Source organism: Exiguobacterium sp. TDN 0502 (genome assembly GCF_050846835.1).
In the GTDB taxonomy this organism is placed as follows: domain Bacteria; phylum Bacillota; class Bacilli; order Exiguobacteriales; family Exiguobacteriaceae; genus Exiguobacterium_A.
Map to the genome: position 1 here is coordinate 343,671 of NZ_JBOZGJ010000001.1, position 57,671 is coordinate 401,341.

Below are 57,671 nucleotides of genomic sequence, written 5' to 3' on the forward strand. Positions count from 1 at the left end.
ATATATTTCGTTTCCCGATCAATGCGTCGCATTAAGTCCGATAAGGCTTTCCCGTCCATCAACGTGGCACGTCGTATCATAGGTGTCAGCTCCGTTTCTAACAAGAATATACAATAAATAATAAGTTTTCTTAGTATAATCAATTTAATACTGTATAGTTTTATTAACACTAAGATTCTTTTCAATCATTTAGCTTAAATCTATTATTAGTATGGTTAAAAGTAATTTATATATTTATTTCGCAGTTAGACAATGCATTTAAATTATCAATTGTTTAAAATTTGTAGAAATTTTTAAAGGATTTATTGTGTTAATCTATAATAAGAAGTAAAATAATTTATTTGTTGAAAATGTATTGACTAGTTATGTTTCTACATATCACGTTTCATGTTTTCGTTTTTAAAGTTTAGTATGGGGAAAGTAAAATTTAAATAGTTTTAATTATTGAATTCCCTATTTTTTTAGAAAGGGAGGATAATATGAGAAAAAAAGATGAATTTAATGTTGATTTTTTCGTTTTCGAAGAAAGTTTCATTAACACTTCTATTGTGCAAAGTACTGCTTCAACCATTGAATGGAATAAAGATGAATTTGTAAATATTAAATTAGAATTAACAAATCATAATAATATCTTGCAGGAACTAAATGAGAAAATTTTAGCATATGTCAGTACCAATCATAAAAGTTTTGATGATTATAATTTAGAATTAATATATGACAATTCAAAAATTGTCCGGAATTCCTACTTGATACTATTGAATGAGATAAGTAAAAAAAATAATATTTCGTTTGATGAGTTTGAAGAATTACAAGAATGGTTTTACTTTGAACAAGATTATCTAAATGACCTAATCACAGAAGAAATTTCAAATACATCTATTAGCATTATACAAAGTAAAAATTTAATGAGAAGCTTTTTTGATATGGTGGCTTTTGGATTAAAGTATAAAATTACTAACCTAGAGACTGAAAAAGAATTCAAAACTTTTGATAGTATCGATATTTGCAAAAATGAATACTTCACGAATGTTAACCACAATAAAAGAAATTCCAAAAATGTAACATATGAATATATATATTCTTCCCAGGATAAAAATATTAAAATCGATTAAAGTTTATACGTGATAGCCACATTATTAGAAAAATGATTGATAACAATTTAAATTTAGGAGAGTATATGATGAATTTTGAAGATAATACGATTGAATATTTAGATGCTAGTTTAACAAAATTAGATTGGCTAGATTTTACTGAAAGTTCAAATGAAATATCAGACCTTCTAGAAGAAAGATCTATCTCTGAAAGATCTTTTGTTTTAAAAGTAGACTTTGGAATGGCTACTCCTGAAATACATTCTGATAATAGTTATACCACAAAGTTGCTGTATAAATTTACTATACAAGATAGTGAAACAAGAAATATTTCGTTTGCAATCCTAAGCGCATTTTTAACTATAAATTTCAAACCAGAATATCCATATGCACAACACCCAGAAACATTTGATAGCAATACTAAAAATAGGCTAATTGATTTGATAATAAAAAATAACTGGCCAAGTCTGAAAGTAACTTTACAGGCTATTTTAGATTCAAATAAATTCGGTTCAGTTATAAAATTACCTATTTTATTTAAAGAGGCTCTTGAAAAATGAGTAAAGTCAACAATCATTTATTAGTAAGTTGTCACGAAAATGATAGTAATAGACAAAAAAAGATGAGAAAATTCGGTAAATATATTTCTGAATTAAATAGTATTTCATTTAAAGAAAAAAGATACTTTTATATTACATTATCAATTTTTAACTCTTTTATAACTCCTCCTAATAATATAAAATTTAAAACTGATTCTATTCCTAAATTAAAAGAAGACAGTATAAAAAACATTAGGAAGATTTTTAAGATCAGGACTAAAGAAGTTGAATTAATTCACAAAGAACATTCACGTTTTTTAGATATATTTGACAATCTTTATAAATTGAATTATGAAGATTTTAAACTTTTTAGAAGTATATATCTAGAAACTATTATTTATTTAATTTCAGATAAAGTAATTCTTCCTCAGTCGAATGAAGATGATACGTTTAAATACATGGAACCTGAAATAAAAATTGTTGATTCTTCTATTAGAAACAATTGGAGAAACGTGAGTTCATTAGAGAACGATATAGATGTTGGTATTTTAAATCGTTCTAAAGAAACTAATAATGTAAGCTGTTTTAAACTTATCGAATGTAAATCCTCTTTGAACGTATTTGCTAAGACTTTAGTTGGTCATATATCACAACATTTTGAACACGGAGTGGTACCGCCAATTCCTGAATTAAATAAAGTTTCTTTTATGATAGATGTAAAAAACTCACTAACTGGTATAGCACCAAATTTAAAATTTCTATTTGCCACCTACGATTTCAGAGCAAATATTAAGTATCTAGAATTCAGCAAGCAACAACCTTCTTATCACTTAGACTTTATGTTTAATGAAATAGAAATAATTGATTTTTATAGTTTAATTGATTTACTTGATGCAGCATAATTCCTTTTAAATTAAATTAAAATCTCGAAATAATATTAAACAATTCATTAAGTTAAATCCGAAAGTCTTCCTATAAACGTAAAACAGCAATCTCGAGACCTGATACTCTCAAAGGTTGCTGCTTTTTTTACGTTATATGTTTTTTACTAATCGCTGCAACTCGTTATACTCTTCCTGTGACAACGTTACACCCTTTCCCATCTTCTCACGACCTAGCGCCCATTCACGAATATCATACTTCGGTATAACACCGTTCCAGCTAATGCGGTTCAGCTCTTTCTTCCAGTCTCTAGAGGATTCGGATAAAACGCCAATATTCTCAACTACTTCATATTTAATTTCAGCTATTTCTTATACTCCTATCAATTGTTTCATTTTTATTTCTTCAACGATTTTTTGACCGTCTAACACATAAATATAAACAGAACCATTCAATTCACAATAATCTTCTAAAATTATTTGTTCATCCAATACTTTTAAAGATGTCTTTAATAAGATGAAGCGTGTATTCCCTTCTGTTTCTTCGCTCGTAAAATCAACTAATCCATATGCATTCTTTTCACGTACATTTATACGACCATTGCTATGTTCATATTCCTTGATGACTCCTACATAGTCTGTAGGAATGATTCTCGCTATTTTTGAAAGCGGTTCGACGTGTAACTGGGCTAAGGACTTAATAGATTGCAGCTGGATGCTACGCTCACGCTCAATATCTTCTAAACGTTCTTTACTACGTTCTTCTAAATCTTCAATTTGCGTGTACGTTTGGTTAATTAACGCACTGTTTTTATTATTGATATTATCATCTAAATAATTCGTCAAACGTTCTTGTAGCACGTGCATTTGCTCGTCGAATGAGCGTCGTAAGTAAGTGCCTTTACGATTTAAATAATCATCTCGCTTCATTTGAACCCCTTGTAGTAGCTTTTTCGCCTGAATAATTGATTCTCGCTTAAATAATTTATCTTCATCTTCTTTCAATCCAATGAACTCCAATGATTGCTGGAATAAGAAATACGGATCGATTTGAATAAACTGTCCAGAAGCTCGCTTTGCTAATAACATTACTGTTTGCTCTAACTCTCGGCTATTGCCATCAACGACACTTACTCGACTTAATTCAATGACAAGTGGCTCACTTACATTAGCTTTCACTGAACAAACCGGGAATGCTACTTGTTGTAATTCCTGACTAGCTAACTCCATTGCAATTTTTTGAACAGGATGATTGCTTGTAACGGCGATCAGTTCTTCTGTTTGCTTCATCGATGTTAATGTAAAACGCAGTGATTCGTCTGTTCGCAAACTATATTTTTTACGTTTAATTAGCTCGCGTATGCTTTTCGGGAATCGATCAATGCGGACTACTTGCTGGTCATTTGAAAAATTCAACTTAATGCGTGATGTTTCAAATTGTTTTATCGTAAATTCGCCATAAACGCGCGGTGGCATACTATTAATCGAAATTTCTTGATAAGCACGTCTTGCACTTGGCAAATCAAAGCTTGAATCGTCTAATCTTTCTTGCTTTGCGAGTTCTAATAAACGCTTATGTTCATCTGATAATGTCTTTTCCATTGTCGCAACAAGTTCATCTAAGTTTTCTCTTCCGCTAATAGCCGTTTCCATTAAACTTGCTAAATCGATATGATGTTTCTCTAATACTTCTCCGATAAAGTCATATACTTGCTCCTGACCTAAATCTTCACGCATTTGATCCATTTTTGTTAATAGACGAATCAGTACATCGCCTTCGCGTGTATTGCTTGCCACAAGATTGAAAATGAACACTTCATTTTTTTGCCCAATACGATGAATACGTCCCATACGCTGCTCTAAACGATTCGGATTCCACGGAATATCGTAGTTAATCATTTGATTACAGAACTGAAGGTTGATCGATTCACCACCTGCATCAGTTGCCAGCATAATTTGTACATCATTTCGAAATTTCTCAACTTGCCCATGACGATAATCCATTGAAAAATGACCAATAATTTTTGTCACTTCAGGCACATGCTCCAATAACTTTCGTTCAAGATAATGCAATGTATCCTTTGATTCGGTAAAAATTAAAATCTTTTCACCTTTCGATAGAAGTCCATCTTCACCAAATAACGTGCGCTCTAATTCTGCATATTTCACTTCGACGTCTTGCTGAACGAGTCGCTCTGCCTTTTGAACTAAGTCTGCTAACACAGCAATTTCTACTTGTAGCTCAGCAACATCAATAACGTCCGTTTCACCTTCTAGCTGTGCGTCTACTTCCTCTTGCTCATCAATTGATAGCTCATCGTAATTAAACGGCTCTATTGACTGAACAGCTGTCAGCTCAGATTCCAGTAATGCCTCTAATTTCTCTTTACGACGTTTAAGTGATAAATAAATCGCATCTACTGAAGAACTTAAACGACGTTGTAAAATCATCATCGCAAATGCAACGTTCGGCTTATTATTTTGTTTGGCTCGGTTAAAATGTTCTCTAGCATATGCGGTTACTTCTTCATATAACTGTTGTTCTTCATAGCTTAAATCGAACGCAATTGTTTTGGTCGTTCGCTTAGGGAAGATTGGTGTACCATCAAAGTTTTTCATTGTTTCTTTTAAACGACGGATGACGAATGGATTACTTTTCTCATAGATCGATTCACCAGTGTTCATTTGCGAAAAAATATCGTGATCGACTAAACTCATTAAATGACGGAAGTTTTCCTTATCCCCTTTATGTGGTGTCGCTGTTAGTAGGAGGCAATGTTCCGTGTGACGTAACAGCCCTTCTCCAAGCTGAAAAATCTTCGTACGACTAATTTTGCGTTTTTTCACACCATGCGTATAAGCAGCCATTTTATGTGCCTCATCGACAATGACTAAATCAAAGTTGGCTTTCATTATGTACGCTTTTATTTCTTCACGCGCCGCCCAATAAATGGAGACAATGACTTTATCATGTGTTTCAAACGGATTAATTTCAATTGAACTATTTAATAAGCTACGATTCACAATCGTAAAATCTTCTCCAAACTTTTCTTTTAACTCTTCTTGCCACTGTTTTAATACGAGCGGTGGGACTAAAATTAAAATACGTTCCGCAGCTTGACGTGCAAGTAGCTCTCTAATAAGCATCCCCGACATAATCGTTTTCCCTGCTCCTGGATCATCTGCAAGTAAATAGCGAACTTGCGGCGATTGCAGCATACGGCTATAAACAGCTTCAATTTGATGAGGCAAAGGCATAATTTTTTTATTGCCACGTGCGCGAGATTGTGAATACTTATCTTCCGTTTTCAGCACATAATATTGAAGGTAATGCTGTAGGCGCTCTGCATTAAACGTACTTTCCTCTTCTTGAATATTCTCTAACTGGCTTAGCTGTGCTTTATCTAAATACTGTTCGTAATATTTATTCGTTTTGCGCCCAATGGATTCGACTAAAAACAAGTCATCATCAATTTCTTCAAAATGCTTAATAACTACGATTTCTGGCCAAAATGGTCCTTTAATTATTGATCCGATTCTAAGCATACATATACCTCACAATATCTATGGTTTCTTACATAAAATTATATACTATATTTCTAATTATTGTTAATTCATTCCCGAGTAAAAAGGCACCTTTTCACGAAATGAAGAGGCGCCTTGAATGTGATTTATATTTTTATTTAATATAAAGCATTATACATATGAATCGTAAATTCTGCTTCGTTATAAGGGGTGACCTTATTTCCTTCGACACTTGCCATTTTCAGTGTACACTTTTGTCCGGCTTTATAATATTGCTCAGTTAAATCAAATACCAGTTTCGTAGTACGTTCATGATTTTTCCCTTGCATATTAAACCTATAATCAACTTCATTCGATATACGGTCCCCATCTAAATAAAATGCAAAACGAACAGTATGTGCCATGAATTCTGCTGAAATACTTTGCTCTTGATACAGTGGTACTTCAACACGGAAGTTTTTAATGATACGTGATGGCATCGCTACATTAATATCTACCGGTGTCGCTTGTGACGTACGGCGATAATCAATTAATGGTGTAATCGCTTCGTGAGGCGTTGCGCCACCATGAACGAATTGTAAGCCACCTCCGCCCACAAAACGGTTAATTCCTTTCGTAATAACTTTTTCTGCACCTTGTAATGTCGTAAATTTTTTTGGAACAGCAATTGCACCCGCGCCTATTGATAGATTTTCACCAATTATAAAACGACGATTACTATCATACTTCTCACCTTCAACACTTGCTACTTTCTCTGCATTTTCAACCTTTGAATTTTGATATAAGAAGCCATGATCCGCTGTAATGAAAATACGCTTCGCCTGCCATCTTGAAAGTGAGTCTACAAGCTTACCTAAATCATTCATCGCTCGTTCAACAGCCGCATATGTTTCACGCTCGGACTTTACAGAATCCCCTGCTGCGTCAATGACATCATGATAAACGTAGACTAAACGCTTCCCTTTTAGCTGCTCATCTGCGGTTGCACGTGACCAAGAGGCAATATCATCATATCGGAAGGCAGTTGCTTCTCGCTCGAACTTTTGCAAAATTTTTATACGCTTCGTTAAACCATTTGTCGGCTCTCCATCTGCTAGTACCGTACCATTAGATGTAATAGTTAATGTTTTATGTGGTAATAGTGAAGCCATGCCAAGCTGTGTATACGTCGGCATATTGGCAACGAGCGGACTGATTGTTGCACTACCATTGGAACGCGCATCAAGTCGTTCTCGTAACTCCGCACCCGCTTCATAACGTAATGCATCTGAAATTACGACAAATACACGTGTTGATTCCTTTTGCATAATCGGTTCAATATATTCTTTATAAAAAGCCGCTTGCTTTGGAAGTTTGCCTAATTCAGCTTGTTCCAACGTATAGTTCGTTTCTTCTGATACTTTTGACAAATACTTATTTTCATACCAATTCGTCAACTTTTCAGCTAACTCATCTAATAATTCTCGATGATCAAGTTGCATATAACCAATGATGAAACGACGATATGCTTGATCAATTACATACAGGTTACTCGCATACTGCACGTACAATGGAATACGCGTATCATATTGCTTTAATAATGTTTTATACATCGTTAAATCCAACGCATGCACTAACACTTTCAATAGTCCACGAATACGCTCATTTCGATTTGCCCAATGTATCTTTAATCGATTTTGTAAAACTTCTTTCCAGACCTCTAAATTAGAGGTTTGATGCAGTAACTCTGTAGTTAGTTTTTCAATTAATAGCACATCAATGACAGGGAACGTTGAAATATCCGCGTATTGCTCCATTGGACGATTGCTCAATAATTCAACGATTGAAAAAGTTTCTTCAATTTCTTGCATGTATTGTTCTAACACGTCACTGCCCTTTGTTTGCAGCCAATCGTCTACAAATAAGGCACTTGCATTGGCACGTGTCGTTTCATACTTCTTCTGTAATGACGCGTCCTCAAATTGTGCATAACGTTGAAAGTGTGCGTATAATATGTGTTCCATTAAATGCTGTAATGAATACGACTCAACATGTACACCGAAATATTGTCCCAATAACACATAAAGCCGTTCCTTACTATAACGCTTTGAAATTGACTTATATAACTCATTCGAATCTTCTTGTAAGCCAGCCATCAATAAGCTTTGCGCAATTTTATCCATCTCTGCAATTGGCGCACCTGTTAATACAGCCAACATCGCATATTCAAAATCATGATCATTCGCCTGTGGTTTGATGACTCGTTTCAGTTTCTCTTTACGCTCCGCACTCTTGAAAAAATCCGGGTACTTGCCAATCATTTCTCGAAGCAATGTATCACTTACTTGAAGCTGTTCAGCAAATAAAGCTGTCGTATCTGCTTTAAACTCTGTACCATATAGCTCCATATCGAGCAAATAGTTTTTTTCCTTCTCGGGCTTTGCAAAATTTGCATATAATAAGAATGAATCCTGCTTTTTCTCTATTTCAATTTCAATTTTCAACGAGAAAAAATTATTACGCGTTAAAGCACGTACTTGCATTGGTTGATCTGCTAATGTTTCTTCTAGCGACTCTAACGTATATTCACCTTGCTCGTCGTACCAAAACACAACTGTACGAGGCTTTTTATGTAATTCATCTATGATGCGTTCCTTTAATAACTGTAGGATTTCCAATTGTATTGCTCCTTTCTCAAATCAATTATCACGCGACATCTACATTTTAAAATTGTTTATTTTAATTTTGTTCGTTTAAATTTTATTAGTCATAATGATATTAACAAACAATGACTAAGCATCGTAAAAACCTGATACGTTTATTTGAACTGCGTCCAGACGTTGACAGGCAACATAAAACTTAGCGTTTTAAAAACACAGTACTTCAAAAAGTGAACTGAGCCCCGCAAAATGGACACTTTAATAAAAAGACCACGTTTTCTATGCTGCGATCAGATGGTCCCGATATTGTTTCGGGGTCATCTTTTTTAGGTTCCATTGACCGCGCTCGCAGTTGTAATAGCTGATGTAGTCCCCGACCATCTCTCGGACCTCCTCGATTGACCCGCACGAACGGTTGGTGACATAGTCCTTCAAATGACCGAAGAACGATTCGATCGGTGCGTTGTCGAGACAGTTGCCCCGACGGGACATGGACTGGACCAGTCCGAGGTCGCCAATGAGTCGCTGGTAGCCCGGATGGGTGTAGTGGAAGCCTTGGTCCGAATGAATGCCTCGGGATGTCGCTTCTCTTGGAGATGCTCTTCGAGCTTTTTCATCGTCTGAAAGACGAGGTACATGTGAAGACTCGTGGACAATTGGTGTGCCACGATTTCGCGCGTGGCGACGTCCTTCACACAAGACAGATAGATGTTCTCGCCGGAGGCGATGGGGAGGTAGGTGATATCGGTCACGAATACCTTCCCGGGCTCGCTCTGCCGGAACTCGCGGTTCAATCGGTTCGGCACGACGCGGTGCTCGTGCGTCGCCCGAGAGAGCTTGCGATAAGGGTTCATCCTCCGGATTTTGGTCACGATGTTATATTTGCGCATCAGTCGGAGAATCCGTTTATGGTTGATCGGGAAACCGAGGGTGGCGCACACCTCCATGTACAGCCCCCGATAGCCGACTCTGCCTTTGTGGCTATCATGGATTTTCTTGAGGAGTGTCGCATCTAGGTGATCACGCTCTTCCCGGAGGGAATCCGCCTCGGCACGGTTCAACCAGGCGTAATAGCCACTGCGGCTCACTCTGGCAATCTCACATAGTGGGCGGACGAGATTTTTAATCTGTGCGATGCGGATGACAGTGTTGATGGTCTGATATTTCTCTGCTGGTGTTAGTTCATACGTTTCGCCTGCCCTTCTAACTGCTCTAACTTTTTTAAGAGCTCGTTCTCTGCCGTCAGGTATTTGATCCGTGCCTCTGCCTTCGCCAACCGTCTCTCCATCGACTCGTCTGTCTTCGGGCGTCCGCCTCCCAGAGCCTTTCCACGTTTGTCGTTCCGGAGACCCTCCTCTCCGTCTTTTCGGAACGTTTGGCGCCAGCGAATCAACGCGGAATGCGCTTTTCTTTTCCCGATCACTGTCAGGTCGAATCCAGCCTCCGTGAAGATTTGTTGAGGTCCTTTTCCTTCCATATTCTCACGTACAGCCTTGACCTTGAACTCGGCCGTGTACTGGATTGAACGTTCTGATACGGAAGCGACGTTCGGATTTTCTTCGAGCTGGTTGATTTGGGTCATGGTGAAGATGATTTTACTCATGATTGTTTCTCCTGTCTGATTGAATAGGTTCATTATAGCGATTCGTATCCACACGAAAAACCCCGAATGATGCACTTTTTTTCAAGTGTCTATCATTCGGGGTTCAGTTCAAAGAGTACTGTGTTTTATTTTTTAATAAATATTACTTAATCTTCGCCAGTACACCTTTACCGCCACGATAAAATTTCTCGTAATTCACCTTCACACCATCCTCTAAATCAATTTCAATTTCTTCTGCTGCAATGGCTGCTAAACGCTTATCAAACTCACGAAGCTCGTCAATTTTCTTCTCAAATAATACCTTTTCAGCATTCAATTTATTTTTATCTGTTGTATTTAGATTAGGATTCACCAAACGATTTTCAATATCTGCAATTTCCTGGCTATACTTTGATTGTATTTCTTGTAAATGTTCAAAACGAATTGTTGCCATTGTAGAAGAGTGATATCGATGCATGTAGATTAATGTTCGCAATCCTTTATGTTTACCAGAGTCTAATAGCCAGTAAATCGGATGATTTTGATACATTTTACAATGATCTGAATAAAATTCATCCGAAAAATATCTACGCAAACGCTTTTCAGAGTCTTCATTTTCTTTTATTTCTAAAGTACTAGCTAGCCACCATATATTTTTTTCAATAGTTTCTGGCGAGAAAACCTCACCTAAAAACTCCTTTAATTTAGAAATAATATCTTCTGTAAAGTATTGATTTTCAGTAAATATAACATATCCATCTTTTTGAGGGGGAAACGTTTTGTAAATTTCTGGTTCAAAAGTTCCTCCCGAATATATAACACCAGCTTTATCCAAAGAAAATCGCCCCATTAAACATCCTATAAAATATGATAACAACTCTTTTGCAATTTCCTTTTTATCAGCAATTCTTAAAGTAATCTCAGAATCTAGAACTTTTTCATTATAAATATTTGATAAATCATATTCATTTATAAATTTAGAGTTAAGCAATTCTTCATTACGTTTTAACATTTCTCTTCGATTATTAAGTAGACGAGATGTAGCCTCGTAAGCTTCTTTTAATTCTAATAAACTTTTACTCTTCAATATTTCTGGTTCACTAAAATCCCAAGAAACTTCTGAACTGTCCCAATCTATTTTTGATATTTCAATATTTTCTTCAACTATGTCACTAACATCTTCATTTAAAAATGCTGCGGGCAATTTATTAAAATAGCCTGTATTAAAATGAATTGTTGGGTTAATCATTTTTGTTAAATCATTGAAAACTTTATTATTTAAAACAGCTAACATCTTTAAAGCTGTAACTTTTTCATTTGGAAATGCAGAATGACCCGTAGTATCAAAGATAAAACCTTTTTCATAATATCTAAATGAGCTGTTAGTAGTAGAAATATCTGACCAAGAAATACTTTCTTTAAAGTAATAACTCGTATTCTGTGGTCTAGATTTAAGCTTACCTTTATCGTTTTTAAAATTCCTTAATTCGATACCATTATCTTCCCAGTTAACTACATATTCTCTATTACCATACCATTTTCGATATGAACCGCCTTTATTATACGGATACCACTTAAAATTGAATGTATCATCAACTGTTTCACAATCAAATCTTATTTCATTTCTATCTACTTCGAACCAGTATCGTAGAAACTTTTTATTATCACCTGTTTGAAGACCTACTTTCGCATCAACACAGTTTTCGAATACAACATTGCTTTTAAAGATGCTTAAAACTTTTTCATTTATCCAATAAGTTAATGGCATACCTGCAATAAACGTTAATTCTTTAACGTTTACTTTAAATATTATAGGAGAATCTGTAGTATTTAATGCACTCTTAAGCGCCTGTTCTTTTAAAAAACTCGAATTAAAATCTGTAAGTCTAAAAAAAGTAGTATTTAAATTTTCTAACTTATAGTTCCGATATATAAAAGATGTAGATTGAACTACTTCACCATTAATTTCTTCAAAAGCCCTCGAACCTAAATGAATCATATTATCAATGAAATAACTATTCATTATCTTTATTCTTAAATCATCAAAATTAGATAAAAACATCCATGAATGTTGATTAATTGTTGCATAAAGCCCCTTTGATTTAAGAAAATGATTAATTTCCATAAATGCTGCGAATAAATCAGATTTAGAATCAGGGTAATTCTTTTTAATAAAATCTCCTAATTCTTTATTCATTCCGCTCGCCCCCATATATGGAGGATTCATCACCACAACATCATACTCATTTCGCATAATCTTCGTCTGACGAATCAATGCTGGCAATACTTGTTTTGCTATCTCATGCTGCTCACCGTAGAATAAATCCTCTACTGGATTGTTCACAATTTTCTCAAGTCGCTCTTCAATAAATGTAATATCACGTTCTGAAATATTAATTAATGATCCATATGTTTTTGCATTATGGTGTTGATCAAAGAAGGCTTTTACTTGCTTATATCGCTCACCAACTTCTTGCTGTGCAATATAGGAGATAACCTCACCTGAAACATGATTCGTTTCTTGAATCGATGCTAAATTTAATTGAATGCCCTCGCGTTCTACACTGCGAAAGAAGCGTTTTGAATAAGAAGCGGCTTTCATCACGACCGCAAATGACGCTAATTGATACGCGCGGTCATCGATATCTAGACCATATAAGTTATTTTCTAAAATCAATCGCGGAATTTCACGTTCTGGATAACCACATTTTTCGTAAATTTCGTGGAACACTTCAAATGCGTACACTAAAATATGTCCACTCCCCATTGCTGGATCGAGTAGTTTAATATCTTCTACCTTTAACTCTTTATTTACATACGACGCAATCTTTTCATGGAAATCTTCTTCCTCATGTTTAATGAAATATTCCCATTTATCGATTAAGTCTTCATCTTCTTGGTGCGCCTCTGTCCAGTAACGACCAAGCGAGTTTTGTACCATGTATTGAACAATCCATTTTGGCGTAAATAACTGTGTAGCAAATGGAATTTCTTCTTTTTTATACTTTGATTTTTGTGAAAATACGCGATGTTTTTCTTCGGCGATATAATATTGATACAGCCACCCGATTACTTCGATTTCCGCAAAGCTCTCCGTTAATTCTTTACTTTGAACAAGTGTTTTAATAACAGATTCTGCATCTAATAAGAAATCTGGTAACAATAGCTCTGTATAATCCTGAATTTCTTCAAACATAAATGGTAAAATACGATTTAATGAGTTACATTGCGCAACAAATAAAAGTCGGAATGCTGCTTCTGTATTACCTGCGTTTATTAACTCACGTACCTCCTCATGTTTAATCGCTAAATCCATCGTATCGTAATCAAATAAAATATCAGGATCTACTCGGCCGACACTGCTTGATAAGACATTCACTTTTTCAGGTAAGTATTCATGCACTTCCATGTAGCGAATCGCAATAATTCGGTTAAACCATGTGTAAGATACTTCTTCAAGTAGTTGTTTATAACCTTTTTGCTCTAGTTGTTTTTGCAACGCTGTAAATGATGATTTCATTGATAACGGATATGTTTGTCCATTAATGACCAATTGTCCGAACTGCTCTTCCATTTGTAAGCCGTTATTTTCATCGATACCATATAAAAATGCTGTCGTTTTGACTTGCTCAATTAATTTACGACGTGACCAAGTTGCAAAGTTTTTCAATACTGTTTTATTCATAAATCCGCTCGCCCCTTATAAGTAAAGGAAGGGGAACTCCCCTCCCTTTTATAGTTCAAATTTTAACGTATTATCTTTTAATTCTTTTAGTAGTTGCTGTTTTAATTCTGCTAATAAATCATCTAATTCTGACTGTGTTTGAATTTCTGTTTTCACTAACATACTACGCAGTGTTTGAGATGAAATAACCTTCGTACCTTTTTCTCTTACAACTGGCGACAGTGTAACACCTGGTTTCAGCGGTGTATTATCAACAGATTTCTGCACTATGCGAAGTAATTCATCCTCTTTTTCTTTTGCTGCTTGCTGAATTTGAGCAGTTACATCGCGAAGCTCATTTAATTTGATTTTAATCATCATGAGGCTTTCTGCTGCTATAAGTTGCTGCTGAACTTGCGTGAATTGAGACATTCTTTCAGATAGTACACTGTGTACAGATTTGTTATTCGAATAGTACTCTTGGAGATCCTGTAATTTTTGCTTTAACTGGCTAATCTGTGTACTAATCGCTTTTTTATATTCGGTAACCTCATTATTTATAGCTTGTTGCAGTTTTTCAATCAATGACGGAATTAATGGAATATCACTATATGGCTGTGCCTTTACTAAAATATCAGTTAACTGTTTCTTTAATAATTTCACTTCATCGGATTCTGTATGTGTTAAGTCACTTTGAATCGAACTTAAATAGTGTACAGCTTCATCGAATCGCTTAATTGGTGCAGCTAAGTAAAAACCTGTTAAATCTTCTAGTTGCTCTTGTGTATCTATTAATTCCTCTTCAGCATCAATGAATGCTTTCACAAGTTGCTCTGGATCACGAATTTGCATTAAGCGCTTTATATCATTTGAAATGGCGATTACTTTTGCATATTCCGGATATGGATAGTGCATCGAGTTTTTTTGCTGATAATAATCTGTAATTTTTTGAAGTGACTCAAGAAAATCTTTTTCTATCGCACCCTTTAAAGCATCCGCAAATTCTTGATAAGATTCTCCACCGTCTAAACGACCAAATAACTCTTTATAAAGCGACATAAATTCTCTTCGTACTTTCGGATCCACTTCAACTTCAGGTACGACACGAATTTTATCACGGTCTGTCGCACGATTTAATTTTGCATAGAAATCTGTTGCATTTAAAGGGCTAAATAACTCATCTGTAATCGTGAACTTCAATTTATTGGCTTGCATTAAGGCTAATAAAATACCGATTGTATCAATTTCTGTCCAACCATATGGTACTAAACTATATTTATCTAACACGTCTTTTAAGGACGGCTTCTGATGTAATCGAATGAGCTCTTCTAAATAACGAAGTAATTCATTGTAGGCACGAATATTACCAGTCGTATTTAATAAATCTTGTTTAATCCCTTGTTTGTATATACGTTTCCATTCCGATGTTACATTCTTCATCGGAATTGGTTCATCGACATATTCTAAATACTTATACGTATTTTGAACGAGCATTTCAAAGGCATCATTAACTTGTTTTTCAAAGTTCCCACGGAAAGTACGTTCTTGCATTTGGATATAGAAAACAGCTGATTCGCATGCTTTTTCTAATAACTCTTTTGCTTTTATATCATAATCATCAATACCTGCTAATTTCGCCTCATAAATTCGGTACTGTGCCTGTGTTGTACTCGCATTACGTTTTACTGATACGTAGCGACGAATTTGTTCTGATAATCGGATTGCCTCTTCCGCTTCTGCAATTATCTCTTCGTTTAAATAAACAACCATTTGCCCTTCAACTGACTGTAGTGCTGCTTCTACTGGTGAGACAGAGCCTGTAATAACTTGCAATGTTAAAGGGTGTTTCATATTCGATTTTGAATAGTTATCAAATCGCTTATTATAGTCAAAAATAAAGCCTTTATTATTTATAAACTTTGCTTTATTGTACATTTTTGTAAAGAACGTATCAGCTAAGTTTTCCTTAATAGCTGTCATATTCACTTCAACGTTTCGAATTTCACTATTAATTTCTTGTTCTTCATCTGATAAAAAGGAATATGTTCCGTCCGCATGCTTTTCAATAAACATCGTCTGCTCTAAGCGATTTAAAGACTCTTTAATGGCCGTTTCATTTTGCTCGGCATTAATACGTGTTAACAATAGTGCAGCGATATTACTTGGTGTTGCTTGAATATGATCAATACCTTTAATTAAGTAAAGTACCTTTAAAATATCAACATCCGATTCAAACAATCCTTCATTATTGGAAGCACGACTTTCAGCTTTCGAAATTGTTTGTACAATCGTTGACTCTAAGTGTTGGCGAATTGTTGGATAAAACTCCGCCATCGTTACTAAACTACCTAACTCATCTTCATTATGCTTAATTGCTGCTTCTTGGAAAGATTTTAGCAATGATCGCTCCCCACGCGATGCATAAGAGCTACCCTCACCGTGAACGCCAATTTTCTCAAGTACAGCTTGTAGTAATTCTACTTGATATGGTACGAACGGATAAATCGCTACAAACTCTTCTGTTGAACGATAAGATGAACGATATTGTGTTTTTTCTTTATCAAACGATAAACGGTTGCGAATTAACTGTTCATTTGGCTCATAAATGACTTCTAATGTTTTGACAGCTGTCTCATTCTTTTTTAGTAAGCGACGCTTCAATACTTCATCTGTATTTGAGCTTGATAAATTAATACGTGTTTTAAATCGCCCTTGAATTTTTGAGAAGCTTGTTGTATCCACAACGTTAGCGACAGATTTAATGCTTTCTTGGGACGTAATGGCAATCCAAGCTTGCCCATTTGTTGCTGCCCCGATTTCTTCTACCGCATTTTGTAAATCAAGCATTAGGTTATTGTCCATACCGATATATTGTCCTACTTCATCAATTAGGAATATTAAACGGTAATTTGAACCTTTTGACTCACAGTATTCAGCGATTAATTTTCCAAGCTCTTTTGCTGAAATACTAAATTCCTTTTGCGCATTACGTACCATAAAGTCAGCAGATGCTTCGTCATAGCCAATCTCGGTTAATGCTATAATCATTTTCCCGAAACGCATACGGAATTTTAAACGATATTCTTTCCACGTTTCACCGTATAATTCTTCAATTTTATTCTTAAAAGCAACATACTTGCCTTCGCGCTGTAATTGACGTTCAAAATCCGCCACCCAAAGTGTTGTTGAATAGCCTACATGCTCATTGAAAATGCGTAAAATAATTTCAATGATACTTTCTTTGCTACCACGTGTCGCATTTGTACTCGCTTCAGACCCAACATTGAATAATAGTGCATCTGATTCCTTTGCTCCGATTCGACGCATTGCAGCTATTAGTGCTTCATCTTTAGTTTTGTCTTCGAAATATTCAAATGGCGCACGATTTTTAATTTCTTTGTTATCTAGTAAATAAGACAGGATTTTTAAAAAATGTGATTTACCGGATCCAAAGAATCCTGAAATCCATACACCTATGTCTTTTGTAGGCACTCTATAAACAGCTTCATAGTTTTTGTAGAACTCCTTTAAACTAGCTAAAATCTCATCCGTCACAACATATTCCTTTAACTCCGTATGTATTGTTTCTTCATCAATTTGTCCGGCTTGTACGACTCCGTTAATGGGACGATTAATGTCTTCTTTAAAAATATCTTGAATAATCATTTAGAGTACCTCCTAGGAAATTCGTGTAATTTGATATTCGTCCTCATGACGAAAGTGGTTATATAACCGTAAATCAAGCCCTGTAAAATGCCCCGGATAGAAAAGTACTAATGGGGTTCTAAATGCATGGTTTGATAACTTCTTGAGTAAATGGCTTGATCGGATAAATGGATGAACCGTGCCAACACCAGTAACGAAAATTAATTCGGCATTTTTTGATTGTTCAATAAAGCTACTTATTAATAAAGTACGATCCTCAAGTACAGTTTGAATTGCTTGCGATAATTCTTCGTATCCCTCTTCTTCGGCCAATTCGATAAGTTCCTCTAGGTCATCTTCAAATAACGTAAGTAGAAACTGAAACAGGTTTACTTCTTTTATATTTAACGGTGATCTTTTTAATAATCCTTCTATATATGTACGGACAATTAATTCATCCTCTGCTGAATAATCTATTACAAAATGTGGAATTTCACTCCCGATTCCTATTGGATTTGTGAATCCCTCTTGATGAATACGTGTTTCTAACTGTTCAAGTCTTTTATAAATCGTCATTATAAACACCTACCTGCAACGTTATAATTGTATGTAATAAACTATCATGTTCAATCGCATAATCTTTCAATTGTGAACTTACATGTAATGGTGTAATTAAATAAACACCCTCATTTAGCTCCATTAGATTACTTAAATTGTAAAATAATAGAAGTGTGTTATTCACTCTATTCTTTGACATTTGGCTCCATTTCGAAACGATTTCGGACTGTTGCTCTTTTTCCTCCATAAATGCTTGAAGATGCCCTGTACCTAATTGCTTATTATTTTGCTGATATCGATATACTAATAATTCATAAAAATTCTCATACGCATATCGATATGTCTTTAAAAATGTATATAAAATCAATGCATTTTGATCATATTTTGTACCATTTAAATATAGAGTTCTTAAAGTTGTTGATAGGCTATTTGCTCGCCTGTAAACTAATTGAAATCGTTTCTGTAAAGCTGACTCCGTTTTCACTAAAAATGGATTTTCGTTTAATACAATTTCCCTAATTTCATTTCGTGTTAATCCTTTTTCTAAAAGATTTAAAACGAATTCGATATCTTGTTGATACCAACGTTCACTTCCTAATCCTGAAGAATATTGCATCCTATGACGACCTCCAGTGTTATTCTTTCTATTATTATAACGATTTAAAAGTTAATGAGGAATTAATAGTAAAATTAAATTATTAATAGTCTAATTGCCGTTAACTTTTTGACTGTATGTAAATTTCACCTCTAGTCCCCTAGTTCATTATATAGCTAATTTGAACCAGAATTTAATCAAGGTCCACTTTACTCTAACCTTCCTAATTCATTTTCTAGGCCCATTAGGGTATTAATGTCATCTTCTAAAAATATTGGTTTCTCAATGACAAATGTAGTTTTAGGGTAATAGGTATAAATTTCCTCTTCAAGCATTGTAGAAATAATGTATAACGTAATTTATACTTTCTAAAATTTTTTTACTAACTTTTTTCTGATGAGGGTTAAAACATAAAATTTCTTACTATAATGCTTTACAAGATATTAGTATCCTTATAATATTTAAGCTTTGAATTTATTTTTCAATAAATTTCATTTTTTATTCAAAAGGGTTCGAATATCATTTTCAAAAATCATATTCCACCTGTTCTCGTTGATTAACGTATCACTAATATCGATACAACTATTTTCCAAAAATACTTGAATAAGTTGTCAAAAAAACTTACACACTTTCGAATGGTAAAAATAAGCTTCGTTCGTAATGAAATGCGCTATGAAATATAAAATAGTTTATGAAAACCCTTTTGAAATTGTTGAAATGACTGTCATTAAGAAAAAAAATAATTTATACGATGACGACACGTTGAATTAAAAACCTTTTATACGCGCGAGCAGCTTATCGATTTTTTGGATTTTTTAGAACGAGATGGAGATTTAAAACGAATTACTCCATTCTATTTATTGTTATTTTTAGGAATGCGAAAAGTAGAAGTATTTGCTCTTCAATGGACAGATATTATTTTTAAAGATAGCGAAATTCGTATTAATAAAAGTGATTAAGCGAGGCAATGATAGTTTTTATTTAGGAACTACTAAAAACGGAGATCATTGTAAAATTACAATTATGAAAAAACACTTCATTTTCTAGAAACATAGAAAGAAAAACAAGCAAAATTTTTCCTGAATATGAAAACATGATTTGAATTCCTTGTAAAACTGTATAATAAATAGCTAATTTTCTAAAAAATTAAAATATTTTGTATATTACATCACATGGATTATGTCATACTCATTGTTCGCTTTTATTTGAGGGTGCTGCATCGATTAAAGAAGTTCGATTTCGACTAGATCACCGTGATGTGAAAACAACACTAGGTGTTTATGCACATGTTACAAAAAAGCGAAGTCTGAAGCAATCAATAAGTTTACGAACTTCATGAGCAAATCCCCAAATGATTAACAAAGGTTAATAAGATTTCAGTCCAATTCAGGAAAATTCAAAGACATAAAAAAAGTGCCACAACTGTTGATAAATCAACGTTTATGACACTTTTGAAATCCTTACGATTTCAGGGTATGGAGACGGTGGGAGTCGAACCCACGTCCGAAGGCATCGTATACTTAAGCTTCTACGTGTGTAGTCAATTTATTGAGATCTCGTCGTCAGGCTGCCAATTGACAGGCGTCCGTCCGACCAGTCTGATTCCATCTCTTCTCTTTCCCTCCAGACGGAAGGGTCCAAGCGTAGCCTGTTTAAAGTGAGACCCTAGAAATCAGCCGACCAGGCGACAGCTGCTAGGATCCGTAGCGGCAATTAAGCTGCTGCGAGTTGTGTGTTAGTTTTGCCAGTTATGGCTGGTGCGTTTTAACGAGGCCGACCCCTCGACACGCCACAGAAGACCGAACTACCCCCGTCGAATCCGTAACGTCCCCAAGATATAAAATTGGGGCTTTCCGAATACTAATATTCTAGCAGAAAAGTGTTACGGGTTCAATACTTTTGCTTATCGCGTAGTGCTCGCTCGATATCACGCTTCGCATCCTTCTTCTTCAGGTCGTCGCGTTTATCAAATTTCTTCTTCCCGCGTCCGAGTCCAATCAAGCATTTCGCGTATCCGTTCTTGATGTAGACCTTCAGTGGTACGATCGTATAGCCGTCGCGTGAGACCGCTCCGATCAAGTTCGCAATCTGTTTCTTGTGCAGCAACAGTTTCCGCGGGCGGAGCTGTTCATGGTTGTACCGGTTCCCCTGTTCGAAGTGAGCGATGTTCGAGTTCCAGAGAATCGCTTCTCCCCCGTCGAACCGGACGAACGCGTCCCCGATGCTGATTTTTCCTTTACGAACCGATTTGATTTCCGTTCCCGTCAAGACGAGACCGGCTTCAATCGTATCCTCGATCGCATAATCGAACGAGGCCCGTTTGTTGTTCGCTAAGACTTTCGAATCTGTTCCCTTTGGCATGTTCGTTCACCACATTTCTGATGCGGAAGCGCTTATTTGCGCTTCCGTTTCTTATTCGAGACCGCCTTATGGAATGGCGGTTTATCTTTCTTATTCTTTAACGAGAATCCTTTTCCCTTGCTTTGGTCGCTCTTACCCGACCGTTTCTTGCCGCGACGATCGTCTTTCTTCTTGTCGTCACGTTTTTGTCCCGGACGTCCACCGCTTGAGCGAATCGTTTTCGACTCGAACCGTTTCTTCGGCTGCCGTTCTGGCATCCCGACGACGCTGAAGTCGATCGTCCGTTCATCGATGTTGACGTTCGTGACCTTGATCTCGACGACATCGCCAATCCGGAACTGTTGCTTCGTTCGCTCGCCGATCAGCTGATAGTTCGCTTCATCGTAACGGTAGAAGTCATCCGTCATCGCTTGAATGTGGACGAGTCCTTCGATCGTGTTCGGCAATTCGACGAACATTCCGAAGTTCGTGACACCACTGACGACGCCTTCAAACGTCTCGCCGATGTGTTGCTCCATATACTCGGCTTTCTTCAACGCGTTCGTTTCCCGCTCCGCATCAACGGCGCGACGCTCGCGTTTCGACGAGTGATCGGCGATCTCAGGTAAGATTTCTGAGTAACGGTCTTGCGTCTTTTGTGATTTGTCGTTGTAGATGACATATTCACGCAACAGACGGTGAACCATTAAATCCGGGTAACGACGAATCGGTGACGTGAAGTGCGTGTAGTAGTCCGTCGACAGACCGAAGTGACCGATCGGTTCGATGTCGTATTTCGCTTGTTGGAGCGAACGGAGCATGACCGTACTGACGACGGCTTCTTCCGGCTCGCCTTCGACGGCGTTGAGGATCGATTGCAACGTCTTCGGTGCGACTGACTCACCTTTGCGTTCGACGTTGATCCCGAAGTTACCGATGAACTTGAAGAACGTATCGAGACGTTCAGCTTTTGGCTCATCGTGGATCCGGTACATGAACGGCAGTTTTTGACGCTGGATGTGCTCGGCGACTGTTTCGTTCGCTGCGAGCATGAACTCTTCGATCAGCTTCTCAGCAACCGATCGTTCGCGGAGGATGATCTCGCTCGTCTTGCCTTCTTCGTTGACAAGGACCTTCGCTTCAGGGAAGTCGAAGTTGATCGCCCCACGACGTGAGCGGCGTTCGCGGAGGATTGCTGCGAGTTCCGCCATTTTGTCGAAGTACTCGACGAGATCTTGATACTTTGCGATCACTTCTTCATCTTCACGTTCAATGATTTTCCGGACGTCCGTGTACGTCATCCGTTCTGTCGTCTTGATGACACTCTGGAAGATCTCGTGGTTGACGACAGCACCGTTCGCATCGATTTCCATGATACAGCTGAGCGTCAAACGATCAACGTGCGGATTGAGCGAGCAGATTCCGTTCGATAGACGGTGCGGAATCATCGGAATGACGCGGTCGACGAGATAAACACTCGTTCCGCGCTCACGCGCTTCTTCGTCGAGTGCTGAATCTTCTTTGACGTAATGCGAGACGTCGGCGATGTGGACACCAAGCTCGAAGTTACCGTTCGCTAGCTTTTTGACGTGAACCGCATCATCGAGGTCTTTTGCGTCTGCCCCGTCAATCGTCACCGTCAATTCGTTTCGTAGATCGACGCGTCCGATTAAGTCTTTCTCATCGATTTGATCCGGTACAGCATTAGCCTCAGCAATCGCTTCCGGTGAGAAGTCGACGTTGATCCCGTGTTTATGGACGATCGACAAGATGTCGACGCCTGGATCATTTTTGTGACCGATGATTTTTAAGACTTTCGCCGTTCCAGCGTAGCGACCATCGGGATACTTCGTGATCCGGGCGAGGACTTTATGGCCATCGACGGCACCAAGTGTATCATCGTTTGCGACGACCGGTAAGAACGTCAGCTTCGTATCATCCGGTTCGATATAGGCGATCGATTCGATCCGCCCTTTTGGACTGACGAACGTTCCGACGAAATCGGCTGGTCCGCGTGAGAGAATCTTGAGCAGTTTCCCTTCACGACGGTCGCCGCCGTTTGACTCGGCAAACACTTTGACGAGGACACGGTCGCCGTTATAGACGTTCTTCAGTTCCGGTGCCGGTAAGAAGATATCACCTTCTGAGCCGTCTTCCGGTGAGACGAAACCGAACCCGCGTTGGTGGACGGAAATCTTCCCTGCGACTTGACCGATTTGCGCGAGCGTTCCGTACTTGTTCGAGCGTGTCCGGGCGATCAACGCTTCGTCTTCCATCGCGTTCAGCGACCGGATCAATTCCTTGAATGCTTCCGTATCCGCTAGTTCTAGTTTTTTCGTTAATTGATCAATCGACAACGGACGTTCTTCCGTCGTGATGACCGTTAGTATTCGTTCACGTAATTCCAACGTGACACCTCCAGTTACTTGCTCCAGTTCAATGACTCCAGGAAGTCCAAGATGTCAGAGTGGAGCTGGTCTTTTTCTTTGTCGAGCGTAATGACGTGACCTGAGTTCTCATACCAGATCAGCTCTTTTTGGAAGGCACTGACTCCATCATGGATGATGTTCGCGGAGTCGGTGTTGATCATGTGATCATTGCGCGCTTGGACGACGAGCGTCGGTGCGTAGACGTCCTCAAGCGAATCGCGTGTCTCGCGCAGCAGTTCTTGTAAGTCCTTCAAGGTCGGCATCGGTTCGAAGGACGCCATCTCGTGGTCGATCTCTTCTTGCGATTTGCCTTCTCGCTTCTTGAATTCTCGTGCGTACTCGGTGACTCCTGCATACATGACTTCTTCACTTTTGATGTAGGCGGGTGCACACATCGGGATGACCGCTTTTACCGGACGGTTCATCGATAACTTCAGTGACATGACGCCACCGAGCGACAATCCGCAAACGGCGATTTCGTCATAACCTTTGTCGACGAGTTCCTGATATCCGGCAAGGACATCCTGCCACCAGTCGGCTGGCCCGGTCTTCGTCAGCTCTTCGGGTGGGGCAGCGTGCCCTTTATATTGTGGTGCGAGGGACGTATAGCCCTGCTTCTGTAAATAGCGACCGAGGATGCGGACATCCGCGCTCGATCCCGTGAATCCGTGTAATAGTAAAACGGCACGTGGGCCGGCTTCGAAAAAGAATGGTTTCGGTAAAGTGATTTTCATAAAATGATTCCCCCTCTAACTCTATACCCCATATCCGGAAAAAATGAATATCGAGAAATACAAAAAACGACAGCGCGATCATACGGCTGTCGTTTCAATGCTCACTTATAAAAAGCGACGAGTAACGCCAAAATGAAGAATAATGCTCCTAAGATAGACGCCACACGATTTAGGACCGCATCCAAGCCACGAGCTTTTTGGCGACCAAATAATTGTTCTGCTCCACCCGTCAATGCTCCGAGACCGGCCGTACGACCCGACATCAACAGAACGACGATGATGAGAAGAACGGAAACGACGATGAGGCCGACAAGAGCCACGTTATGAATGATCATCGATGATCCTCCTTCAGTAATATACGCTTCTTTCATTATAGAGAAAAACAAGTACGGGAACAAGGAATAGATTTAGGAACTTTTTCCTGCCTGACGAAAAGAGACACCTGAATCAATGACTCAGGTGTCCTGTCTCCTTATTGTTTGATCAATTCGAGATCGACTGGGATGTTCTTCTCGACTTTTTCACCTTTTAAGTGCTTGATGGCTGTCTCGACACCCATCTTGCCGATCTCAGTCGGTTTTTGAGCGATCGTTCCTGCCATTTTTCCGTCTTTGACGGCTTTGACGGCATCATCCGTCGCATCGAAGCCGATGACTTTCACATCATTCAGACCCGCTGCTTTTAATGCTTCGACCGCACCGAGTGCCATCTCATCATTGTGTGCGAAGACGGCTTTGATGTCTTTGTTGTTTTGGAGGATGTTCTCCATGACCGACAACCCTTTTGCCCGGTCGAAGTTTGCTGCTTGTTTGGCGACGACGTCGAGTTTCCCGTCGACTGCTTCATGGAACCCTTTTCCACGGTCGCGTGTTGCGGATGCTCCTGGAATCCCTTCGAGCTCCACGACTTTTGCTTTATCGCCGACGAGTTCGATCATGAACTCACCTGCTTGTTTCCCACCCGCGACGTTATCTGACGCGATGTGTGCGACGACATCGCCTGCTTCTGCGTTCCGGTCAACCGTGATGACGGGGATGTTCGCATCGTTTGCTGTTTGGACGGCTGCGCCAACTGCTGCTGAATCCGTTGGGTTGATCAAGATGAGATCGACTTTCTTTTGGACCATGTCTTCGATATCGCTTGCTTGTTTTGCCGCGTCATCTTGTGCATCCGCGACTTGAAGTGTTGCGCCTTGTGCTTTTGCTTCTTGTTCTGCCCCTTCTTTTAACGAGACGAAGAATGGGTTGTTGAGGGTTGAAATCGAAAGACCAATCTTAAAGTCCTTCGTCTTTTTCTTTGTTTCCTCGTTGCTGCTGCCCGGCTGTTCCGTCGAACAGGCGGCTGCGAAGACCATTAATGCCATCATGACGACTGCAAGTAGTTTTTTCATCTGTAGATCCTCCTTTTGGAATGTGGGTTATGCTGCTTGTTTCCGGTCCGCGAGTACCGCGAACAAAATGACTAAACCTTTGACGACGAGTTGGAAGAACGAGGAGACACCAAGCAAGTTGAGTCCATTATTCAGTGTTCCGATGATCAAGGCACCAATCAAGGTACCGACAATCCAGCCACGACCACCTGACAAGCTCGTCCCACCGAGGACGACCGCTGCGATGGCATCGAGTTCGTACGATGTCCCCGCCGTCGGCTGTGCCGAGTTCAGGCGGGACGTCAGGATGATACCGGCAAGTGCTGCCATCAAGCCTGAGAGTGAGTAGATCATGATTTTGACTTTATTGACTTGAATCCCCATCAACTTCGCTGCTTCTTCGTTGCCACCGATCGCATACGTATAGCGACCGAACGTCGTCTTCTTCAAGATGAAGTAGAGAACCGCGAAGGCGATCAACATCGTTAGAACCGGTACCGGGAAAATCCAGAAGTAACCGCGTCCGAACAATTCGAACCAGCCACCTTGACTCAGACCAGTGATCGGTTTACCGTCCGTATAGACGAGCGTCAAGCCGCGGAAGATTGTCATCGTCGCAAGTGTCGCGATGAACGGTGCGACTTTCCCGAGCGAGATGACCATCCCGTTTAAGGCACCCATGACAGCGCCGACGATCATTCCGGCGAGAACAGCGATCAACGCTGACGTTCCATCCGTCATCAGACCGGCGACGAAGGCGGACGAGAGGGCGAGAATCGAGCCGACCGATAGATCAATCCCACCCGTCAGAATGACGAACGTCATTCCGAAGGCAATCAAGGCATTGATCGAGACTTGCCGTAAGATGTTAAATAGATTATTCAATGTTAAAAAGTCCGGTTCCATGATCGAGACGACGAGGACGATCGCGAACAATCCTGCGAGTGGTCCAAGCTTTTGTCCGATCCCAAGACGTCTCGGTTTTGCTTCCGTTACCTTGCCTTGCATCAATTCCATATCATTGTCCTCCTGTCGCAAGTGTCATGATGCTTTCTTGCGTCGCTTCCTGTCGTGTCAACATGCCGCTCATCTTGCCTTCGCGCATGACGTAGACCCGGTCGCTCATCCCGAGAATCTCCGGGAGGTCCGAGCTGACCATGATGATCGCGACACCCGCCGCAGCGAGTTCGTTCATGATGAGGTAAATCTCTTTTTTCGCCCCGACGTCGACACCACGTGTCGGTTCGTCGAGGATCAAGACTTTCGGTTGTGTCCCGAGCCATTTCGCGAGGACGACCTTCTGTTGGTTCCCACCGGACAGTGACTTCGCCGGCTGGTCCATCGAGCTGTGCCGGACCGAGAGTGACTTCAAGTATCCTTCTGCGAAATCGCGTTCTGCCTGATCCTTGATGACACCGGACCTTGATAACGAACGAATCGTCGGCAGTGAGATGTTCTCGCGCAGTGAAAAGTCGAGGAACAAGCCTTCGCCTTTACGATCTTCGGTCAAAAAGCCGATGCCTTGGCGGATCGCGTCGTACGGTGTCTTGATTTTCAGCGACTGTCCGTTCAGTTCGATCGTCCCGTCTTTCAGGCGATCGACACCGAACAATCCGCGCATGACTTCTGTCCGCCCGGCACCCATCAAACCAGAGAAGCCGATGATTTCGCCTGCTTTGACGGAGAACGAAACATCGTCGAACCGTTTCCCGCTCGCCTGTTTGACCTCAAGGACGGTCGCACCGATCGACACATCACGATCCGGATACCGTTCACCCATCTCACGACCAACCATCTCTCGGACGATCTGTTCGAACGAGGTTTCAGGAATCGCGTGCGTCGAGACAGAGATCCCGTCCCGTAAGACCGTGATTCGGTCACAAAGCTCGAAGATTTCCTCCATCCGGTGTGAGATATAGACGATCGAGACACCTTGGTTGCGCAGTGCCGTCGCGACGCTGAACAAGGCACGAATTTCCCGCTCCGTCAGTGCGGCTGTCGGTTCATCCATGATGATGACCTTCGCGTCCGTCATCAAGGCTTTTGCGATCTCGATCATCTGTTGTTGACCGACTGATAACGTCCGAGCAAGTTGATCGACGTCCATGAAGACGTTCAATTCGGCGAGTTCGCGTTCTGCCTGGCGCTTCATCTCCCCTTGCTTGAGAATCCCGAAGCGTGACTTTAACTCCCGTCCGAGGAACAAGTTCTCCGTCACCGTTAAATCCGGGAGGATGTTCAGTTCCTGATGGATGAAGGCGATTCCCGCTTCTTCGGCAAGCTTCGGATTCTTATACTCGACGTCCTGTCCATCGACGCGGATCGTACCTGCGTCCGCCTTATGAACACCGGTCAAAATCTTCATCAGCGTCGATTTTCCGGCACCGTTCTCTCCCATCAAGGCATGGATCTCACCCGCAGCGAGTTCGAAGTCGACCCCTTTCAGGACAGGGACGGGACCGAATGCTTTTTTGATACCTGTCATCTCGATACGCATCGCATGACCCCCTTAAAAGATTACGCCGGAATGGAAGATGACATTTGCGTACGGTGTCGCTTCCCCGGTCCGGATGATGACCTTCGCCTGCTGTGTCTGTTTTTTGAACTCTTCATGCGTGACGAACGTCGTTTCAATCTGCATAGCTTCGAGTTGCTCGAGGACATTCGGATTCGCTTCCTTGATCTCTGTTGCCAGTGTCAGCTGTTCAATTGCCATGTCACCGGCGACGACACGGACGACGTCGAGAAATGACGGTGTGCCAAGTTCCAGTGCTAAATCGATTCGGGCGACCCCGTCTGGAATCGGTAAGCCGCAATCGGCGATGACGATCGTATCGGTATGACCGAGATCGGTCAGGACCTTGCTGATATGACTGTTTAAGATACCGTGTTTCTTCATGCGTCTCCCTCCATCTGTTCCCGTGTCGGCATGCCGCCTTGAGCGCCAAGCGCGCGGATCGATAAGCCGGCTGCCCGGTTCGCGAAACGAATGGCCTCGACGAGCGGTTGTCCTTCCGTTAACGCGACGGCTAAGGCACCGTTGAACGTATCCCCTGCTCCTGTCGTATCAACGACCGTCGTCTCGAGCGCTGGAATCGTCACGATCGACTCACCGTCATAGAAGCGTGCCCCGCGACTGCCTTCGGTCACGATCAATTTATTCGGGTATTCCATCAACCAATGTTCGATTGGTTGGTCTTGTCCGAAGATCAAACCACATTCATGTTCGTTTGGTGTTAAGTACATCACGTGTTCAATCAACTCAGCAGAGAGTGACATTGCGGGTGCCGGATTTAAGACGACCGGAATGCCGGCTGCGTGCGCTTCCTGAGCAACGGTCTCGACCGTTTCGATTGGAATCTCAAGCTGGAGTAAGATGATTTCACTGTCTGCGAGAATCGGTGCGAGTGCATCATCCGCAAATTGGACATGTTGATTGGCAGACTGGACGACGACGATCGAGTTATCGCCTTCAGCGAGCGTGATATGTGCCGTACCCGTCCGTTCGCCTTCAATCGTTTGCAAGTGTGTCGTCTGCACTCCTTGCATTTTAAAGTTTTCGCGGATTGCTTCACCGTTCGCGTCACTGCCGACGCAACCGATCATTTCAACAGTACTGCCGAGACGCGCGACCGCTACCGCTTGGTTCGCACCCTTTCCGCCCGGTACGGTATGAAAGGCATCCCCGATGACCGTTTCACCTGCGCCTGGACGGCGTTTACTTTCGACGACGAGATCCATCGAGATACTGCCGATGACACTGATTTGTTTCATGCTTCCTCATCCTTCCGTTTCGTCGTTTCCCGTTCGATGATCTCAACCGTCAACTCATGATGAACGGCGGCAATCGGTGTGCCTTCAATCCGTTGAATCAGGAGTTTCGCGGCCAGTTCTCCCATTTGATAGATGGGCTGCGCAATCGTCGTCAACGGTGGTGAAATCATTTGACCGAGTTCGATCCCGTCATAGCCGATCACTTGTAGCTCGTCCGGAATCGTGATCCCGCGTTCCGCAGCGACCTGCACCGTTGCTGCGGCAATGACATCACTCGCGGCAAAAATGCCGTTGCAATGATAGTGATCAAAGAGATAGTTCGCCGCGTCGAGCGCTCCTTGAAAATGGAACGGTGACTCGATACTTGCAACGAGATGGGTTCCGGCGATTTCCTCGAAACCGTCCCGTCGTTTCTTAATTGTCGGGAGCTTCGATGGACCGCTGATGACAGCAAGTTCCGTCGCACCAGAAGCAAGTAAGAACGAGGCCGCCTTCTTCCCGCCTTCGTATCCGTTTGAGGTCACTGTCGGAATCGCACCTTGTAACACGCGGTCTAACGCAACGACCGGCACTTCGAGTTCTTCATAGTTCGGATTGTTCGAGTAGTTCGTCGTGATGATCAATCCGTCGACATGCATCGCCTCGAGTGACTTGATATATTCGCGTTCTTTCTGAAACTGTTCGTCTGTGTTACACAAAATGACCTGAAAACCATGTTGATGTGCCATATCTTCCACAGCCCGTGCGAGTTGTGGGAAGAACGGGTTCGTGATGTCTGGAACGATCAAACCGATCAGTCCGGACCGTTTTTGGAACAACGATCGCGCGACTCGGTTCGGTCGATAATCCAATTGTTTGATTGCCTGAAGCACCGCCTTACGCGATTTCTCACTGACATAACCCTTTTCGTTCATGACGCGTGAGACCGTCGCGACGGAGACATGTGCTACTTTCGCTACTTCCCGGATGGTCGACATGTTTCGCCACCTCTTTCTTTTGATAACGCTTACAAGAATCATCATATTGTGTAACCGGTTACACATCAATCTTTTTTCTTTAAAATATATTTTATTTTTTTCGAGTTCTTGGATTGAACCATAAAAAAGAAGCCTGATACGGCGTCAGACTTAAGATCATACCGTATGAACGTCCACTTAAAAACTCTGGATCATGCCTTAAATAAAGACGATCAGTGAGAGCCCCATTAAAATATTAATGAATCCCAACCAGTCCGTCGCTTTCGTATATAACGATGGCTTATCTTTTTTGACGCTATCGTTAAGGAACATCAGTGTCACGGCAATAATAGTTGTTACGCCGAGAGGAGCGTTTAGAAAACTATCGGAATTCGTAAATAAATTATTCGTAATGTAGGTACTGTTTAAGACGGACAAACCAAACAAGATTTTCTGCACATAAGCCACTCCTATAATTATTAAGATCATATGAAATCAATGAAGATCTAATTTTGTTCGTTCTCCATTATAGAATATTCTTCCAGAAATCCTTCCTTACATTATCGAAAGAAAGCATTTGGATGTATACGCCAAAAAACCGCAAGACAGCGTTACGCCATCTTACGGTCCGCTCAGTAGTACGTCAGATTGTTGTTTTCCGGAAAAGACGGAGACTCCTGCGGAAATAGCGGAATAGGTAAGACCCCGCAGGAGCACACGCGACGAGGAGGCTTGCCTTCCGCCCGCGGAAAGCGACGTCTTGGACGGAAATCAATGAACAATCGGAGTCTAGCTGACAAGTCTTTCATCTTTTCGCTTTCTCGCCTCTTTTTCGCTCCACGAACAAGCGTCGAATCAAAGCAACAACGAACGCAACGATTGCCAGCGGCTCAAACAAATAAATCAATAGGAACGTGACATCAATGACGGCATCCTCCGGATTATAACGGATGATATAGAGCGCACCGGGTAAGATGGCAATCAGTCCGCCAATTCCGAGTGCCGTTCCAAAAATCAGACTCTGACGCGAAAACCGGCTCGTGATTTGATACAAACCGATGAATAGTATGAGTTCCGTAAAATAGATGAGGCGCAACGGGATGTCACCAATCGACGTATCAAGCCCTAAAAACAAAAACCGAAATAGCATGTCGATTCCCCCTTCCCTCTAGTTCTACCCCGAACAGCGTCCTCGTAATGCTTCATTTCCAGTTTCCCTGCATATCCTCGCTTCAATTAGGGAATAGCTAGAGAGTGACAGTCACATACAGAGAGTTGGGATGGTATGAAGGAAGAACACTCGATGAAGGTCGTCAGTTGTCTGAATGATTATTTCGAACGTCATCAGCAGCCCCTTCAGGTCGATCTCTTACGAGGTCTGCCACCGATCGTGCTATTGTTGCGCGATGACGCGAAACGTGCCTTTCCGAAGGAAGCGAACTTGCACGATGAACTGTTACAAGACATCAAACGTTTGATTCAGGAATGTTTGGATCCCGATACACTACGCGAATTGGGAATCGATGTCGATCTCCCGGACTTTTTCGTGACCCGTGCACCGCTTCATTCTGCCCATCATTATCTCGTTACGTTCATCGAAGACTGACTTCATGTTAAAAGCAGCTATTTCTTCTTTCACAAAACATGTGAAGCAAGAGATAACTGCTTTTTTTAGGGATAATAAAAAACCGATAGCGCCAAAGCACTACCGGTTTTACTTCTCTTCACGTATGGTAAAGTCGACTTAATTCTCAACCTCAAGAATCGCTTCGATTTCAGCTTCTACTTCTTTGTTGACCATTTGCGAACGTTTTTTACGTAATTCGAGATCCATTTCCTGATCGATGAACTGGTTCGTATGCTTGTCGAAGCAATCAAAACAGATCGGATAGAAGTCTTTTACTTCTTTATTCAGAGAATTGAATTCCCACGTATCGAGTTCCAAGTAACTGACTTGGTTATTCGTTTCAGTTCCACAGATTTCACACTTCATCTTCATTCCCCCTTACGCGTCAATCTTCGCTTTTTCGAGTTGGCGCTCTTGACGTTCCTTGATACGCTTCAAACGTCCATGATACTTCATGATGTTCGCTTGAGATTGTTTCGCTTCTTCGCTTGTCGGTTCCAAATCAGCGATGCCCCAATATTTGACGACGACGTCTAATACTTGGTCGAAGTATTGGAGTGGTCCATAGTTCGTATCAACAGCAATCGTCTTCATCCGTTCCGTGAAGTCAGGCATGACAGCACCTGGCATCGAGAAGTTGATGATGACGTCTTCGAAGAAGACGATGAAGTTCGGGTCAAGCTCTAGGTGTGCTTTGACCGTGTCACGGTAGAACGCATAATGGAGTGCTTCGTCCTTCGCTAGACGACGGAGTAACGTGGCCAAGTCCTTGTCATGCGCGCCAGCGATTTTCGCAACGTTGTTATAGAAGACGAGTGTCGCTAACTCTTGCAGTGACGTGTATGCCATCGTCGCTAACGGGTTCGTGAAGTCCGGGAACCAGCCGTTTTCAACGACGCGTTTTCTTAATTGATGAAGTCGCGTTGGATTAACGTTTCGCGTGACGAGTAAATACGTCTCGAGTAAGTTCGAGTGCTGATCTTCTTCTGCTGTCCATGTCCGGACGAAGTCATTGATGACTTCCATCGAGTTCTTGAACGTATAGTCTAAGTGCGACGTATACCACGGTAAGTTGACCTCTGTCAGTAATGCCGTCTCGATTGCGACGATGACGCCTTCTGGAAGCGTGACTTGGCTTTCATCCCAAGGAACACGTTTAAACGACATCGCCTTATCCCACGGAATGAATTCGTGGTAGCTCCAGTCGATGTTGGCTGAACGCTCCTTGTGTAGTCGATATAACTCTTGAATGCGTGGTTCTAAACGGATATCTAAATCTGAATTTAGCATGATCGTATCTCCTTTAGACGTATTATTCACCTTCAGCGTTTAAGGTGTAATTAATCCCTATAACTATTTGATTTGCACTTATTTATGAGTATAACATTTTAGTCATCTACTAGGATGAATCAATTTTTTGACAGTTCAGTATAGTTTTAATGACAAAAGTGCTTTTCATGTTTGACATCGCTTGATATACCAAAAAACCTCCTATCCGCGTGTACGTATCACACGAATAGGAGGTTTTCCTGATAGCTTGTTCAAACGATCAACCTGAAATTACTTCTTGAGGTTGTAGAATGATTTGATTCCGTCGTAAACAGCAACGTCTGAAAGCATGTCTTCGATGCGGAGAAGTTGGTTGTATTTCGCGATACGGTCTGTACGTGAAAGTGAACCCGTTTTGATTTGACCAGCGTTTGTCGCAACAGCGATGTCAGCGATCGTTGAATCTTCAGTTTCACCAGAACGGTGAGAAACGACAGCTGTGTAACCAGCTTTTTTCGCCATTTCGATTGCGTCGAATGTTTCAGTCAACGTACCGATTTGGTTAACTTTAATGAGGATCGAGTTCGCGATGCCTTTTTCGATACCTTCAGCAAGTTTCTCAGTGTTCGTTACGAACAAGTCATCCCCAACGAGTTGGACTTTGTGTCCGATACGATCTGTAAGAAGTTTGTGACCATCCCAGTCGTTTTCGTCACAGCCATCTTCGATTGAGATGATTGGGTATTTGTCAACGAGTTGTGCGTAGAATTCAACAAGCTCTTCTGTTGAAAGGACTTTGCCTTCGCCAGCGAGGTTGTATTTACCAGCTGCTTTATCGTAGAACTCAGAAGAAGCGACGTCCATTGCAAGGTAGACATCTTCGCCTGCTTTGTAGCCAGCTTTTTCGATTGCTTCAAGGATAACTGTGATTGCTTCTTCGTTTGATTTCAAGTTTGGAGCGAATCCACCCTCGTCACCAACTGCTGTGTTAAGACCCATTCCGCTAAGAACTGATTTCAACGCGTGGAAGATTTCAGCACCCATACGAAGTGCTTCTTTGAATGTTGGAGCACCGACAGGCATGATCATGAACTCTTGGAAGTCCACGTTGTTGTCTGCGTGTGATCCACCGTTGATGATGTTCATCATTGGTGTTGGTAATGTTTTCGCGTTGAATCCACCGAGGTATGTGTAAAGTGGAAGACCAAGCTCATCAGCAGCAGCACGTGCAGCAGCCATAGAAACACCAAGGATTGCGTTAGCGCCGAAGTTACCTTTGTTTTTCGTACCGTCGAGATCGATCATCTTTTTGTCGATTCCAGCTTGGTCGAAGACATCGTAACCGATGATTTCTGGTGCGATTTTTTCGTTGACGTTGTCAACAGCTTTCAAAACACCTTTTCCGAGGTAACGTGCTTTGTCGCCATCACGGAGTTCGACTGCTTCGTGCTCACCAGTTGATGCACCTGATGGTACGAGTGCGCGACCGAAACCGCCATCTTCTGTATAAACTTCTACTTCTACTGTTGGGTTACCGCGTGAATCAAGAATCTCGCGTGCATAAATCTCTGTAATCATTGACATTTAAATTCGCTCCTTTTGTGTGTAAGAAATATGTGGTGTAGCTTCTTCGATCGACGGGATTATTTCTTCAATACGATCGATTTACCAGTCATCTCTGCTGGTTGGTCCGCTCCGAGGAGATCAAGGACCGTTGGTGCGAGGTCAGCGAGTGCACCTGTGAGTGGTTCAAGGAGTTCAACGTCCTCGACCGTCACGATACATGGAACGGGTTCTGTCGTATGCGCCGTCATCTTACTGCCGTCCGCATTGAGGACTTTATCCGCGTTCCCGTGGTCAGCCGTGATGACTGCCGCGCCGCCTTTGCTGAGAATCAAGTCAACGACTTTCCCAAGACACTCATCGACAGCTTCGATCGCCTTTTTCGTCGGCTCGAGCATACCCGAGTGACCGACCATATCCGGGTTTGCGAAGTTGAGGATGATGGCGTCGTGTTTGTCCGAGTTGATCGCATCGACGAGGGCATCCGTGACTTCATAGATACTCATCTCCGGTTTCAAGTCGTATGTCGCGACTTTTGGTGAAGGGATCAAGATCCGATCTTCCCCTTCGTATGGTTCTTCACGTTGTCCGTTGAAGAAGAACGTGACGTGCGGATACTTTTCCGTTTCCGCGATGCGTAGCTGTTTGAGACCTTGTTTTGACAATGTCTCACCAAGCGTGTTCTTGATGTCTTCAGGCGGGAAGACGATGTCCGTATCAAGCGCATCCGAGTACTTCGTCATCGAGACGAGCAGCAGGTTCTTCGGTGCGTTGTCCGGAAGTTCGAATCCGTCGAAGCCTTTTTTCTCTTTGTAGACTTTTGAAAGCTGAATCGCACGGTCAGGACGATAGTTGAAGAACACGATCGCATCATTATCGTGGATCGGTGCGACTGGCGTACCGTCTTCCTGCACGACAACAGTTGGTTCGATGAACTCATCCGTTACGTCTTGTTTGTACGAATCTTCAACCATGCCGATTGGATCCTTCGTCGTTGGGCCTTCACCGAACGTGATGACGTCATAGACTTTCTTGACGCGTTCCCAACGGTTATCGCGGTCCATCGCATAGTAGCGACCAGAGATACTCGCGAATTGTCCAACATTCAATTCATCCATCTTCGCTTGCGCGTCACGAAGGAAACCAGCGCCCGATTGTGGGTCGCAGTCACGACCGTCCGTGAAAGCATGGAGGTAGACTTTTTCGATTTCGTGAAGTTTCGCGAATTCGAGCACCGCATATAAGTGGTTGATGTGACTGTGGATTCCACCGTCAGAGACCAAACCGAAGATATGAAGCGCTGAACCGTATTTCTTCACGTGACCTGCCGCATCGTTCATCGCTTGACGCGAGAAGAACGAGCGATCCTTGATCGCGTTGTTGATTCGGGATAGCGATTGATAGACGACGCGACCTGCACCGATGTTGAGGTGACCCACTTCTGAGTTCCCCATTTGACCTTCAGGCAAACCGACGTATTCGCCTTTCGCATTCAACAACGTATGCGGGTATTGACCCCAGTAACGGTCGAAGTTCGGTTTGTTTGCCGCCGTAACGGCATTTCCGAACTCCTCGTCACGCATACCAAAACCATCAAGGATGATCAGTGCGACTGGACGTTTTTTCATTTAAATCGCCTCCAACAGTTTGAGGAACGATCCTGTCTCAAGACTTGCACCGCCGACGAGCGCGCCGTCGATGTCTGGTTGAGCCATATATTCTTTGATGTTTTCCGGTTTGACGCTACCACCGTATTGGATGCGGACAGCTTCTGCTGCTTCAGCACCAAATTCAGCTGCAACGACGTCACGGACGAATTTACAAGAATCTTGTGCATCTTGTTCTGTCGCTGATTTACCTGTTCCGATTGCCCAGACAGGCTCGTATGCGACGACGAGATGTTTCACTTGGTCGACAGTAAGACCTTTGAGGCTGTTTGCTGTCTGTTCGCGGATGACGTCTTCGAACTTGCCGCCTTCACGCTCTTCCAGTGTTTCACCTACACAAACGATTGGAACGAGACCGTGCTCGAACGCTTTTTTCGCTTTGCTGTTGATGAACGCATCTGTTTCGCCGAAGTACTCACGACGCTCAGAGTGACCGAGGATGACGTACGTCACGTCGAGTTCTTTGAGCATGAGCGGGCTGATTTCACCAGTGAACGCACCGCTCTCTTTGTCGTACATGTTTTGAGCACCGATCTTAAGATCCGTACCAGCTGCTGCTTCTGTCAAGTGTGCCAAGAATACGGCTGGCGCACACACAGCTGCGTCGACTGTCGTCGAAGCAGGTACAGCTCCTTTGACTTCCTCAACGAATGCGACTGCATCCTTGAGCGTCAGATTCATCTTCCAGTTACCTGCGATAATTGGTTTACGCATTGAGAAACACTCCCTTGTGAACTTAGATTACTTGTCGTTTAGCGCTTCGACACCAGGAAGAGCTTTCCCTTCCATGAATTCGAGACTTGCTCCACCACCTGTAGAGATGTGGCTCATTTTGTCAGCAAGACCGAATTTCTCTGCCGCAGCAGCTGAGTCGCCACCACCGATGATTGAGTACGCATCGCTGTCCGCAAGAGCTTGCGCGACACCTTTTGTACCGTTTGCGTATTTATCGAGTTCGAATACGCCCATCGGTCCGTTCCAGACGACGAGTTTCGAGTTCTTGATTGCCTCTGAGTAGAGTTCAACCGTTTTTGGACCGATATCAAGTGACATGTGATCGGCTGGGATCTCTGTGATGTCACGTGGTCCGACATATGTTTCTTCTCCGAATTCCTTCGTGATGACACAGTCGATTGGCATGAGGAACTTAACGCCTTTTTCTTCTGCTTTCTTCATGAATTCCTTCGCTTGGTCGATTTTGTCGACCTCAAGAAGTGAAGTACCGACTTCGATACCACGAGCCGTGAGGAACGTGTACGATAAGCCGCCACCGATGATCAACGTATCGACGATGTCGAGTAAGTGATCGATGACACCGATTTTATCCGCTACTTTCGAACCACCGATGATTGCCGTGAACGGGCGATCCGGGTTAGAAAGAGCTTTACCGAGAACTTGAAGTTCTTTTTCGATGAGAAGACCGGCAACTGCTGTGTCGACATGGTGTGCGATACCTTCTGTCGATGCGTGTGCACGGTGTGCTGCGCCGAACGCGTCGTTGACGAAGACGTCAGCGAGTTTCGCGAATCCTTTAGCGAGCTCTTCGTCGTTTTTCGTTTCACCAGGGTAGAAGCGGACGTTCTCTAAGACGACGACATCGCCGTTTTCGAGTTTGCTGACTGCTTCTTCTGCAACTGGACCGTATGCTTCTTCAACGAGCTTGATGTCTTTACCAAGCAATTCGCTGAGGCGTGCTACGACTGGTGCAAGTGAGAACTCAGGGTTCTTTTCGCCTTTTGGACGACCCATGTGGCTAGCGAGAATGACTTTTGCTCCGCCGTCGATCAAGTGTTTGATCGTTGGGAGTGCAGCACGGATCCGTGTGTCATCCGTGATTTTACCGTCTTCCAACGGTACGTTGAAATCCACGCGTGTAAATACGCGTTTTCCTTGTACATCGATGTCGCGAATCGATTTCTTATTCATACATTCGTCCTCCGTCTCTTACGTATAGTGAGGGGCGAATGCCCCTCCCGCTTTTTTCCGCAATAAGAGCGGAGACTGATATCGTTTCCGCTCTTATTCAATTGCTATTTAATTGCTCGAATTACTTAGCGATTTCTGCGAAGTGTTTGAGTGTACGAACGAGTTGGCTAGTGTAAGACATTTCGTTGTCATACCAAGCAACTGTTTTAACGAGTTGTTTGTCGCCGACTGTCATGACTTTCGTTTGTGTTGCATCGAAGAGTGATCCGTAAGAGATACCAACGATGTCAGAAGAAACGATTTCGTCTTCAGTGTAACCGTAAGACTCGTTAGCAGCTGCTTTCATTGCTGCGTTGATTTCTTCTACAGAAACTTTTTTGTCGAGTACAGTTACGAGCTCAGTGAGTGAACCTGTAGCGACTGGTACACGTTGTGCAGATCCGTCAAGTTTACCTTGAAGTTCTGGAAGAACGAGACCGATTGCTTTTGCAGCACCAGTTGAGTTTGGAACGATGTTAGCTGCTGCCGCACGTGCACGACGGAAGTCACCTTTAGGGTGTGGAGCGTCGAGTGTGTTTTGGTCACCAGTGTAAGCGTGGATCGTAGTCATGAGACCTTCAACGATTCCGAACTGATCTTGGAGAACTTTAGCCATTGGCGCGAGACAGTTAGTAGTACATGAAGCACCAGAGATAACTGTTTCAGTTCCGTCAAGGATTTCGTGGTTCGTGTTGAAGACGACTGTTTTCATGTCGCCAGTTGCAGGTGCAGAGATAACGACTTTTTTAGCGCCAGCTTTCAAGTGAAGCTCAGCTTTTTCTTTGTCTGTGAAGAAACCAGTACATTCGAGAACGATGTCAACACCGAGCTCGCCCCATGGGAGTTCTTCTGGGTTGCGGTTAGCAAGTGTTTTGATTTCTTTACCGTTGACGAGGAAGTAACCGTCGTGTACTTCAACTTCGCCGTCGAAACGACCTTGAGTCGTATCATATTTGAGAAGGTGTGCAAGCATTTTAGTGTCTGTAAGGTCGTTGATCGCGACTACTTCGATTCCATCGAATTGAAGAATTTGACGAAGTGCCAAACGTCCGATACGTCCAAATCCGTTAATACCAACTTTTACTGCCATGATAATTTTCCTCCTTTTAATGTAAAGCGAGTTATCTATTATTCAAAAGGGGGTTACCCTTTCAAAATCGAAGCTGCTGCGCCTTCATCCGTAATCAGGATGATGTCAGGCGACTGTTTGACATAGGCGTTAATCGCTTCCGCCTTCGAATGACCACCTGCGACGACGATGACGTGTTCGACTTGCTTCAAGTCATCCAGTTGGAGACCAACCGTCTTGACCCGGTGCACGATGTTCCCGTCTCGGTCGAAGTAATATCCGAATGCTTCCGCTACTGCCTGTTCATGTTCCAGTCGGGTCAGGAGATTCTCAGACGCGCGACGACGTTTTGCCATCGTTTTCGCCTCACCAATTCCATGTACCACGATTGAAGCACCTTTAATCATTTGAAGCACATTTTTTATGCTCGGCTCTTCGATCATCTTGACGAACGTCTCTGTACTGACCATGTCCGGGATGTGAAGCAGATGATAATCACTTTGAGCGCGTGATGCCATCCGTGAGCATACTGTGTTCGCTTGTAGTTCGAGCGTTTCTCCCAGTCCTCCGCGTGCCGGAACGAACGTCATTGGACGGTGTTCCTTGTCTGGCGACATCATCGCCGCGACGGAAGCCATCGTCGTACCGCCTGTGACAGCGATCGTATTGTGATGGTCTGAAGAAAGCTCTCGTTTGAGCCGTGCGACGGTCGCCCGTCCCATGTCTCGTTGTACCCAGAAGGTCTCATCGGAATCACCCGGTACGATGACGACGTCCCGTACTCCGAGTCTCTCTTTCAAGGCTTTCGCCATGTCTGAGATCCCTGCGAGTTCTCCCATGATGCTGTGCATGCTGCGAAGAACGTTTCGTCCTTCATCCGTCAAGGACATCCCTTGCGTCGCGACCTCTAGGAGGTCTTGTTGCTTCAAGAAGTCGACTTCCCGCCGTAAGACGCGTTCCGTCAAGCCAAGGCTTGTCGCAAGCGTACGTCGTCCGATCGGTTGCATCAGTCGTACGTAATGAAGGATGTCGTAGCGTGTCTGCATTTCTTCGATCAGATCAGGCACGATTCGTTTTTGGATCTGGACTAACTGCCGAATCATGTATTTCCCTCTCCTCTCAAGTAGCTGGACGCTTTTCGTCCCGCATGTCATAACGTGTCCCACTTGGTACACCGTTATCATAACAGTCCGTTTCTCGCCTTGCAAGTCTGGTTTCTCAAGTTTTTTGAAGTAAGCGTTTTCTTACTATTTCCGTCTCGAATTTGCCATAACTCCAGATTTCCTCGTCATGCATGACGACCGGAATCTCATATAAGAACCGTAGACTGAGCGCTTCATCCTGATCGATGTTGACTTCCTCGAACGTCCATTCTGGAAACTCATCGAGTACGAAGTCGAGTAAGATGGCGGCCTCTTCACATAGCGTACATCCCGGACGTGAATAGAGTGTTAAGTGTCTGTGTCGTTTTAATCCCATTCTGATTGTGCCTTCCTTTGCTGCATCGATTTTTTCGTCAAACCAAGCGTTGCCCGGTATTTCGCGACCGTCCGTCGTGCGACTGTCAGACCGTCCGCCTGCAGACGATCCGTCAATTGCTGATCACTCAGCGGTCGATCGCTGTGCTGAATGTATTCGGCGATCCGCCGTTTGATTAAAAAACTCGAATCCCCGGTCTTCGTCCGTGAGACGAACAAATCTTCTAAGGCAACCAGACCATGGACCGTCTCGACGTACTTCGAGGCAATCGCCCGTCCGATCGTAGACGGATGATGCCCCGTCGCCTCAGCGACTTGTTTTTTCGTCAATGGCTCGAGGTGCAGTTCGCCCTTAAACCAGCGTTCTTGTCGCTCAAGCAAGACTTCAAGGATCGTCTGCATCGTGACACGCCGTCGTTCGTACGCGCGTAAAAAAGGCGTTGCCTCTTTTAATTCGAGCCACGTCTGATCCGTATCGAGTGTCATCCAGTCGATCTGAAGTTTTCCATCTAACAGGTGAATCCGTGCTTCTGCTGTAACTGATCGTTCTTCTTTAGGAAGATCCGGTGTCCGGCTCAGCCGTGTCAGACGTTTTCGCAACCGCGCTCGATCCTGTTCACTGTACTGAGCGAATACCTGACTCGCCGGTTCATGTCGCAACCGATTCGTCAGTCCGACCAATTCCGCGTCGTTTAGCTCGATCGCCTGTAACCACTGGCACTCGCGCTCCGAGCGGGCAGCGATGCCGACTGGTTCACATTGTTGCAAGAGTATCCGTGCTTCTGTAATCGTTGCAGCGTCGGTCGAGAAGGATGCAGCGAGCTGCTCGTCCGATGTCCGCAATAAACCGTCCGCTTCTAAATACACGATGAGTTGTTCCGCCATATATCCTATTTCCTGTCTGACTGATTCTAAACGTATTTGTGCAAGAAGCTCGTCTTCATAGGATGCCAAATGTCCTGCCATCTGCTCGACCTCTAGCGAAACCTGATTCGGGTAATGACGATGCAACCGTCGTTTCAACCGTCGCCATTCCTCCTCGAGCTCTGCTGCCGGTTGCTCAAGTACATGTAACTGATACTGTTGTGACGCCGATAACGTCATCTGCTGCGTCTGTTCCTGGCGTTGATCCATCGATTCCCCTCCCTGCTTCTTCTATTATAGAAGAAACGTTTTGAAAAACGTGCTCTGAACCTTTCTCGTAACGTTAAGGAAAAGAAAAGTCATGCTTACCTATTGCTTTTCTGAAAAAATGTCGTTATACTATTAATTGTTCAGTACATCAGATGCACCCGTAGCTCAGGGGATAGAGCACTGGTTTCCGGTACCAGGTGTCGGGAGTTCGAATCTCTCCGGGTGTACCATTTATTCAACTACAAGGCAATGCCAGAAATGGTATTGCCTTTTTTCTATATTGATATGTTTCATTTGCCCTTGTAATGGAAAAATACCTAAAAGTCGCATCGTATCTTTTGACCAATATTGACCAAAGGATTATGATAAGGATAAGTCGAATAGGAAGCTACATACCAACTATAAGGAGGCAAAGACTATGTTAATTCCAACAGTCATCGAACAAACAAACCGCGGGGAACGTGCCTACGATATCTACTCACGTTTGCTAAAAGACCGCATCATTCTTCTCGGGAGCGCGATTGACGACAACGTCGCCAACTCAGTCGTTGCCCAGCTTCTGTTCTTAGCAGCAGAAGATCCAGATAAGGAAATCTCGCTTTACATCAACAGCCCAGGTGGTTCGATCACTGCCGGTATGGCGATTTACGATACAATGAACTTCATCAAACCGCAAGTCTCAACGATTTGTATCGGTATGGCAGCATCAATGGGTGCATTCTTACTCCAAGCGGGCGCAAAAGGAAAACGTTTCGCGTTACCAAACGCTGAAATCATGATCCACCAACCACTCGGTGGTACTCAAGGTCAAGCATCGGATATCAAAATCCATGCGGAGCGTATCATCAAAATGCGTGAGCACCTCAACAAAATCATGGCTGAAAACACAGGACAACCACTTGAAGTCATCGAACGCGATACAGAGCGTGACAACTTCATGTCAGCACAAGCGGCTGCTGATTACGGTCTCATCGACCGCGTCATGGAACGTGCATAAGTCATCTAGAGTGTCTCCTTCGGGAGGCACTTTTTTTATATCCATAGGAAACCGAAGTCTTGTTGGTTATCGTTGCATACAAAAAACCTCCCGTTCCTTGTAGAACGAGAGGTCACTGATCAGTCGATCAAGTCTGTGATGTCTGAAACGATATCGTGGTTTTCACGAATCAGCGAGTAGATCGCGTTCGCATGTGGCGAAAGCTCTTCTTCTGCTTGCAGTTGTTTCAGGAATAAGGATGTTGCGAACGCAACGAGCGTACTTTTCGGTACACCGATTGATTTTGCTTTTTTCGTTAATACTTCATCAAACTTCGCATCGACTGTCAGCGAAATACGTTTCTTTTCGTTAGCCATTTCAAAAACTCCTTAATTCGAACATTTAGTTGCATCGACTATATATTATAGTAGACTATGGTTCATCCCGCAAGCGACCCTCTTATAAGGCCCCTGTCATCGACTCTCCATTCCGGACTTTTTCAGCGATTTGATCAATCTTCCGCAACCGGTGATTGATCCCTGATTTTGAGATGGAGCCGTTTTCGACCATCTCGCCGAGCTCTTGTAACGTCACGTCTTGATGCGTCACACGCAAAATCGCAATCTCCTTCAGCTTATCCGGTAAGACGTCAAGACCGACCGTCCGCTCAAGGAACTTGATGTTCTCGACTTGGCGTAATGCCGCACCGACCGTCTTGTTGAGGTTTGCTGTCTCACAGTTAACAAGACGGTTGACCGAGTTGCGCATGTCTTTTAGGATGCGGACGTCCTCGAACCGGAGCATCGATTGTGTCGCATCAACGAGCTTGAGGAAATCGGAAATCTTCTCGCTCTCCTTGATGTAGAGGATGTGTCCCTTTTTCCGTTCAATCGCTTTCGCGTTCAAATCAAAGACGTTCGATAGACCACGGAGCGCTGCATTATGTTCTTCGTATAAGCTGAAGATCTCTAGGTGATACGATGACGTCGCCGGATTGTTAAGTGAACCGCCCGCGAGGAACGCACCTCGTAGATAAGCACGTGCTTTTCGTTCATCGTTTAGGATCGTGTCACTGATTGAACGAATCATCGTAAATCCTTCTCCAAGAATCCCAAGGTCCTGCAAAATCTTATCCGCTTGTTGTTTGACACGAACGATATAGACATTATTTTTTTTCAGACGCATTTTCTTCCGGACGAGTAGATCAAGATGGACGCCGTATGCTTTTTTCAAAAGCGAATAAATCCGGCGCGCAATCGAAGCGTTCTCAGTCGAGATATCGAGTGTCAGACCACGTCCGAGACCGAACGAGATCGCACCGTTCATCCGGGCAAGTGCCGCGAGTTCCGCTTTCATCTCGTGATCGGTGATCGGAATCTGTGTTAATTCTTTTTTGACTTCTGAGGCAAAGCTCATGTCAGCTCCTCCTTCCCTTCGAGTTGACGCATCCGTCGAATCGACAATACCTTTCGCATGACAAGGCTTGCGACGGCATCGGAATCATGACGGATGAAGTGATGGTTGTAATCGACGATATCGTCTGCCAGCACTTCGACGCCTGCGAGCTCGAATTGTTTTTCATTATAGGTGACGATGTCGGCGTGATCCTTCTGGTATTTCTTCAGGTAGCTCGCATCGATCGATTCATTATTGACGATGATCGTATCGACAACACCTTGCCCGAGGAATCGTTCAAGCGTCGACAGATGTTCGTTGGCAGTGAACGCCGTCGTCTCACCCGGTTGCGTCATGACGTTACAGATGTAGACGACTGGTGCAAGCGATTGCTGAATCGCTTCGCGGATTTCTTCAATCAGGACGTTCGGGATGATACTCGTATAGAGACTACCCGGACCGAGCACGATGACATCGGCATCGAGAATCGCCTGAATCGCTTCCGGTACCGGACGGACGTCCTGTTCCTCAAGGAAGATTCGTTCAATCTTCTTGCCGACCTTCGGAATCAGTGATTCGCCTTTGACGACTGTTCCGTCCTCAAACTCGGCACACAACGTAATCGTCCGCTCCGTTGCCGGATAGACCTTCCCTTCCGCATTCAACAATTGCCCCATGACCCCGATTGCTTCGACGAATGAACCGTTACAGAGCTGCGTCGCTGCCGTCAGCATCAGGTTTCCGAGCGAATGCCCGTGTAGTCCTTCTCCCGTCTCAAAGCGATACTGCATGATCCGGTCCATCAGCGTTTCCGATTTTGATAAGGAGACGATGACGTTGCGAATATCACCGGGCGGCAACATGTTGAATTCCGTCCGCAGACGACCTGAACTGCCGCCGTCATCGGCGACCGTGACGATGGCGGTGATATCAAGCGGGTAATGTTTCAGTCCACGAAGAAGCGTCGAGAGTCCTGTTCCGCCGCCGATGGCGACGACCTTGCGTTCCCATTTCATCACTTCTCCTCCTTCGCGTGGACGTAATCCCGGTGATTCGTCTCGATATGATAGTGGGTCGCGAATTCTTTGCTGATTGCTTCTGCGAACGTGATCGAGCGGTGTTTTCCGCCGGTACAGCCAAGCGCGATGACGAGTTGCGACTTCCCTTCCCGCTCGTATTGCGGAATCAGGAACTCGAGTAAATCAACGAGTTTTTTATAGAACAGCTTCGCTTCCGGCCATTGCATGACGTACGACGCCACTTCCTCGTCGAGTCCCGTTTTGGGGCGCAGTTCCGGAATGTAGAACGGATTCGGCAAGAAGCGTAGATCAAACACGAGATCGGCGTCGAGCGGCAAGCCGTGTTTGAAACCGAACGACATGACGTTGACTGTGAACGGAATCCGCGTTCCTTCCGTGAATTCCTTCAAGAGACGTTCTTTTAAGGCGAGCGGCTTGATGTCACTCGTATCGATCAGCATCTGCGCCTTATCGCGGAATCCTTCAAGCAGCGTCCGCTCCCGTTCGATTCCGATCAATGGTGAATCCGTCGGTGCGAGCGGATGCGAACGACGTGATTCCTTATAACGGCGTACGAGGACGTCATTGCGGGCATCCAGATAAAGCATCCGGATTTGCAATTTCGTCTTTTTTAAATCCTCATAGACGACAAAGAAACTGTCGATGAAATCACGCGCGCGGGTATCGATGGCAACGGCGATTTTAGGACGCACTTGTCCGATGACTTCGATGAGGTGTGGCAGTAACGTCGGTGGCAGATTATCGACACAAAAATAACCTAAATCTTCAAAGCTATTCATTGCGACAGTCTTTCCAGCCCCACTCATTCCCGTGATGATGACAAGTTGCGGTTGATTCTGTTCCATCTTTTCGCCCTCCAGACAACAGTTCCGTGTGTATTTTTCACTTCGTTCTCAGTATATCATAAAAAAAGAGCCAGCTTCACTGAAGTCTCCTTCAATGAAGCTGGTTCGCGATTACGCGTGTGAGGATTCTTGTAACTCTTCAATCAACGCCTCGATATAATGCTGTGCGTTTTGTGCGGCAATCGAACCATCATTCGTTGCTGTAACGACTTGACGTAACGTTTTTTCACGAACGTCACCAGCAGCAAAGATTCCTTTGATGTTCGTTTCCATGCCTTCGTTCGTCACGACGTAACCTTGATCGTTCAAGATGCCGAGATCCTGGACGTAGCCCGTGATTGGGTTCATCCCGATATAGATGAAGACACCATCGATCGGATGCGTCGTCACATCAGCTGTTTTGGTGTTGATCAGCTCGATCGCGCCGACCTTCCCGTCCTGTTCATTGATCTGTTTGACCGTATGGTTCCAGATGAAGTCGATTTTCGGGTTATCGAACGCACGTTTTTGAAGGATTTTTTGAGCGCGGAGCTCATCACGACGGTGTACGATCGTGACTTTTTTCGCGAAGCGCGTCAAGTAGACACCTTCTTCAACGGCTGAGTCGCCACCGCCGATGACGAACAGTTCTTTTTCTTTAAAGAACGCGCCATCACAAACGGCACAGTACGAGACACCGCGACCGCCGAGCTCTTCTTCACCCGGTACGCCGATTTTTTTATATTGTGCACCCGATGCGATGATGATTGCACGTGCGTAGTAATCTTTGTTGTGCGCATGAATCGTTTTGTACGCTTTTCCGTCTTCGATGCTGCGGACGTCACCGTACGCATATTCCGCACCGAATGCTTTCGAGTGGTCGAACATCTTTTGTGAGAGATCCGGTCCGAGGATGCTGTCGTATCCTGGATAGTTCTCGATATCTTCCGTGTTCGCCATCTGACCGCCCGGAATCCCGCGTTCGATCATCAATGTCGACAGGTTCGCACGTGATGCGTAAAGTGCGGCTGTCATCCCAGCAGGACCTGCCCCGATGATGATGACGTCATAAATTTTTTGTTCTGTTTCCGCCATGATTCCACCTCATTTGTAGTAGTCATTGTAGTTTGAGTATAGGTGAGAATCCCCTAAACGTCTAACACTTTGCTTGCAGCGGTGCGAGCATCCGTTCATGCGACCGGATCATCGACGCGACGTGATCGAACGAACAATCAACGAGCGACGCACATTCTTCGATCAACATGCCGTCCCGTAAATCATGGAACAGATAAAGCAGTGATGCCGCCGATGCTTCGATTGAATCAAATGATTCGCCACTTAAGACGAGCTGGGCGAAGCGTTCATAAAAATCCCCTTCGAGACTCATCCGCTCTTCATCGGATACGAAGCGTTCCGCGAGACGAATCGTCTGCAATGCCCGGTGAATGCGTTCATCCACGACATCGGTTTTTCCTTCCATCTCGAGGACAATCTGTTCTGTCAATAAAAGAACGTCTTCCCGGTCCGTCACTTCCGGCATCATTGATAAAGCGAGGCGGGCTTCCGCATCGTTCAACTTACCAAGCAGGAGTGCCGTGAAGATCCGTGAGACATCATCTTCCGTCTTCAACGCTTGAATGAGTGCCGAGCGAAACTGGAGGTTGTGGCGGATATCGTACGTATCCGTCTCTTCCTTTAATGCTTGCGCTTCGTCTGACTTCAAGAAAGCTGCCGCTTCTTCGACGTGTCCCGTCTTATAGGCAGAGATCGACAACCAGTGTCCGAAAAGCGGATCGCCCCGGTAACCGCGGCGCTCGAGTAATTTGAGCTCTTCGTAAGCAATATCGTACCGTCCGATGATCGCGAGCGTTGAGGCGACCTTGTACCGTGTCTCCAGATGCACGGAACGCACGTGTTCGAGCTGACGCGAGAGACGGTGTGCCTCTTCGTCCTGTCCCATCTCGTGCAGCAGGACGAGCGTGTTACAAAGGGCATGCAAATTCCCCGGGTTTCCTTCAAGGACCCGTTCGAGGGAGGCGAATGCCTGATCGTTCTCTCCTAGATAGAACTCGACGATCGCGAGGTTGTTGTAGGCGGGCCAGAACGTCGGATACTGAGTAATCAGTCCTGTCAACGTCTCCTGTGCCGCGAACAGCATTCCTTTGTCGATCTGGCGTTGTGCCTGACCATGCAGACGAATCAGTTCATCTTCTTCGTCATCTTCCATCTCTTGTTCGAGATCGATCAGTTCCACGAGTGCGGCCGATGCCTCCGCGTGTTTGCCGTTTGGTGCCAACTCTAAATATTCCATCGCATGTTGTCTTGCTTCTTCATAAAGCGAGACGTGTGCGTAGTTGTTCGCTAAATAAAAGAGTGCGTCCGTATTTGATGCGTCGAGTGTACGAATCTGTTTCAAGACATCATTGGCATGATTGATTTCGCCAGTCTCGAATAAGACACGGGCATAACGGAGCAAATAGCGGATATCCGCCGGCTGAAGTGTCGTCGCCTCATCTAAATGATAAACGGCTTCATCCAGTCGCCCTTCCCGGTGCGCCTTCCGTCCACGGAAATAAAAAAGTTCCGCTTGGCGCGCTGTTATCGCAAAGGGGTCTGCTTTATATTTGGTTAATTCCATCATGATTCAAGCCCCCATAAATAATAAACTGGTTTCGTAGTTGCAGACACAAGAATACCCTATCTCCAGGAGGCATGCAACAGAAAAAAACGCCGGAGTTCATCCCCAGCGTTTTGCATAAATCGATTCCAGTTCTTTGTAATTCTCTAAGCATTTTCGTACAAAAGCATCGGTCTCTGGATTTAGTCCTTCAAGACGCGCCACGTCCTTATCATACGCTTGCCGTAAGCTCGTCGCATAATCCGGAATCTCTCCATCATAGGCATACACGACCGCAGGCGAAACCGTGATCTTTTCGTGCTGATGCAAGGCGGTCCGGATATGAAAGAGTGGAACATCGACTTGGTTCGGTTGATGCAGATCCCCTTGGACGGGATGCTTCTCGACCGCTAGTACCTCAACGACGAGACCTTGCGGACGTTCGGCGAATAATCTTCCGAAATACTTTCCTGTCTTATACGTAAAGCGGATGTGCGTCATCTTTTTTCCTTCTTCCTTCTCACAGTTTTGTCACATTTCGTGCCGGCGAAGCGGCTGACTCGAGACCCGTTCGTTCGGTGCGATATCCCGGTGAACGACGGATCCGGCACCGACGACGGCACCATCCCCGATTGTCACACCCGGCAGGATCGTCACATTCGCACCGATCAAGACATTGCTTCCGATGACGACGTCGCCTAGGCGATACTCCGTCGTCAAATATTCATGACAGAGAATCGTCGTATTGAAGCCGATGATCGTATTATCCCCGATCGTGATCCGTTCCGGAAACATCGTATCCGGCATCACCATCAAGGCGAGTGCCGTCTTTTCCCCGATTTTCATCCGGAGACAGGTCCGGTAGAGGGCGTTCTTGAAACGAAGCGACGGCGTAAACCGTCCGATCGTGATGATCGTAAAGCACCACATCACTTTAAGGAACGACACCGTCCGGTACATATGCCAAAGCGGATTCGTCGTTCCGACCTGAAAGCGATCAGTCCGCCGTGCCATTTTGTGCCTCCAGCCAGGCAGCAAGATGATCCATCGAGTCGATGATGACGTCCGGTTCGAGTGCTTCTAAATAAGCGCGTCCTTTGATCGCCCAGCCGACGGCAACCGTCTTCAGTCCCGCATTCTTACCACCGAGAATGTCCGTATCGTTGTCACCGACCATGATCGTTTCGTCTGGTGTTGATCCAAGCAACTGCATCGCTTTTTCGAACGGCTCGACGGCTGGTTTTTCTTCCGTTACGTCGTCGGCTGCGATGACCGCGTCAAAGAGTGACGTCAATCCGAATAACTCGATACCGCGAAGAGCGACACGACGACTTTTCGATGTGACGACCGCCATCTTGTATCCTGCTTCATGCAGACGGCGTAACCCGTCAAGCACACCCGGATACTCGAGCACGAGTGCGTCATGCATCGCGATATTATAGCTCCGGTAAAAAGCGACCATCTCTTTCCACTCTTCCGCGTTTAGTGCTGAGAATGATTTTTCAAGCGTTGGACCGATGAACGGAAGCAATTCCGCTTCCGTGAACGTCCGGTCCGGATAATAGTAATTGAGCGTATGCTCAAAGCTTTTTAAGATCAATGGATTCGTATCGATTAACGTACCATCTAAATCAAACAAAAGTGTGCGAATCATCGCTTACTTCGCCTCCTTTTTCGAACCATCCAGGTAACGAACGGCGTTACGACGGACGATCATCATGATTACACCGAAGATGATCAGACAGATCGAGACGATTTGTGCCGTCCGGAGTCCATCCGCCATCATCAGACTGTCCGTCCGGAGTCCTTCGATATAGTAGCGTCCAATCGAATACCAGATCAGGTAACCGAGGAAGATGTATCCGCGACGCGGATTGAACTTCATCCGCCAAACGATCAGGAGAATGACACCGATGATGTTCCAGATGCTTTCATACAGGAACGTCGGTATATAGTATGTTCCATCAATGTACATCTGATTGACGATCCAGTTCGGCAGGTGCAGCGTATCCTGCAAGTATGACCATGTCGTCTCGCCGCCGTGCGCTTCCTGGTTGAAGAAGTTGCCCCAGCGTCCGACTGCCTGACCGAACAGCAGAGAAGGTGCGAGCACATCAACGATTTGCCAGAACGAGATTTTTTTCTTCCGTGTATAGATGATGACCGTCAGGATCGCACCGATGATTGCTCCGTGAATCGCAATCCCGCCTTGACGGATGTTGATGATTTGATCGAGATGCTGACTGTAATAGTTCCACTCGAACGCAACATAGTAGATCCGGGCACAGATGATACTGATCGGAATCGACCAGATGACGACATCGACCGCATACTCTTCATTGAAGCCGATTCGCTTCGACTCGAAGATGGCGATCAGGAGTCCGACGACCGCACCGAGGGCGATGACGATGCCGTACCAGTAAATCGGTACCGGACCGAGATTGATTGCGACGCGATCAAACGTCGGTTGTACAGAGGCTAAAGTTCCCATCAAAGACCACCATTCCCATCTTCAATTGCTTGCGCGAGACGTCCCGCGAATTCTTCTGCTGTATTGATACCCATGTTCTTCAGGCGATAGTTCATCGCCGCCACCTCGATGATGACAGCAAGGTTACGTCCGGGACGGACCGGAATCGTCAGGAACGGGATTTCCGTATCGATGATTTGGAGCGTCTCTTGATCCAGACCAACCCGGTCATAGACTTTCGATTGATCCCAAATTTCGAGGTTACAGACGAGGCTGATCTTCTTGTGCGAGCGAACAGCACCTGCACCGAACAACGTCATCACATCAATGATCCCGATTCCGCGAATCTCAAGCAGGTGTTGAATCAACTTCGGTGCCGTCCCGACGAGAATCCCGTCTCCGGTTTGACGGATCTCGACCGAGTCATCCGCGACAAGACGGTGACCGCGCTTGACGAGTTCGAGTGCCGTTTCCGATTTACCGACACCACTCGCTCCTTTGATGAAGACGCCGACACCATAGATATCGACGAGGACACCGTGCATGGCTGTCGTCGGTGCCAGTTCCGCTTCGAGGAAGTTCGTGATCTGTGACTCGACCGATGTCGTATGCCCTTTTGTCGTCAACAGTGGCACGTTCGTCTCATCAGCGGCTTGAATGATCGCTTCCGGCACTTCGAATCCACGTGTGATCAAAATACCAGGTGTTTCATCCGTACAGAGAACGTTCGCTCGTTCGCGTTGTTCCTCGTACGTTAAATTATTGAAGAACGTCAATTCCGTTTTACCGAGAATCTGGAGACGTTCCGCCGGGTAATAGGCATAATAACCGGCAAGCACAAGGCCAGGTCGGCACAAATCAGCCGTCAGAATCGGGCGATGTAAGCCCTCTTCTCCCGTGACGATGTGGAGATTGAATTGTTTTACGATTTCAGCTGTTCGCACTTTTGGTTGCACGCTTCGTCAGCCCCTTTCACTTGAAGTATTGTACCATATTTTTATTCGAATCATGGAATCGGATTAGAAGCATGATTTCTTGGGAATGGAATAAAGAGTTAATATTTTGAAGGAGGTTTTTGCCTTGATGTCAGGCGGCGGTATTTGGTTTGTTTTAGTACTTATCTTATTTGGGATCCTTGCGATTGCCGGTTTCGTCTATCTCGTGATTTCGCTGATCGATATGTGGAAAGCCTACTCCCGGAATCAAGATCAAACAGCCCTCTTATTCTTCATCATTTCGATTATCGGGGTCTTCATCAGTGGTTCATTCATTTCCTACGTCCTCGCGATCATCTTCTATTGGAATCGCGCACGCGGAAAGAGTTGGCTCGGAATCGGTCTGATTCTCGTTTCGATCGTTCTTGCAATCATTGGTGTCATTGCCTTACTCTCGTTCGGTTACGATATGAATAATATCGAGAACATGAACTTCGACGAGCCGATGATGGATCAGGACTACAATTATTGATTCATGCTACACCCATCCTTTTCAGTAAGGATGGGTGGTTTTTTTATGTAGCTGACAAAGCCCCGCTTGCGTGACTCCTCCAGGAAAAAACGCGGATACCCGCGCTGTCAGAGACAAACGAGACCCGGCTACTCATTCCTAGAACGACGTAGCCGCGGCTTCTGTCTCGCCTGAGGAAAGCACGCAAAGCGGATGCGACGTCATAAGAAAAGCGCAACCTCTTTTTCAAGAAGTTGCGCCGAGTATGCTTATAACGCTTGCGGACTGAGGTGAACACCGTGCGTGACCGAAATCGTACCTGTCTTCGTATCCGCTTCGACCTCGATTTTTGGTGAACGACCGCGACCTGAAACGAAATGGAGTTTCCGGTTGACGATCTCTTTTTGATCCCGAATCAATTCCATGTCGTCCAAGTTGCAGTTGAGACCACCAAAGTTCGTCTCGAGTTCCCCGTAGACTTCAGCGCCATGCGGCAACATCAAGGCGATGCTTCCAGCAAGTGACGAGGCTTTGACTTTCGCATTTTGCGCTGTCTTCAACTCGCAACGGACGTTTCCGTTCGCTGTTTTCAGTTCTGAACGTTCGAAGACACCAGTCGTGATGATTTGACCGTTGGCGGTTTTTGCTTTCAAGACCTTCAACTCCGACTCTTCGATTTCAATCGAACCGTTCGCTGTCGATACTTTGACATCTTCACTGAACAAATCGCGGACGTTGACTCGACCGTTTGCTGTCATCAGTTGAGCGGATGTCGTATCAAGTGACGTCAACGAAATTTCCCCATTCAGCGTCTGTAAGACGAAAGATTCGTAATGACGGCGCGGAACTTTCAGATGGACCGTCGCTCGAACACTCTTATCCTTCAGGCGGATCGAGAGTGTATTCGCCGACACCGCGTGTTGCACAGCGGCCTGCAGTTGCTCCAGCGCCTGTTCTTCCGTTACCTGTTGGCGGCGGAGCGGACGTCCGGTCACCGTCAATTCGCATTCTTCGAGATCACTTGGTTCAACGACCAGGTTCGCATTGAACAGATCGACATGGACTGTCTCCCCGCTGAACGGGAATTGTTTGACGTAGGTGACATTCGGACCGGATGCCTGATTGAGCGAAAGATCACTGTCTTTGATCCGGGTGACGAGATTATCGAACGCTGACATGACTTTCGTCGTCAGCGAATCGACGGAATACTGGTCGACCCGATCATACTGTTCTGGTTCATCGACGTACTTATGTTCATTGGCAGAAGTTGCACGTTCGTCGATCGCTTCGAGCCGCTCGAGTTTATCGAGTGCCTCATCAATCGTTAACTTTCCTTCTTTGACTTGCTCCAAAATCAATTGACGCATATCTTGCTTCATGAACCGTTCCCTCCTATTCTTGAACCTCAAACGTGTGTTACATGATACTTTCGTTTAAGTTCCCTTAGTTCCTTCCTACGAATCCTCATCCACAAAAGTTTCACGATTCAATTCGTGCCGCATCCCGTTCGAGAACCGGTGCGAGGTATCGTCCCGTATAGGACGCTTCGACTTCAGCAATCTGTTCCGGTGTACCGGCAGCAACAATCGTTCCGCCACCGTCGCCTCCTTCTGGACCAAGATCAATCAAGTAGTCCGCTGTCTTGATGACGTCTAGATTGTGTTCGATGACGAGTACTGTATCACCATTGTCGACGAGGCGCTGCAAGACTTTCAGGAGACGCGCGATATCGTGAACATGGAGTCCTGTCGTCGGTTCATCGAGGATATAGATTGTTTTCCCGGTCGAACGCTTATGCAGCTCGGACGCGAGTTTGACGCGCTGGGCTTCCCCACCGGACAGTTCCGTCGCCGGCTGACCGAGACGCATGTACGTCAATCCGACGTCAGCAATCGTCTGCAGTTTCCGCGTGATTTTCGGAATGTTCTCGAAGAAGGCGAGGGCATCTTCAACCGTCATCTCAAGCACGTCGGCAATCGTCTTGCCTTTATATTTCACTTCAAGTGTTTCCCGGTTGTAACGTTTCCCGTGACAGACTTCACACGGAACGTAGACGTCCGGTAAGAAGTGCATCTCAATCTTGATGATCCCATCGCCACGACACGCTTCACAACGTCCACCCTTGATGTTGAAACTAAACCGTCCTTTTTTGTAACCACGCAGTTTCGCTTCATTCGTTGAAGCGAAGACGTCCCGAATATCATCAAAGACACCGGTATACGTCGCCGGGTTCGAACGTGGTGTCCGACCGATTGGCGATTGGTCGATATCGATGACCTTGTCGATTTGATCAAGACCTGTGATCCCTTTATGGGCACCCGGTTTTTCCTTCGCCCGGTTCATCTCGTGCGCAATCGTCTTGTAGAGAATCTCATTGATCAACGTCGATTTCCCGGAACCGGATACTCCGGTGACGGCAACGAACAGACCAAGCGGAATGTCGACATCGACGTTCTTCAGGTTGTTTTCCGACGCTTTATGGATATGCAGCATCCGACCGTCCGGCTCTTTGCGTGTCGACGGAACAGGGATGAACTTCTTCCCGGACAAGTATTGACCGGTCAGCGAGTTCGCATCCTGCATCAGCTCTTCCGGTTTTCCGGCTGCCGTAACGAATCCGCCATGATCGCCGGCACCTGGTCCGATATCGATCAGATAGTCGGCTGCCATCATCGTATCTTCATCGTGTTCGACGACGATCAATGTGTTCCCGAGATCACGCATCGCCTTCAGCGTATTGATCAGACGATCATTATCGCGTTGGTGTAAGCCAATTGATGGTTCATCGAGAACGTAGAGGACGCCCGTCAGACGCGAACCAATTTGGGTCGCGAGACGAATCCGTTGCGCTTCCCCACCGGACAACGTACCGGCTGCGCGTGAGATCGTCAGGTAATCGAGACCGACGTTCTCAAGGAACGACGCCCGTTCATGAATCTCACGAACGATCATCCGCGAAATCGTCTGATCCTTCTCACTTAATTTCTCAGGCAGTTCGTCGAAGAACATGACTGCTTGTTTGACCGACATCTTCGTTACTTCACCAATATGGTGATCGGATACTTTGACGGCGAGTGATTCCCGTTTCAAGCGATGTCCTTTACACGTCGGACATGCCTTCTTCGCCATGTAGCCTTCCATCTGTTCCCGGATATAATCAGACGACGTCTCCTTGAAGCGACGTTGCAAGTTATTGAGGACCCCTTCGAAGTAAAGGTTCGTGTTGCGGACCATCCCGAAGTCATTCTCATAACGGAAGTGGATCTCTTCCTTTGTGTTTCCGGTCAAGATCGTTTCGCGATGTTCTTCTGACAACTGTTCGAACGGTGTATCCATATCGATCTTGAAGTGGTCACAGACCGCTTTGAGTAATTGTGGATAATACTGCGAACTTGTCGGTTCCCACGCCACGATCGCTCCTTCGTTCAGCGATTTATCGGGATGCGGTACGACAAGATCAACATCGACTTCAAGCTTCGTTCCGAGTCCGTCACATGACGTACAAGCACCAAACGGAGAGTTGAATGAGAACATGCGTGGTTCGAGTTCGCCGATCGAGAAACCACAAATTGGACAAGCGTGATGCTCGCTGAACAAGAGTTCGTTACCGTCCATCGTATCGACGATAACGCGACCGTCCGCAAGACGAAGTGCGGTTTCGAGTGAGTCCGCGAGACGTGCTTCGACGTCTGGTCGCACGACGACACGGTCGACGACGACTTCAATCGAGTGTTTTTTATTTTTCTCAAGCGTGATCTCCTCTGCAAGATCGAGTGTCTCTCCGTTGACACGCACACGGACGAAACCTTCCTTCTTCAAATCGTCGAGCACTTTGACGTGCGTTCCTTTTCGTCCCGAGACGATCGGGGCAAGGATTTGCAGACGCGTCCGTTCTGGTTGTTCCATCACCTGGTCAACCATCTGACTGATCGTCTGACTTGAAATCTCGATTCCATGATTCGGACAGATTGGTTTCCCGATTCGTGCGTATAATAGACGCAAGTAGTCATAAATCTCTGTGACCGTTCCGACCGTCGAACGTGGGTTTTTACTCGTCGTCTTTTGATCGATCGAAATTGCCGGACTCAGTCCTTCAATCGTATCGACATCTGGTTTATCCATTTGTCCAAGGAACTGACGGGCATAGGCAGATAAACTTTCGACATAACGCCGCTGCCCTTCCGCGTAAATCGTGTCGAAGGCAAGCGACGATTTCCCTGACCCGGACAAGCCCGTCAAGACGACGAGCTGATCGCGAGGGATTTCGACATCGATGTTTTGTAGATTATTGACGCGAGCGCCTTTGATGATAATCTGATTCTTCTTTTCTCCCAACTTAGGCACCTGCTTTCAATTCTAATATGAGGTCGCGGAGCTCGGCAGCCCGTTCGAACTGCATGTCCTTCGCTGCTTGACGCATCTCCTGGTCGAGCTGTTCGAGTAACGTTTCGCGCTCCGGTTTTTTGAGTTTGTTGAACTTCTCGAGTTTTTCGACGGTATCATCGCTCTCGATTGTTGTACTGATGACACCACGGACATCTTTTTTGATCGTCTGCGGCGTAATGCCATGTTCTTCGTTGAATGCCATCTGGATCGCCCGGCGGCGTTCCGTCTCATCGATCGCCCGTTGCATCGAATCGGTGATTTTATCGGCAAACAAGATGACGTGTCCTTCTGCGTTCCGGGCTGCCCGGCCGATCGTCTGGATGAGCGAACGGTCCGACCGGAGGAACCCTTCCTTATCGGCATCAAGAATCGTCACGAGTGAGACTTCCGGAATATCGAGTCCTTCTCGTAACAAGTTAATTCC

The 57,671-nt window shown here is 44.5% G+C and carries 49 protein-coding genes, 1 tRNA gene, 1 other RNA gene and 2 pseudogenes (2 of these 53 cut by a window edge); 8 read left to right on the forward strand and 45 right to left on the reverse strand.

The annotated features are described in order from the left end of the window. Positions 1 to 80: the start of an N-acetyltransferase family protein gene (locus ACRPK8_RS01695; RefSeq protein ID WP_432236629.1), read on the reverse strand. It extends 430 nt beyond the left edge of the window; only the first 80 of its 510 coding nucleotides appear in the window; it begins with the start codon at positions 78 to 80; the stop codon falls past the left edge of the window. Between the two features lie 399 nt (positions 81 to 479). On the opposite strand from ACRPK8_RS01695, the gene ACRPK8_RS01700 reads away from it, so the two are divergent. The 3 genes from ACRPK8_RS01700 (at position 480) to ACRPK8_RS01710 (ending at position 2,532) form a co-directional block, all read left to right on the forward strand. Then, the gene (locus ACRPK8_RS01700; RefSeq protein WP_432236630.1) at positions 480 to 1,112 is read left to right on the forward strand and encodes a hypothetical protein; all 633 of its coding nucleotides are present in this window, start codon (positions 480 to 482) and stop codon (positions 1,110 to 1,112) included. 68 nt (positions 1,113 to 1,180) lie between these two features. Then, positions 1,181 to 1,651, forward strand: coding sequence for a hypothetical protein (locus ACRPK8_RS01705; RefSeq protein WP_432236631.1), 471 nt, complete (start codon positions 1,181 to 1,183; stop codon positions 1,649 to 1,651). After that, entirely contained in the window at positions 1,648 to 2,532 is an 885-nt protein-coding gene (locus ACRPK8_RS01710) for a hypothetical protein (RefSeq protein WP_432236632.1), read from the forward strand. Before ACRPK8_RS01705 ends, ACRPK8_RS01710 begins: the two co-directional genes overlap by 4 nt. 132 nt (positions 2,533 to 2,664) lie before the next feature. On the opposite strand, the gene ACRPK8_RS01715 is transcribed toward ACRPK8_RS01710, so the two are convergent. The 8 genes and pseudogenes from ACRPK8_RS01715 to ACRPK8_RS01750 all read right to left on the reverse strand — a co-directional run bounded on the left by ACRPK8_RS01715 (position 2,665) and on the right by ACRPK8_RS01750 (position 18,740). After that, entirely contained in the window at positions 2,665 to 2,880 is a 216-nt protein-coding gene (locus ACRPK8_RS01715) for a YdbC family protein (RefSeq protein ID WP_432236894.1), read from the reverse strand. Between the two features lie 3 nt (positions 2,881 to 2,883). Continuing rightward, entirely contained in the window at positions 2,884 to 6,057 is a 3,174-nt protein-coding gene (locus tag ACRPK8_RS01720) for a helicase-related protein (protein ID WP_432236633.1), read from the reverse strand. 137 nt (positions 6,058 to 6,194) lie between these two features. Next, positions 6,195 to 8,693: a BREX-1 system phosphatase PglZ type A gene (pglZ, locus tag ACRPK8_RS01725; protein WP_432236634.1), complete on the reverse strand. Its 2,499-nt coding sequence runs from the start codon at positions 8,691 to 8,693 to the stop codon at positions 6,195 to 6,197. Positions 8,694 to 8,954: 261 nt separating this feature from the next. Beyond that, a pseudogene (locus tag ACRPK8_RS01730) lies at positions 8,955 to 10,278 on the reverse strand (IS3 family transposase). A gap of 142 nt (positions 10,279 to 10,420) precedes the next feature. Continuing rightward, positions 10,421 to 13,942, reverse strand: coding sequence for a BREX-1 system adenine-specific DNA-methyltransferase PglX (gene pglX, locus ACRPK8_RS01735; protein WP_432236635.1), 3,522 nt, complete (start codon positions 13,940 to 13,942; stop codon positions 10,421 to 10,423). A 48-nt stretch (positions 13,943 to 13,990) separates the two neighbouring features. Next, the gene (brxC, locus tag ACRPK8_RS01740; protein ID WP_432236636.1) at positions 13,991 to 17,587 is read right to left on the reverse strand and encodes a BREX system P-loop protein BrxC; all 3,597 of its coding nucleotides are present in this window, start codon (positions 17,585 to 17,587) and stop codon (positions 13,991 to 13,993) included. 12 nt (positions 17,588 to 17,599) lie between these two features. Continuing rightward, the gene (locus ACRPK8_RS01745) at positions 17,600 to 18,142 is read right to left on the reverse strand and encodes a BREX protein BrxB domain-containing protein (RefSeq protein ID WP_432236637.1); all 543 of its coding nucleotides are present in this window, start codon (positions 18,140 to 18,142) and stop codon (positions 17,600 to 17,602) included. Next, positions 18,129 to 18,740 carry a BrxA family protein gene (locus ACRPK8_RS01750; protein ID WP_432236638.1) on the reverse strand — a complete coding sequence of 204 codons (612 nt, stop codon included), beginning with the start codon at positions 18,738 to 18,740 and terminating at the stop codon, positions 18,129 to 18,131. The genes ACRPK8_RS01745 and ACRPK8_RS01750 overlap by 14 nt, the downstream gene beginning before the upstream one ends. A 1,135-nt stretch (positions 18,741 to 19,875) precedes the next feature. On the opposite strand from ACRPK8_RS01750, the gene ACRPK8_RS01755 reads away from it, so the two are divergent. Continuing rightward, complete coding sequence (locus ACRPK8_RS01755) at positions 19,876 to 20,058, forward strand: tyrosine-type recombinase/integrase (protein WP_432236639.1); 183 nt, start codon at positions 19,876 to 19,878, stop codon at positions 20,056 to 20,058. A 134-nt stretch (positions 20,059 to 20,192) separates the two neighbouring features. Here the strand turns inward: ACRPK8_RS01755 and ssrA are convergent. The 12 genes from ssrA to ACRPK8_RS01815 all read right to left on the reverse strand — a co-directional run bounded on the left by ssrA (position 20,193) and on the right by ACRPK8_RS01815 (position 31,471). Continuing rightward, positions 20,193 to 20,551, reverse strand: a transfer-messenger RNA (tmRNA) gene (gene ssrA / locus ACRPK8_RS01760). 58 nt (positions 20,552 to 20,609) lie between these two features. Then, positions 20,610 to 21,080: an SsrA-binding protein SmpB gene (gene smpB / locus ACRPK8_RS01765; RefSeq protein ID WP_023469198.1), complete on the reverse strand. Its 471-nt coding sequence runs from the start codon at positions 21,078 to 21,080 to the stop codon at positions 20,610 to 20,612. Between the two features lie 32 nt (positions 21,081 to 21,112). After that, positions 21,113 to 23,467, reverse strand: coding sequence for a ribonuclease R (gene rnr / locus ACRPK8_RS01770; RefSeq protein ID WP_432236640.1), 2,355 nt, complete (start codon positions 23,465 to 23,467; stop codon positions 21,113 to 21,115). A 14-nt stretch (positions 23,468 to 23,481) separates the two neighbouring features. Further along, positions 23,482 to 24,222 carry an alpha/beta hydrolase gene (locus ACRPK8_RS01775; RefSeq protein ID WP_023469200.1) on the reverse strand — a complete coding sequence of 247 codons (741 nt, stop codon included), beginning with the start codon at positions 24,220 to 24,222 and terminating at the stop codon, positions 23,482 to 23,484. Positions 24,223 to 24,323: 101 nt separating this feature from the next. Beyond that, positions 24,324 to 24,557 (reverse strand): preprotein translocase subunit SecG, encoded by a 234-nt coding sequence (secG, locus tag ACRPK8_RS01780; protein ID WP_012371248.1) that lies wholly within the window; start codon positions 24,555 to 24,557, stop codon positions 24,324 to 24,326. A 137-nt stretch (positions 24,558 to 24,694) separates the two neighbouring features. Then, complete coding sequence (gene rbsB / locus ACRPK8_RS01785) at positions 24,695 to 25,612, reverse strand: ribose ABC transporter substrate-binding protein RbsB (protein ID WP_432236641.1); 918 nt, start codon at positions 25,610 to 25,612, stop codon at positions 24,695 to 24,697. Between the two features lie 27 nt (positions 25,613 to 25,639). Beyond that, on the reverse strand, positions 25,640 to 26,608 hold the full coding sequence (gene rbsC, locus ACRPK8_RS01790) for a ribose ABC transporter permease (protein WP_432236642.1): 969 nt from the start codon (positions 26,606 to 26,608) through the stop codon (positions 25,640 to 25,642). A 1-nt stretch (position 26,609) separates the two neighbouring features. Then, positions 26,610 to 28,088 (reverse strand): sugar ABC transporter ATP-binding protein, encoded by a 1,479-nt coding sequence (locus tag ACRPK8_RS01795; protein ID WP_029342468.1) that lies wholly within the window; start codon positions 28,086 to 28,088, stop codon positions 26,610 to 26,612. Positions 28,089 to 28,100: 12 nt separating this feature from the next. Then, on the reverse strand, positions 28,101 to 28,490 hold the full coding sequence (gene rbsD, locus ACRPK8_RS01800; protein WP_432236643.1) for a D-ribose pyranase: 390 nt from the start codon (positions 28,488 to 28,490) through the stop codon (positions 28,101 to 28,103). After that, positions 28,487 to 29,365 carry a ribokinase gene (gene rbsK, locus ACRPK8_RS01805; RefSeq protein WP_432236644.1) on the reverse strand — a complete coding sequence of 293 codons (879 nt, stop codon included), beginning with the start codon at positions 29,363 to 29,365 and terminating at the stop codon, positions 28,487 to 28,489. Before rbsK ends, rbsD begins: the two co-directional genes overlap by 4 nt. After that, entirely contained in the window at positions 29,362 to 30,342 is a 981-nt protein-coding gene (locus tag ACRPK8_RS01810) for a LacI family DNA-binding transcriptional regulator (RefSeq protein ID WP_432236645.1), read from the reverse strand. Before ACRPK8_RS01810 ends, rbsK begins: the two co-directional genes overlap by 4 nt. Before the next feature lie 784 nt (positions 30,343 to 31,126). Next, positions 31,127 to 31,471, reverse strand: a complete 345-nt coding sequence (locus ACRPK8_RS01815) for a hypothetical protein (RefSeq protein ID WP_432236646.1) — start codon at positions 31,469 to 31,471, stop codon at positions 31,127 to 31,129. A 135-nt stretch (positions 31,472 to 31,606) separates the two neighbouring features. Between ACRPK8_RS01815 and ACRPK8_RS01820 the strand changes: the two genes are divergently transcribed. Next, a complete protein-coding gene (locus tag ACRPK8_RS01820) occupies positions 31,607 to 31,927 on the forward strand; it encodes a hypothetical protein (protein ID WP_035409954.1) in 321 nt (106 codons plus the stop codon). Positions 31,928 to 32,065: 138 nt separating this feature from the next. Here the strand turns inward: ACRPK8_RS01820 and ACRPK8_RS01825 are convergent, their stop codons facing one another. From ACRPK8_RS01825 to ACRPK8_RS01870, 10 genes are all read right to left on the reverse strand, one after another. Beyond that, positions 32,066 to 32,314 carry a hypothetical protein gene (locus ACRPK8_RS01825; protein WP_294743788.1) on the reverse strand — a complete coding sequence of 83 codons (249 nt, stop codon included), beginning with the start codon at positions 32,312 to 32,314 and terminating at the stop codon, positions 32,066 to 32,068. 12 nt (positions 32,315 to 32,326) lie between these two features. Then, positions 32,327 to 33,238 (reverse strand): acyl-ACP desaturase, encoded by a 912-nt coding sequence (locus ACRPK8_RS01830; RefSeq protein WP_432236647.1) that lies wholly within the window; start codon positions 33,236 to 33,238, stop codon positions 32,327 to 32,329. Positions 33,239 to 33,508: 270 nt separating this feature from the next. Then, positions 33,509 to 34,801, reverse strand: a complete 1,293-nt coding sequence (gene eno, locus ACRPK8_RS01835) for a phosphopyruvate hydratase (protein WP_087681330.1) — start codon at positions 34,799 to 34,801, stop codon at positions 33,509 to 33,511. Positions 34,802 to 34,860: 59 nt separating this feature from the next. Then, positions 34,861 to 36,408: a 2,3-bisphosphoglycerate-independent phosphoglycerate mutase gene (gene gpmI / locus ACRPK8_RS01840; RefSeq protein ID WP_432236648.1), complete on the reverse strand. Its 1,548-nt coding sequence runs from the start codon at positions 36,406 to 36,408 to the stop codon at positions 34,861 to 34,863. After that, entirely contained in the window at positions 36,409 to 37,161 is a 753-nt protein-coding gene (gene tpiA / locus ACRPK8_RS01845) for a triose-phosphate isomerase (protein WP_432236649.1), read from the reverse strand. 27 nt (positions 37,162 to 37,188) lie between these two features. Then, positions 37,189 to 38,373, reverse strand: coding sequence for a phosphoglycerate kinase (locus ACRPK8_RS01850; RefSeq protein ID WP_223040747.1), 1,185 nt, complete (start codon positions 38,371 to 38,373; stop codon positions 37,189 to 37,191). A gap of 121 nt (positions 38,374 to 38,494) precedes the next feature. Then, positions 38,495 to 39,502 carry a type I glyceraldehyde-3-phosphate dehydrogenase gene (gap, locus tag ACRPK8_RS01855; RefSeq protein ID WP_035409970.1) on the reverse strand — a complete coding sequence of 336 codons (1,008 nt, stop codon included), beginning with the start codon at positions 39,500 to 39,502 and terminating at the stop codon, positions 38,495 to 38,497. Positions 39,503 to 39,555: 53 nt separating this feature from the next. Then, entirely contained in the window at positions 39,556 to 40,581 is a 1,026-nt protein-coding gene (locus tag ACRPK8_RS01860) for a sugar-binding transcriptional regulator (RefSeq protein WP_432236895.1), read from the reverse strand. A gap of 118 nt (positions 40,582 to 40,699) precedes the next feature. After that, positions 40,700 to 40,960, reverse strand: coding sequence for a glutaredoxin family protein (locus ACRPK8_RS01865; RefSeq protein WP_432236650.1), 261 nt, complete (start codon positions 40,958 to 40,960; stop codon positions 40,700 to 40,702). Beyond that, on the reverse strand, positions 40,951 to 42,093 hold the full coding sequence (locus ACRPK8_RS01870; RefSeq protein WP_432236651.1) for an RNA polymerase subunit sigma-54: 1,143 nt from the start codon (positions 42,091 to 42,093) through the stop codon (positions 40,951 to 40,953). Before ACRPK8_RS01870 ends, ACRPK8_RS01865 begins: the two co-directional genes overlap by 10 nt. A 154-nt stretch (positions 42,094 to 42,247) precedes the next feature. On the opposite strand from ACRPK8_RS01870, the gene ACRPK8_RS01875 reads away from it, so the two are divergent. Both ACRPK8_RS01875 and clpP read left to right on the forward strand, forming a co-directional pair. Further along, a tRNA-Arg gene (locus tag ACRPK8_RS01875) sits at positions 42,248 to 42,323 on the forward strand. Between the two features lie 182 nt (positions 42,324 to 42,505). Next, a pseudogene (gene clpP, locus ACRPK8_RS01880) lies at positions 42,506 to 43,090 on the forward strand (ATP-dependent Clp endopeptidase proteolytic subunit ClpP); the annotation flags it as partial. A 119-nt stretch (positions 43,091 to 43,209) separates the two neighbouring features. Here clpP and ACRPK8_RS01885 read toward each other — a convergent pair. The 11 genes from ACRPK8_RS01885 to hprK all read right to left on the reverse strand — a co-directional run bounded on the left by ACRPK8_RS01885 (position 43,210) and on the right by hprK (position 52,371). Then, on the reverse strand, positions 43,210 to 43,446 hold the full coding sequence (locus ACRPK8_RS01885; RefSeq protein ID WP_023469221.1) for a hypothetical protein: 237 nt from the start codon (positions 43,444 to 43,446) through the stop codon (positions 43,210 to 43,212). 82 nt (positions 43,447 to 43,528) lie between these two features. Beyond that, entirely contained in the window at positions 43,529 to 44,485 is a 957-nt protein-coding gene (gene whiA, locus ACRPK8_RS01890) for a DNA-binding protein WhiA (protein WP_432236652.1), read from the reverse strand. Then, positions 44,482 to 45,480: a gluconeogenesis factor YvcK family protein gene (locus ACRPK8_RS01895; protein WP_432236653.1), complete on the reverse strand. Its 999-nt coding sequence runs from the start codon at positions 45,478 to 45,480 to the stop codon at positions 44,482 to 44,484. The genes whiA and ACRPK8_RS01895 overlap by 4 nt, the downstream gene beginning before the upstream one ends. Next, positions 45,480 to 46,349, reverse strand: coding sequence for an RNase adapter RapZ (rapZ, locus tag ACRPK8_RS01900; RefSeq protein ID WP_432236654.1), 870 nt, complete (start codon positions 46,347 to 46,349; stop codon positions 45,480 to 45,482). The genes ACRPK8_RS01895 and rapZ overlap by 1 nt, the downstream gene beginning before the upstream one ends. A gap of 111 nt (positions 46,350 to 46,460) precedes the next feature. After that, a complete protein-coding gene (gene trxB, locus ACRPK8_RS01905) occupies positions 46,461 to 47,423 on the reverse strand; it encodes a thioredoxin-disulfide reductase (RefSeq protein ID WP_432236655.1) in 963 nt (320 codons plus the stop codon). A gap of 61 nt (positions 47,424 to 47,484) precedes the next feature. Further along, the gene (locus tag ACRPK8_RS01910) at positions 47,485 to 48,969 is read right to left on the reverse strand and encodes a tetratricopeptide repeat protein (RefSeq protein ID WP_432236656.1); all 1,485 of its coding nucleotides are present in this window, start codon (positions 48,967 to 48,969) and stop codon (positions 47,485 to 47,487) included. A gap of 96 nt (positions 48,970 to 49,065) precedes the next feature. Further along, positions 49,066 to 49,446 carry a sporulation phosphorelay system protein KapB gene (gene kapB, locus ACRPK8_RS01915; protein ID WP_432236657.1) on the reverse strand — a complete coding sequence of 127 codons (381 nt, stop codon included), beginning with the start codon at positions 49,444 to 49,446 and terminating at the stop codon, positions 49,066 to 49,068. Between the two features lie 30 nt (positions 49,447 to 49,476). Then, positions 49,477 to 49,959: an acyltransferase gene (locus ACRPK8_RS01920; RefSeq protein ID WP_432236658.1), complete on the reverse strand. Its 483-nt coding sequence runs from the start codon at positions 49,957 to 49,959 to the stop codon at positions 49,477 to 49,479. Beyond that, positions 49,943 to 50,599 carry a pyrophosphatase PpaX gene (gene ppaX / locus ACRPK8_RS01925; protein WP_432236659.1) on the reverse strand — a complete coding sequence of 219 codons (657 nt, stop codon included), beginning with the start codon at positions 50,597 to 50,599 and terminating at the stop codon, positions 49,943 to 49,945. Before ppaX ends, ACRPK8_RS01920 begins: the two co-directional genes overlap by 17 nt. 3 nt (positions 50,600 to 50,602) lie before the next feature. Then, a complete protein-coding gene (lgt, locus tag ACRPK8_RS01930; RefSeq protein WP_432236660.1) occupies positions 50,603 to 51,436 on the reverse strand; it encodes a prolipoprotein diacylglyceryl transferase in 834 nt (277 codons plus the stop codon). Next, positions 51,436 to 52,371 carry an HPr(Ser) kinase/phosphatase gene (gene hprK, locus ACRPK8_RS01935; RefSeq protein ID WP_035396292.1) on the reverse strand — a complete coding sequence of 312 codons (936 nt, stop codon included), beginning with the start codon at positions 52,369 to 52,371 and terminating at the stop codon, positions 51,436 to 51,438. The genes lgt and hprK overlap by 1 nt, the downstream gene beginning before the upstream one ends. Positions 52,372 to 52,498: 127 nt before the next feature. Between hprK and ACRPK8_RS01940 the strand changes: the two genes are divergently transcribed. Next, positions 52,499 to 52,882, forward strand: coding sequence for a hypothetical protein (locus tag ACRPK8_RS01940; RefSeq protein ID WP_432236896.1), 384 nt, complete (start codon positions 52,499 to 52,501; stop codon positions 52,880 to 52,882). 248 nt (positions 52,883 to 53,130) lie between these two features. Here ACRPK8_RS01940 and ACRPK8_RS01945 read toward each other — a convergent pair whose 3' ends face one another. The 3 genes from ACRPK8_RS01945 to uvrB form a co-directional block, all read right to left on the reverse strand. Beyond that, positions 53,131 to 54,240, reverse strand: coding sequence for a DUF4097 family beta strand repeat-containing protein (locus tag ACRPK8_RS01945; RefSeq protein WP_432236661.1), 1,110 nt, complete (start codon positions 54,238 to 54,240; stop codon positions 53,131 to 53,133). Positions 54,241 to 54,340: 100 nt separating this feature from the next. Continuing rightward, the gene (uvrA, locus tag ACRPK8_RS01950; RefSeq protein ID WP_432236662.1) at positions 54,341 to 57,196 is read right to left on the reverse strand and encodes an excinuclease ABC subunit UvrA; all 2,856 of its coding nucleotides are present in this window, start codon (positions 57,194 to 57,196) and stop codon (positions 54,341 to 54,343) included. A gap of 1 nt (position 57,197) precedes the next feature. Beyond that, positions 57,198 to 57,671, reverse strand: partial view of an excinuclease ABC subunit UvrB gene (gene uvrB / locus ACRPK8_RS01955; RefSeq protein ID WP_294743812.1) — the 3' portion only. Its footprint extends 1,494 nt past the window's final position; only the last 474 of its 1,968 coding nucleotides appear in the window; its start codon lies off the right edge, out of view; the stop codon is at positions 57,198 to 57,200.

Excerpts from the sequence above, each read along its gene's own strand:
- ACRPK8_RS01910 (WP_432236656.1), bottom strand. The coding sequence starts at position 48,969 with ATGATGGAATTAACCAAATATAAAGCAGACCCCTTTGCGATAACAGCG.
- ACRPK8_RS01750 (WP_432236638.1), bottom strand. The coding sequence starts at position 18,740 with ATGCAATATTCTTCAGGATTAGGAAGTGAACGTTGGTATCAACAAGAT.
- ppaX (WP_432236659.1), bottom strand. The coding sequence starts at position 50,599 with ATGATTCGCACACTTTTGTTTGATTTAGATGGTACGTTAATCGATACG.
- ACRPK8_RS01940 (WP_432236896.1), top strand. The coding sequence starts at position 52,499 with ATGTCAGGCGGCGGTATTTGGTTTGTTTTAGTACTTATCTTATTTGGG.
- ACRPK8_RS01720 (WP_432236633.1), bottom strand. The coding sequence starts at position 6,057 with ATGCTTAGAATCGGATCAATAATTAAAGGACCATTTTGGCCAGAAATC.
- ACRPK8_RS01820 (WP_035409954.1), top strand. The coding sequence starts at position 31,607 with ATGAAGGAAGAACACTCGATGAAGGTCGTCAGTTGTCTGAATGATTAT.
- rbsC (WP_432236642.1), bottom strand. The coding sequence starts at position 26,608 with ATGGAATTGATGCAAGGCAAGGTAACGGAAGCAAAACCGAGACGTCTT.
- ACRPK8_RS01850 (WP_223040747.1), bottom strand. The coding sequence starts at position 38,373 with ATGAATAAGAAATCGATTCGCGACATCGATGTACAAGGAAAACGCGTA.
- ACRPK8_RS01815 (WP_432236646.1), bottom strand. The coding sequence starts at position 31,471 with ATGCTATTTCGGTTTTTGTTTTTAGGGCTTGATACGTCGATTGGTGAC.
- smpB (WP_023469198.1), bottom strand. The coding sequence starts at position 21,080 with ATGCCAAAGGGAACAGATTCGAAAGTCTTAGCGAACAACAAACGGGCC.
- ACRPK8_RS01810 (WP_432236645.1), bottom strand. The coding sequence starts at position 30,342 with ATGTCGACCATCCGGGAAGTAGCGAAAGTAGCACATGTCTCCGTCGCG.
- ACRPK8_RS01885 (WP_023469221.1), bottom strand. The coding sequence starts at position 43,446 with ATGGCTAACGAAAAGAAACGTATTTCGCTGACAGTCGATGCGAAGTTT.
- ACRPK8_RS01825 (WP_294743788.1), bottom strand. The coding sequence starts at position 32,314 with ATGAAGTGTGAAATCTGTGGAACTGAAACGAATAACCAAGTCAGTTAC.
- lgt (WP_432236660.1), bottom strand. The coding sequence starts at position 51,436 with ATGGGAACTTTAGCCTCTGTACAACCGACGTTTGATCGCGTCGCAATC.
- ACRPK8_RS01830 (WP_432236647.1), bottom strand. The coding sequence starts at position 33,238 with ATGCTAAATTCAGATTTAGATATCCGTTTAGAACCACGCATTCAAGAG.
- rbsK (WP_432236644.1), bottom strand. The coding sequence starts at position 29,365 with ATGAAACAAATCAGTGTCATCGGCAGTATCTCGATGGATCTCGTCGTC.
- ACRPK8_RS01700 (WP_432236630.1), top strand. The coding sequence starts at position 480 with ATGAGAAAAAAAGATGAATTTAATGTTGATTTTTTCGTTTTCGAAGAA.
- kapB (WP_432236657.1), bottom strand. The coding sequence starts at position 49,446 with ATGACGCACATCCGCTTTACGTATAAGACAGGAAAGTATTTCGGAAGA.
- brxC (WP_432236636.1), bottom strand. The coding sequence starts at position 17,587 with ATGATTATTCAAGATATTTTTAAAGAAGACATTAATCGTCCCATTAAC.
- eno (WP_087681330.1), bottom strand. The coding sequence starts at position 34,801 with ATGTCAATGATTACAGAGATTTATGCACGCGAGATTCTTGATTCACGC.
- gap (WP_035409970.1), bottom strand. The coding sequence starts at position 39,502 with ATGGCAGTAAAAGTTGGTATTAACGGATTTGGACGTATCGGACGTTTG.
- ACRPK8_RS01895 (WP_432236653.1), bottom strand. The coding sequence starts at position 45,480 with ATGAAATGGGAACGCAAGGTCGTCGCCATCGGCGGCGGAACAGGACTC.
- ACRPK8_RS01710 (WP_432236632.1), top strand. The coding sequence starts at position 1,648 with ATGAGTAAAGTCAACAATCATTTATTAGTAAGTTGTCACGAAAATGAT.
- whiA (WP_432236652.1), bottom strand. The coding sequence starts at position 44,485 with ATGAGCTTTGCCTCAGAAGTCAAAAAAGAATTAACACAGATTCCGATC.
- ACRPK8_RS01705 (WP_432236631.1), top strand. The coding sequence starts at position 1,181 with ATGAATTTTGAAGATAATACGATTGAATATTTAGATGCTAGTTTAACA.
- ACRPK8_RS01795 (WP_029342468.1), bottom strand. The coding sequence starts at position 28,088 with ATGCGTATCGAGATGACAGGTATCAAAAAAGCATTCGGTCCCGTCCCT.
- ACRPK8_RS01945 (WP_432236661.1), bottom strand. The coding sequence starts at position 54,240 with ATGAAGCAAGATATGCGTCAATTGATTTTGGAGCAAGTCAAAGAAGGA.
- ACRPK8_RS01870 (WP_432236651.1), bottom strand. The coding sequence starts at position 42,093 with ATGGATCAACGCCAGGAACAGACGCAGCAGATGACGTTATCGGCGTCA.
- ACRPK8_RS01865 (WP_432236650.1), bottom strand. The coding sequence starts at position 40,960 with ATGGGATTAAAACGACACAGACACTTAACACTCTATTCACGTCCGGGA.
- pglX (WP_432236635.1), bottom strand. The coding sequence starts at position 13,942 with ATGAATAAAACAGTATTGAAAAACTTTGCAACTTGGTCACGTCGTAAA.
- ACRPK8_RS01745 (WP_432236637.1), bottom strand. The coding sequence starts at position 18,142 with ATGACGATTTATAAAAGACTTGAACAGTTAGAAACACGTATTCATCAA.
- ACRPK8_RS01920 (WP_432236658.1), bottom strand. The coding sequence starts at position 49,959 with ATGGCACGGCGGACTGATCGCTTTCAGGTCGGAACGACGAATCCGCTT.
- gpmI (WP_432236648.1), bottom strand. The coding sequence starts at position 36,408 with ATGAAAAAACGTCCAGTCGCACTGATCATCCTTGATGGTTTTGGTATG.
- ACRPK8_RS01775 (WP_023469200.1), bottom strand. The coding sequence starts at position 24,222 with ATGAAAATCACTTTACCGAAACCATTCTTTTTCGAAGCCGGCCCACGT.
- secG (WP_012371248.1), bottom strand. The coding sequence starts at position 24,557 with ATGATCATTCATAACGTGGCTCTTGTCGGCCTCATCGTCGTTTCCGTT.
- tpiA (WP_432236649.1), bottom strand. The coding sequence starts at position 37,161 with ATGCGTAAACCAATTATCGCAGGTAACTGGAAGATGAATCTGACGCTC.
- rbsD (WP_432236643.1), bottom strand. The coding sequence starts at position 28,490 with ATGAAGAAACACGGTATCTTAAACAGTCATATCAGCAAGGTCCTGACC.
- trxB (WP_432236655.1), bottom strand. The coding sequence starts at position 47,423 with ATGGCGGAAACAGAACAAAAAATTTATGACGTCATCATCATCGGGGCA.
- rapZ (WP_432236654.1), bottom strand. The coding sequence starts at position 46,349 with ATGGAACAGAATCAACCGCAACTTGTCATCATCACGGGAATGAGTGGG.
- rbsB (WP_432236641.1), bottom strand. The coding sequence starts at position 25,612 with ATGAAAAAACTACTTGCAGTCGTCATGATGGCATTAATGGTCTTCGCA.